The organism is Salinigranum salinum, assembly GCF_009176545.1.
Classification (GTDB): domain Archaea; phylum Halobacteriota; class Halobacteria; order Halobacteriales; family Haloferacaceae; genus Salinigranum; species Salinigranum salinum.
Map to the genome: position 1 here is coordinate 1,254,037 of NZ_VTOJ01000002.1, position 57,671 is coordinate 1,311,707.

Genomic DNA, 57,671 nt, shown 5'->3' on the forward strand with positions numbered 1-57,671 from the left:
AATAGTAATCAAATTGACTGTAGCATGTGAAGAGTTCTATGACACGCTCTGCCACTAAACTAGAACGGATGCCTGTGTTACAATGTATCGGGATGAGCGTTCCCAGATAGTCCCGGAGTCGAAGCCGCAGTCTTCGACTCCGGGGAGCGGAAGCTCCAGTAGAAGTCCGACCGCTAAGTTTTCGAGGTCTGAGGCCGTAAGAACAGTGTATAGATGGTGGAGAAATCTCACAATCACCCATCCAGACGCTTTCTGCGAACGTAACCTCGTCAGTTGTGACTATCCGCTGGCTCGATGGGAACTACCGACAGTGCCAAGGCGGCCACCGACCGAGAGAGTGGGCTTTATATCCCCTCTCGACGGGATGTATATCCTGCCCTCGGACCCGATACCACAAATAGACCAACGCCGACAGAATAACGAACGCCACATGTCGTTCACCACATCCGTTGGTGGATAATAAATTATATCCGGACGAGGGAGGGCTAACAAACAATGGGAGATTCAGCCGGTAGCGACAAGCAAGATTCCGGGGACTCACTGGCAACAGTAATCTCCGGGGGTGCTCTCGTCTCAGCCGGTCGAATTCTGGCGCTGGGTTTTGGATTTTTGATACAGATTGTGATGGCACGGTTCCTCACGCAGAACGCGTACGGGGATGTCGTACTGACGCTTGCGGTCGTCAACTTAGTCGCGATGGTTGCGAAACTCGGAATCGATGACGGACTGATGCGACAGCTCCCGGAGTTCGAAGACGATCCGGCCAAGACTCGTGGGATCGTACGCGCCGCGTTCAGCCTCGCGGTTGTTTCGGGGTTGGCAACTGGTGCTACGCTGTTCCTTTCGGCACCGGTGCTCGCTGAACGTGTATTCGACGACCCCTCGGTGACGCAGGTACTCCGTATCGGCGCTTTTGGGGTTCCATTCGTGGTCGTCCGCGCGACGAGCGTCGGAGTTGCACGTGGGCTCCGAGATGCGAGGACTCATACTTACGTTGACCAAATTGCGGAGCCTTTCTCTCGGTTGCTGCTGGTCAGTGCACTGGTTTTCGCCGGTTTCAGTGCGACTGGTGCGGTCGTAGGACAGATTGGGGCCTTCGTGATTGCTGGAGTGCTTGCGTTGTTCTTCGCGTGGCAGAGGCTCCCATCGTTCGACGTGCAGGCAGTGTCGATGTACAAGACGGTGCTCGTTTTCTCCGTTCCTCTGATTGCCGTCCAAGGGATGTCAGTCGCCGTCTCTCAGGTCGACATCTACTTTCTCGGGTATTTTATGAACTCGACCATCGTGGGCAACTACAACATCGTTCTCCAGTTGAGTAACCTCTTTTATCCGATAGTCACATCACTTGGATTTCTCCTCCCACCAGTGCTCGCTCGTCTCCAGGCAGATGGTAAGACCCAAGAAATGATTCGGACCTACCAGCTCCTCACTAAGTGGATAATCATCATCGCGATGCCGTTGTTGATCGTGTTCATCTTCGCGCCGGCACAGGTCATTGAACTACTGTTCGGGGAGCGGTACACTGCAGGAACGACTGCGCTACGGATTCTTGCGATCGGAAACTTCATTTCGGTGTGTACTGGGAACAATGCGGGGGCACTCATCAGTCTGGGCCGAAATCGGATCGTTGCAGTGTTCGTCCTTGCCCAGTTGATACTGAACGGGGTGCTCGACCTTGCTCTCATCCCGGAGTTCGGCATGAGTGGAGCGGCCCTCGCTACCGTGGTATCGATACTGTTCAATAATTTCTTGAGCATCTTGGCCCTGTACTTCCTGTTCGGCGTCCACCCCGTAACGCGAGAAGCATTCCTGCCGGTTGCGATCGTTGGAGCACTCTCCGCGGCTGGATACGTGATCGTATCCACACTCGGGTATCCCCTCCCGATCGTCATTCTGTTAATCGGAGTTCTCTATCCACTCATTGTAGTCCGATTGGTGCTCGAACCGGAAGATGAGGAACTGCTCTCTCGGTTTGAGGCCCAGACTGGCAAGGACCTGACTGTGGTCCGACAGGTGGTAAAAGCGCTCCGTTGAGAAAGAATTCGACCGATAGAGTCGTCAAGCTGCCTTTCTGCGCTCGAATACCGTTCCAATAGAATCGTTATGTTCACCAGCCTTTTGTCCTCAAAACGATTACAGTATTACATTTCTATAATCCGATAAACTACGATCACAATACTATTTTTACGCAGGGATGTGTCGTTCGGTCATGAGCCAAACAGTCGCGGTTGTCGTACTCGATTCCCTTCGCTACGACATCTTCAAGAACTATCTGCGGGCGAACCCGAACGGTTTTTTCAACCGTCTCGTCGATTCGTCGATCAGCTTCACTGGGGCGACGGCCGCAGCACCGTGGAGCCTCCCATCACACGCGAGCATATTTACTGGGAAATATCCGCGAGAACACGGAGCTCTGCAGTTCAACACCCGGATTCGGGATGAGTTCCCGACGCTAGTCGATCAGCTGAATCAAATCGGGGTCACCACTGCCTGTTTCACGAGCAACGAGTTCGTGCAGTCGGACTACGGCTTCGGCGACTGGGATCACTTCGGAGGTCATTACGGACACGCCCGGTTTCCGGACGCCCACTCCCCGCTATCGGATGAAGAGGGAATAGAGAAGATCAAGGATGCGCTGGGGCAGGTGAGAGCCTCCAACAAGCCGATCAAGAGCCTGCTCAACGCGTTCTACAGCCAAGCCCGACGGTCTCCGGCCCTCGTCGACGATGGAGCCAGTTCGATGACCAAAGATATGATTGATTGGCTCGAACGAACACCAGCCGACGACGACGTATTCCTTTTCTGTAACTACATGGAGACCCACGTGTACCACAAGCAGCTCAGCACCCGCCTGCGCCGTCTTTGGAACGTCCGAAACGGGAGGAAACTCGACTCGCTCCATGCGAAGTTACGAAACAAGAATCTCGACCCCAACGCAACCCTTTTGAACGACGACGACATCGCGCTGTTCAATCGCGTCGTCGCCGACGAACTCCGCTACTTGGAGGGCCGACTCGATCGCCTGTACGACGCACTGCTGCAGCAGAGTCAATCCGGCGACTGTCTGTTTATTCTCTGCTCCGACCACGGTGACGGCCTCGGCGAAGAGGGATTCGTGTATCACGACTTCGGCGGCGTGACCGAGCCACTCGTTCGCGTCCCGCTGGTCATCAACTCGCCCACCGGGCGTCAAGAGAAAGTTCACCGACGAGCGTCGCTATCTTGGATATATTCGACGGTTTTGAATTTCGTCGATGAACACGACGGACCCGATCTCGCAGATCCGGCCACGTATCCGACGTACGTTGCGGCGGAGAACACGGGGCATGTGATGGACATCATCGACTCGCCTGAGGACGTACACGAGTACTATCTCGAAGATCGCTTAGCGGTGTATCAGGCCGACGAAGTGAACCGCAAGTACGTCAGCGCCGGCGACGAGTGCTCCGTATACAGTGTCGAAACCGACGGGATTGAAGAGACGAGGCTTGGAGAGGGTGGGAGAGACGTTATCGAAACGTTCGAGCAACGCCACGAGTCGAAGATCGGGACGAAGTTTGAGGTGAGTGAGTCGACGGAGCGCAGGTTGCGTGACCTCGGGTACATCTGATTGCCTGCCCTAAAGAAGGTTTCCAGCCCGTGTGAGGCCGATCCGTGATCGGGACATCGATGAGAGTCACTTCCATCGATTACCCACACCGCCCTTTGAGGCGTCTCGATCGTTTGCTCCGTGACGACCGATCCTCGGAGTTGTGACAAATCGGCCCATTTTTGATGGAGTACCGCCAATCACGCTTTATGAGATTTCGACAGGTGGACTTCGGTCAACAGTTCCCTGACCCGTTACCGCTCGGTTACCTTCTCAACGTTTTCCCACCTATCAAAGCGCTCGAACCGGCTTGCAAACAACTGATATTAACGAATGATGGGTGGTAACGACACCGTTGTGAGTAAAGAACGGCGGCGGGAGACGATTCTCAATGGAATCCTCCTCGTTCTGATCCTCGTCGCTACAGCGAGCGTAGGGTTCGCGTTCATGTCGCCGCAGGATCAGGGATTCACCGAGTTTTTTCTCCTGACAGAGAACGAGTCTGGGGAGCTGGTGGCTGCTGATTACCCGAAGCAATTCGTCTCCGGAAGTTCCGGCGAATTGGTCGTCGGAATAACCAATCGCGAGAACGAACGGACAGCGTACACGGTCGTCGTTCAGCTCCACCGGGTAATCGAGGACGGCGACTCGGATACGGTCGTCGAACGGGAGTCGTTGGAACAGTTCGAAGCTCAACTGGAAGACGGCGAGACGTGGGAGCGACAACACACGGTCACACCGACGATGATCGGTGACCGATTACGACTGACGTACCTGCTGTACCGCGACGAACCCCCAGAGACCCCGACGGTCGAGAGCTCGTACCGAGAGACCCATATTTGGATCAACGTAACACCCGGGTGAGCGCCACCACCATCGGAAAGGTCCACAAAAGCAATGCATAAAGCGAACTATTCACCCGACGGTACTATCGATCGGACACCCTCCACAGACGTCGATGTATGCGTCGTTGGCGCCGGTCCTGCAGGGACACTCGTCACGTACGTGTTAGCCAACAAGGGATACGACGTAGTTATTCTCGAGGCCGGCGCCCGTTTCGATCACAGCTCGCGACTCGCACGTATGGAGCGGATGCTCCGGCCTGCATCGCCAGCCGTGTCGGCATGGGACATGGGTGGGGCGCGGGACCGTTTCACGAGCTCCGGCGAGACCCAGTATCGGTTGAATCGGAAACGCGTGAAAGGAGTCGGCGGATCGACGCTCCACTGGGGAGGACGCGTCGCTCGTTTCCCTCAGAAAGATTTCGAGATGAAGACGCGGTACGGGCTAGCTTCCGATTGGCCGATTTCGTACGCCGACCTCAAACCGTACTACGCGGCAGCCGAACGAGAGTTCGGCGTGGCGGGAGCAGTCGACAATCCCTTCAGTCCACCCCGCGACGAGCCCTATCCGATGGATGCGTTCCCCGCCAGCCATGCCGACTCGATATACCAAACCGCGTGTGACAAAGTCGGGATTCAGATGCACTCAGTGCCGAACGCTCGGAATGCCGAACAGTACGACGGCCGAAGTGCCTGTGTTGGATACGGAACCTGTAGTCCCGTCTGCCCATCCAAAGCGCAGTACAGTGCTGACATCCACGCGGAGAAGGCGGTGCAGAGCGGTGCTCGGATTATCGACCGGGCAGCGGTCCAGCGTCTCGAGCACGACGCCAGGGACCGGATCACCGGTGCCGTGTACGAGACGCCGGACGGGCACCAGTACATCCAGCGCGCCAACCAGTTCGTGCTCGCGGCTGGTGGCATCGAAACGCCCCGACTACTCCTCTTGTCGAGTTCCGATGAACATCCGAATGGTCTCGCCAATCGCAGCGGAGCTGTCGGAAGGTATCTTATGGAATCGCCGTACGTTGGCGTGGATGGCGAACTTGACGTCCCGACCAAACAGCATCAAATCGGCTTCGGTACGCGCGAATCGTACCAGTTCTACGAACCCGACGAGGCGCCGCCCGGATCGTTCAAGATAGAGTTCTACAACACCGCTGGCCCAACGCTCGCCGAGCTCGCGCTCCAGCAACGAGATCCGCTCAGTCACATCCAGGACGCTGTCCGACGACCAACTGACACGGCGGCGCTGGAGTCGATAAGAGCAGACACCGAACCCATCAGATGGGGTGATGATCTTCTTAATTATCTTGACGAAGAGTTCGGCCACTACTTTAGAATCGGGGCAGAGGTCGAAGTGCTCCCGTACCCGGAGAACCGCGTCACGCTGGACGAGACGGAGACAGACGCGTACGGTAACCCGGTTCCAGACATCTCGTGGGGGAAGGTCGGAGAGCACGAGAAACAGACGGTCGAACGTGCGTACGAGGTCATCGAGAAGATCGTCAGGAATCTCGACGCAACCGTCAAACGGTCGTCTCGGTGGGAGTCGTGGGAGGGTGCTGGCCATCCTTCGGGAACCACCCGTATGGGAACGGATCCGGAGAGCAGTGTTGTCGATCCGACCCTCCGGACGCACGACTTGAAGAACCTTTACATCGCCGGATCAAGCGTGTTCGTCACCAGCGGCGCGAGTCAGCCGACGTTGACAATCGCGGCGCTGGCGCTTCGGCTGGGGGACCACCTTGCTGCGAACGTGCTGTAGTGCACGGTCATCATGGTCACCTTCGCTCAAACTGGGTCGGGTGAGTGGGCAGCCAGTGAAGACGTATGAGGGCGTGGTTTGATGGGCGTCACGCAGGTAGAACGAGTCGTTCTTCCGATACTCACTCCAGTGCGCGACGAGTCTCAGTAAACCAAGGCCGTGGCTGTGCCGTTTCACCCCGTGTCTAAGCCTATCCGAGTTAAGATTCGATCGAACACTGAACGTGGGCAGTGCGAATCGCGCTGCACGCGTTCGAAGACGTCCAATAGCGCGTCGACGGAACTCGAGATGTCGAACTTGTTCTGTACGGTTTCCCGACCGTTAGCAGCGATCCGACGTCGCTGGATCGGGTCGTCTAGCAGTTGTCTCATCGCCGCGGCAAGGGCATCGGTGTCGCGTGACTCGACTAGGAGACCGTCGTGTCCATGTGTTATCAGTTCAGGGATGGCAGAGATGTTTGTAGAGATGCACGCGGTCTGTGCCGCCATTGCCTCTTTAATTGCGACAGGTGCAACGTCCCGATCACCGTCCGAGGCAATCACGCAAGGGAGGACGAAGAGGGCGGCGTCGTGGAGTTCAGTCTTGAGACGCTCGTCGGAGACGTTCCCGAGAAACTTGACAGCGTCGGCTATCCCCCGCTCGCGAACCCGCGCTCTGAGGATGTCCTCTCGTGGCCCCGTGCCAATAATGTGGTATTCTACCTCGTACCCCTGGTCGTGCAACTGTGCCACGGCGTCGATAGCGTATTCATGGCCTTTCTTCTCCACGAGGCGGGCCACCGAAAGCACGCGTCCGGGGACAGACCCATGCGACGGTTCGAACTTGTCTACCCGGGTCGTCGCGGGGACAACCGAAATATCCGTCTTGATTCCGAACTTCTTTCCGAGGTAATCCCGGTTGTACTCCGATGGGACGACAATATGATCGAAGCGAGAACAGAGGCGGCGTAACCGCCTCCGGCTAGGCGGGGAAAATATCTCATACGAGTGGGCAGTGACCGTACATGGAACCCTGTGGTACCCCGCCGCGTACACTGCTCCTTGCCGGTTTGGTGCGGCGAAATGGGTGTGGATTTGGTCTACTCCACCGTAGTCATCGATGAAATCTAATATTTCGAGTCCGAGATGAAGCCAGTACGCGTGATGGATCGGATCGTCAAGAAAGAGACCTCTCTTGAACAGTCGAAAAGTCAGCACTCGTCGCAGTTCGGTGACTAGCAGAACCGGAGACGGGGTCGAGCCGTACCGGATCGGGATGTCGAGCGCTTCGGTCTCGGTGTGAAAGATCTTGTCCGAGGGCCGCGTAATAGAGAAGACGGCGATATCGTGGCCGCGTCGGTTGAGTTCGTATATCTCGTTGGTAATGAAGCTCTCCGAGAGCTTTGGGAACTCGTGCAGGACATATAGAATCCGCATGATGTCGACTCTATCAAAGCGGTGCGTCAGTCGTATTTAAAATTTTGTGTTCTTGCTGCTCCACTCGTATTAAGAGAGGAGCGAGGCGTTTGGAGTGCGAACAGTCTATGCCCGAGCTCGATCACCTCAGCCGAAATCCCGGGTGGATCGGCCTGGAATCTGTGGAGCGAAAACGGACACCCGAATTCACGATTCGAGTGGGTATGCGGTTCCACCTTGCTGGCGTATCCCTCTTGGATACAAAATAATAATTCTAGAAGCCGAGACTGAGCGGAGGTTCCGGATCGAATCGCGGTCGACAGGCCGTGATTCGCGTCACTAACCGTTCACTGCGGTCGATCCCGACACAAACCAGCTTATCCGTTCGGATCTTTCGGACCCGAACGACACGACTCACCCCACTAGTCGTTCGCGGGCTCCGTGAGAAACAGCAGGTCTCAGAGGTGACGTGTCTCGTCGATGATGCACATCATCTCGAGAACGCGCTCGACCGACTCGGGCTCCGACTTCGAGTCTCCAGCCACGGAAATCGGAACGTAGTCGAAGGTTTCTTTCGAGAGGCGAAACGACGGACCTCCTCGTTCTCGACCGCACAGCTGCCCACCGCTGAATCGTGGTTGCAAGCCTTCGCCGTCTGGTGAAATCGATGCCAAAGTTAATACAAAAGACTCTCAGAGACGGTAACACACTAACTGATCGGTGCGGTCCGATTGAAAAGATGGCGAATGGACATCGGCTATCTGAATACGGAGACGAGACAGAGGCGAGACCGAGCGTCGTCTGCAGGAAGTAGCGTCTAATTCGGCGGAGTAAACCGTCGTTGAGCAGCTCGGGGATTCGTGAATCGCTTGATGTATCGTCGCGACACCGGAGGCGGACTCTGAGCGGCCAAGACGATTGCAACGTGCAGGGTTGCATTATTATATCGTGCGCCCGTGGTGGGACAGTCTCCGACCAATACAGAACACACATAACGTAATTACCCCAAACATCAGTTCCAGATGGACGTCGCCTTCGTCTCCAACGTCGTCTTCCCGTTCGTCAAAGGGGGAGCTGAGAAGCGAATCCACGAAATCGGGCGGCGTCTGGCCGACGATCACGAGGTCACGATATACGGACGCCACTTCTGGGATGGGCCGAAGGAAGTCGTACACTGTGGGATGCGGCTCCGCGCAGTGGCACCCGAGGTGGAGCTGTACAACGACGATGGTCAGCGCTCGATCGTCGAAGCACTCGACTTTGCGGCCCGACTCGCTCCGAGTCTCAGATCACACGTCGCGACACACGACTTGGTCGTGGTGTCGGTCTTTCCGTACTTTCCAGTTTTAACGGCGAAGCTCTGTACACTGTTGACCGATACGCCGCTGGTGACGACGTGGCACGAAGTATGGGGTGACTACTGGGACGACTATTTAGGATCCCTCGCACTGGGTGGAAAGATCGTCGAGCAAGTGACGGCGAAGACACCACAACATCCGGTTGCGGTCTCTGGAGTTACGGCTGAGAAGCTCGCCGAGATCGGCCCTCGCCGCGACCGAATCGACGTGATTCCGAACGGAATTAATCTGACGCAGATTCGGGACGCACCACTCCCGACCGAATCGTTCCGTCGGGACGGACAGCCAGGCTTCGACGTGCTGTTCGTCGGGCGCCTCATCGAGGACAAGCGGGTCGACGTCCTCCTCGATGCGTTCGACCGTGTCGCTGCGACGTACGACGCGACGTTAGGGGTCATTGGCGACGGTCCACAGGCGGCGGCACTCCGAGCGCAGGCTCAAGGCCTCGACCACGCCGACAGAGTTCGATTTCTCGGCTTCCTCGACGACTCCGAGGACGTCCTCGGGCACATGCGTGCCGCACGCGTCTTCGCGTCCGTGTCGACGCGGGAGGGGTTCGGTATCACCTACGCGGAAGCGATGGCCGCCGGCTGTATCGTAATCGCGGCCGATCACCGGAGTTCCGCCGCGAGCGAGGTTGTCGGCGATGCGGGCTACCTCGTCACCCCGGTTGTCGATGACGTGGCCAAAGCACTTGGCGACGCACTGGCTGGAAACCGTCCGACAGTCGATCCGATGACGCGGGCGAGACAGTTCGATTGGGACAAGATTGCGCGGCAGGCCGAGTCGACGTATCAGCGGGTCGTCAACGAGAAGTGACCGCCGTCAGCGAGCCATCCGTATCTGCCCCTCGTACTAGTCAGTGCCGCAGGACGGGCACAACGGTCAGCAGACCAGTCGCGTGAAAGCGGATAGTCACCAGTCAGCTCGTGCACCGATTCAGCCAGTCGACACCGGAGGTCCGCTCCTCGAACTCTCCCACCAACGAGTGCTAGTTTCCGCACAGCTCGTATTAAATCATAGATTCTACGCAGGCATTCGCACGACCACCATCCGGTCGTTGACCAGTGTTGTTACGTTCGGTAATGCTGTCCCCGAGCTCGAATCGGGCTGACCGCGATGAATCGCCACACAGCGGTCGAACTCACTGCCTCGCGGCTCGTGTGACGTTGTAGAGGGCACACATTAAAAACAACATTTATACTGTGATTTATTATATTATATGACACTCAGTCGTTTTGAATATTATACCCCTCACCGCTCAAGTAAGAAATATATTTGTGCTCGGAGGAGACAGATGCACAATAATGGAAGCTGACGAGCGAGTACTCGTTACGGGGGGATGCGGGTCGGTCGGGTCCGAAGTTGTGCGGACCCTCTTGTCTGAACGGGAGGTTGGAACGGTCTGTATTCTTGATCACAACGAACGCTCTCTGTTCGACATGCAGCGGCGATTAAATGATCAGTCTGACCAAGTTCAGTTCGTGTTGGCTGACGTCCGCGATCAAGAGCGGCTCGAGCAGGCGCTGACCGACATCGATACCGTCATTCACGCAGCTGCACTGAAACACGTCCCACTGAGCGAAGAGAACCCATATGAGGCCATTAAGACGAACACGATCGGAACGCAGCGGCTCATCAGTGCAGCTGAAAAAACAGACGTGAGTCGTGTCCTCGGCGTGAGCACCGACAAGGCCGCACAACCGACGTCGGTCATGGGTGCCACGAAGATGCTCTCAGAGCGGCTGCTCACTGCCGCGAATCGGGAGTCAGAGGGGACGATGTACGCAAACGTACGTCTCGGGAACGTCCTCGGGACGACCGGATCGGTAATGCGTATCTTCGAGGAGCAAGTCGCGAAGGGTGGACCAGTGACCGTGACACACCCGGATATGACCCGATTCGTGTTCACCGTGTCGGAGGCAGCGGAGTTCATCGTCTCAGCGCTCGATCGGATGTCCGGCTGCGAAGTACTCATCCCGAAGATGGACGCGGTTCGGATAATGGACCTCGCGGACGTGATGATCGAGAGGAACAGGCCTGATGATGTGGAACCCGCGGAGATCGATATCGAAATAATCGGAGTCCGTCCCGGAGAACGTCTTTACGAGCGCCTGCTCACGGAAACCGAAGCACCGAACGCGGTCGAACTTGAGCAGTCGTTCGTGGTCACCCCACGAGACGATGTGCGGAAGGAACTCGTGTCGGATGGGGGCACACAACTCACGACACCGTATCATTCGGACCGCGCGGATCAGCTCTCTCTCGAGGAGATCAGTGGGCTGCTCTCGCGGGTGTAATCGTCTTCGATGAGCGACAAGGACGAGGAGTCGACCGACGATCGTCGCGATTCTCTCCCGCTGTTCGAGATCGACTGGGATCGTGCAGAGATTCGGAACGCCATCGACTCGATCACCCGGGGGAGCTACTGGGCGAACGGGCCGTACGTCGACGAGTTCGAGCGCAGTCTGGAGAAGTCGCTCGGCGTCGACCACGCCGTCGTCTGCAACTCCGGGACGACCGCCCTCGTCGCCGCGCTCGAAGCGTGCGGCGTCGGTCCGGGCGACGAAGTCGTCGTCCCCTCGTTCACGTTCATCTCGACGGCTAACGCCGTCGTCTCGGTGGGCGCGAAGCCGGTGTTCGCCGACATCGAACCCGAACGCTACGGACTCGATCCCGACTCGGTTGAGGCAGCCGTAACCGACGACACGGCCGCGATACTCCCGGTCCACTACGCCGGCCGCGCCTGTCGGATTCACGACCTAACCGCCATTGCCGATCGGCACGGACTGACGCTCGTCGAGGACGCCGCCGAAGCGCAGGGCGCGCGCGCTGGCGGGGAGTACGTTGGGACGGTCGGTGACGTGGGGATGTTGAGCTTCTGTCAGAATAAGATCGTCGCCACGGGGGAGGGTGGTGCCGTCGTCACCGACGACGATGACGTCACCGAGCGCGTTCAGTTGCTCCGCTCGCACGGTCGCGTCTCCGGCGACTACTTTTCGTCGACGGGCGGCGGCGAGTACACGACACTCGGCTCGAACTACCGGATGCCGGACGTCGTTGCCGCCATCGGCGTCGGCCAACTCGACCGTATCGAGACGCTCATCGACCGGCGACGGTCGGTCGCCCACCGCTACACGGAGCGACTCTCCACCGTCGATGGCGTGGCGCCACCCGCTGACGCCGCCGGCGACGAGCGCCACGTCTACCAACTCTACACCGTTCGCTTCGAGCCGTGGGTGGACCGCGACGCCGTCGCGGCGCATCTGTCGGCCCACGACGTCGCCTCGAAAGTCTACTTCGACCCGGTCCACCTGTCGACGTACTACCGGCAGGAACACAGCTGCGAACCCGGGACACTTCCCGTGACGGAGGACCTCTCCGCACGCGTGCTGTCGCTCCCGATGCATCCGAACCTCTCGGAGGCCGCCGTCGACCACGTTGTACGGACTGTCGACGCCGCGCTCGCCGGCCAGCGGTGACCGACTCCATCCCACACCGCGGGTCGCGGTGCGCTCCGGACGCCGGTGCGGACTGTCGGAACGACTAACTGAGGGAGCGACCGTACTGTGCATATGACCGAGAACGTCGACGCCGTCGGCGGGGGAGACGACTTCTCCGGACTGCTACCGGCCGACGGTGCGTACTTCATCGCCGAGGCGGGGGTCAACCACGACGGCGACCTCGATCAGGCCCGGCGACTCGTCGACGTGGCGGCCGACGCGGGGGCGGACGCGGTCAAGTTTCAGACGTTCGACGCGGACCGGCTCGTCGCGCCGGACGCCCCGAAGGCGGCGTACCAGGAGGAGACGGACGACGCCGACTCCCAGTACGAGATGCTCCGGCGGCTCGAACTGCCCGTGTCGGCACACCGGCGGCTCATCGACCACTGCGAGGAGCGCGGGATTCAGTTCCTCTCGACACCGTTCGACACGGAGAGCGCCGATCTGCTCGACGAACTCGACCGGCCGGCGATCAAGATCGGATCCGGAGAACTCGACAACCTCCCGCTCTTGCGGCACGTCGCCGGATTCGGCCGACCGATGCTCGTGAGCACGGGGATGGGGACGCTGGCGGAGATCGAGACGGCGCTCGACGCCATCCGCGACGCCGGCGCACCGCCGGTCGCGCTGTTTCACTGTACGTCCGCGTACCCGGCGCCGCTCGCGGAGGCGAACCTCCGCGCCATCCGGACGATGGACGAGGCGTTCGACGTGCCAGTGGGGTACTCCGACCACACCACGGCGGTCGAGACGCCCGCGTTCGCGGTCGCGGCCGGTGCGCGGCTCGTCGAGAAACACTTCACCCTCGACCGGACGCTCCCCGGACCGGACCACGCGGCGTCGCTCGAACCCGACGAACTCGACCGGTCCGTCTCGCTCGTCCGCGACGCGACGACGGCGCTCGGAAGCGCCGAGAAAGCGCCGACGGCGACCGAGCTGTCGAACCGCGACGTGATCCGCAAGAGCCTCCACGTCACGACCGCCGTGCGGGAAGGCGAGCGATTCACCGAGTCGAACGTCTCGGTGGTGCGACCGGCGGACGGGTTGCCGCCGGCCGACCTCGATCGGGTGCTCGGCGAGCGCGCCGCGACCGACCTCGACGCGGGAGAACCGGTCACGGCCGACGCCGTCGCGACGGAGGACGAATGAGCGACGAGACCGTCCTCGCGGTCGGCGCCCACCCCGACGACGAGGTGCTCGGTCCCGGTGGGACGCTCGCGCGACACGCCGATGTGGGCGACGAAGTGCACGTCCTGATCGTCACGGAGGGAACGACCGCACAGTACGACGACGAGTCGCTCGCCGAGACGAAGCGCAAGGAGGCACGACGCTGTGCCGACACGCTCGGCGTCGCGGAGGTCCACTTCGGCGACCTCCCCGACATGCGGCTCGACGACGTGCCGCACGTCGAGGTCAACGCCGTCGTCGAGTCGGTCGTCGACAGGATCGACCCCGATACGGTGTACACCCACGCCCGTAATGAGGTCAACCGCGACCACGTCGCCGTCCACGAGTCGACGCTGGTGGCGACCCGGCCGACCTCCGGCGTCGACCGCGTCCTCGCGTACGAGACGCCCTCGTCGACGGAGTGGACCGGTGGATCGACACCCCGGTTCAGCCCCACCGCCTACGTCGACGTCGGCGACGTCCTCGACCGGAAGGTCGAGGCGTTCGCGGCGTACGAGACCGAGACGCGCGAGTTCCCTCACCCCCGGTCCGCGGAGGCGCTCCGCGCCCGGGCACGGACTCGTGGGACCGAAGCTGGGTTTGGCGCGGCCGAGGCGTTCGAACTCGTCGTCGATCGCCGGGAGGCCCCGTAGATGCGACGGGTCGCCGTCGTGACGGGGACGCGCGCGGAGTACGGCCTCCTCGCGTCGTCGATGCGCGAGATCGAGGCCCACGCCGACCTCGAACTCCGCACCGTCGTCACCGGGATGCACCTCTCGCCGCGACACGGGATGACCGTCGACGAGATCGAGGCCGACGGTTTCGCCGTCGACGACCGCGTCCACATGCAGGTCGACGGCGACACGGGGCTCACGATGGCGAAGTCGCTCGGTCTGGGGCTCTCGGGACTGGCCGAGTCGTTCGGCCGCCTCGACCCCGACGTCGTCCTCGTCCTCGGTGACCGCGACGAGGCGTTCGCGGCCGGGGTGGCGGCCGCCCACATGAACGTCCCTGTCGCCCACGTCCACGGCGGCGATTCGATGGACGGCGCGATCATCGACGACAGCATCCGCCACGCGCTGACGAAGTTCGCTCACCTCCACTTCCCGGTCTCCGAACGGAGTGCGGAGCGCGTCGAACGACTCGGCGAGGAGCCATGGCGGATCACGACGGTCGGCGCACCCGGGCTGGACGCCGTCCTGACGGGCGAGTACACGCCTCCCGAGGAGGTCCGCGAAGAGTACGGTCTCGATCCCGACCGCCCGCTCGCGCTCGTCGTCCAGCATCCGGTGACGACGCAGCCCGAAGCGGCGGGTGACCAGATGCGGGCGACCCTGGACGTGGTCGACGCGGTCGACGACCTCCAGGTGGTCCTCGTCTACCCCAACGCCGACGCCGGTGGCCAGCGTGCCATCGACGTGATCGAGTCACACCCGGTCCGTGACCACGCGCTCACCGTCCGGAGCCTCCCGCGACGCGACTTCCTCGGCGTGATGGCCGCCGCCGACGTCATGGTCGGCAACTCCAGCAGCGGGATCATCGAGGCACCCTCGTTCGGCCTCCCGGTCGTCGACGTCGGACCCCGACAGTCCGGCCGGGAGCGGGCCGAGAACGTCGTCTCCGTCCCGCACGACGAGCGACGGATCCGGGAGGCGATCGACCGCTGTCTGACCGACGACGCCGTCAGCGCGCGAGCCGCGTCGTGCGACAACCCTTACGACTACGGCGGGGCCGGCGCGCGTATCGTCGCGCGACTCGCGGACGTCGACCTCGACGACCGACTCCACCGGAAGCGACTGACGTACTGACGCGGGAAGAGCCAGTTGTCCAAGATATTCTCCGAATTTTATATTTTTATCGATCGTTATATTCGGCGTGAACCGTCCGCCGAACTCACCCCGGTCGCGCGGCGCGGCATAACACTATACCGCCCAGAGACGACCTCCGGCTATGCGAACGGTCTTGGTGAGCCACAACGACCTCGGGTTGGCCTGTCTGGAGGAACTGGATCGACTGGGGGCGGACGTACGCGCCGTCCTCACGCGCCCCGAACTGGACCGGATCGCCGACCAGACCGATTTCACCCGCTTCACCGACGGCCGCGACGTGCCGCTGCACCGCGTCGAGACGCTCAACACCGACGAGTGGGCCGATCGCATCGCTGGGTACGATCCGCAACTGCTGTTCGTCGTCGGCTGGTCCCGGCTCGTCGGCCGGTCGATCCTCAACGTTCCCTCGGTCGCGGCTCTCGGAATGCATCCGGCACCGCTCCCGCGCGGGCGGGGACGGGCACCGATCGCGTGGAGCCTGATCAAGGGACTCGACGAGACGGCGCTCACGCTGTTTCACCTGGTCGAGGCGGCCGACGCGGGCGACATCGCGGGACAGGTGCCGATTCCGATCGAGGTCGACGACGACGCCGCCTCCCTCTACGACAAAGTCGTCGACGCGGGGCGAACGCTCGTACAGGAGGCGTACCCGCGCTTCGCCGCGGGCGAAGTGCCCCGGACGCCGCAGAACGACGACGAGGCGACGTGGTGGCCGCGGCGGCGACCGGAGCACGGCCGGATCGACTGGACCCGGTCCCCACGGGAGGTGTACGACTGGATTCGCGGACAGTCACACCCGTACCCGGGTGCGTTCAGCATCCTTGGGGATCGACGCGTGACCGTGTGGGCGGCGAACCCACCGACCGACGAGCGCGCCTTCGTCACGCCCGGCGAACTCCGCTACCGCGATGGCGACGTGCTCGGCGTCGGCGCGTGGGAAGGCGTCGTCGAACTGACCCGGGTGGGTGTCGATCATAAAGAGCTGCCGGCGGGTGCGCTGGTCACGGACTATGGGTTCGAAGTCGGCGACCAGTTTGCACACGTCACGGACGCACCGTGGTAGCACTGAGAAATAGTCCAGGGCGGCGCTCAGTCGGTGTCCGTCCGCGGCCCTTGCTGATACGCTTCCACCCCGCCCGGGTAGCCCGTCGGATTTGGATTGCCGACGAGTTCTCCGCCCTTGGGTGTCGTGTACAGCGCGTAGAGGAGGTCGTTGATGATGTGGTAGCGAACCTTCTGTGCGGTCGTTCCCTCGGGGTCGGGGTACGCACGGTCGCCGCCCGTCGCCCGGAGCACCTTGTCCCTAGTTTCGATGTCGAGCGCGCCGAGTGAGCGGCCCGTCTCGCGCACACTCGTCCGTCTGACCACCTGGAGGGCCGACTTCAGTCCGGCGAGCCGCTCGTCGTTCGAACGGTACCGACCGACGACGTACGTCTCGACGAACTCAGCCGTCGGTTCGACGGCAGACGGGTAGAGAACCTCCGCGAGGTCGAGGAGCGACTCGATGTCGGCGTCGGTGAGCGCCCCATCCGTCTCGCCGGTCGTGAGGGCTGTCGACGCGACGATGCCGGTCCCAGCGAGCGCGAGCAGCGCATCCCGTCTCGTCAACTCCATGCGTATCGCTACGGTCAGCCACGAATAAGGGTTGTTGGTGTGACCGATACGTTCACGCTGATCGGATGACAAGTCTCATCGGTCGTACTGGAGCGTGACGGCGAGCGCCAGCATTGCAGCCACGCCGAAGACGAGCACGGCGTAGCGACCCTGTGGTCCGCCGAGGACGATGACCCACTCGGCGGTGCGTCCGAGGCGCTGACCGAACACCGCGACAGGCACTGTTCCAGCCGCCCGGTAGACGAAGCTCCCGAGGTAGCCGCCGCCGACCCAGACCGCCAGCACGCCGAACATCAGCGCCGTCTCCCGCGTCGAGAGCGCTTCGGTTTCGACGCGCCAGCCGCGGTCTCTGCCGACATCGGACAGGATCCACGCGGCCGGGGCACCGAGGAGGGCAGGAACGAGGTTCTCCACCACCGATGGCACCACGGCGACGGAGAACGGGGCGACACCGAGCAGCTCCGACAGCCACGCCGCAGCCGCAGCCAACGCCAGCGTCGTGGACACCGCGGCCGCCACGTATCTGCCGAGCCATCTGTAGCCCTCCCGAGTCGCCCAGACACGCTGACAGACGACGACGGCAGTGAGTGCGGCGAACGCGTGTACTACTCCACCGGTCCAGTCGCCGAGGACAAGACCTGCCACGAGGAGGCCCACCACGAGCCCCCATCGTGCGGTCGCCCCGACGGCGACGGTTGCGAGAACGATCAGCAGTGCCAGGGGCTGTAGACTCGTTCCCCCGACCGCAGCGAGCGCCCATCGACCGACAGTGTCGACGAGGACGGTGACGCCGACGAGCGCGACGACGACAAGCAGTTCTGCGTCTAGATTCAATCTGTCGACGAGTTCGGTGTGATCGGTGTCAGCCATCTGTTCCAGTTGTCCCGTTTGCCCCGACTGTGCCTCGATTCGTCGGTTGTACAGAACATTCAGAGCGCGGTGTTAACGCTTTCTTCTCCTCGGTTCGGCGGCCGACATTACACGGGATGTCGAGCCGTCACGGCAGGTCGAACGTGGCTCCGCCGTGGTCGAACTCGTTGCAGTCGCGGCGCGGGAGCGCGAACGGCTCGGACGCCGTCTTCCCAGCGATGACCCCCGACTCGGTCGTGAACGCGGCGTCACAGCCGGCGTCGACGAGTGCGTCGATCGTCGCGTCGGTGAACGTCTCTCGACCGCCGTAGGGATACGCGAACGTCGACACCGGTTGCGGACCGACCTGCTCCGCCACCCACGCGACCGACGAGGTGATCTCGTCCCGCTGGCCCTCGGGTGAGAGCCGCGAGAGGACCGGATGCGTGACGGAGTGAGCGCCGAAGAGCATCCCCGCGTCGACCATCTCCTCGACTTCTTCGGTAGAGAGGTAGTAGTCGTCCACCGACGGCGACTCGTAGCCGTCGAGGCGTCGTTCGAGGCGGTCGAGCACCGCCTGGACGTCCCCCGGGGAGACGACGAAGTTGAGGAGGCGTTTGAACTCGCTCACCGCCGCGCCGGAGGACTGCTCACCGTACGCGTCGGCGACGCTGTCGGCACCGTCGAGGGCCGCGGGGTTCGCGTCGAGGACCGCCTCCAGTTCGTGGCGGAGACTGTCCGCGGGTACCGCGCCGACGAGCGAATGAATCCGGTGGACTGGCAGCGGACGGTCCGTGACGAACGGCCCCGTCGGGACGAAGAACAGCCCCCACAGGTCGCGACGCCGGAGCTCGGGCAGAACCCACTCGTAGTGGTCGACGAGCGCGTCGTCGAAGGTGAGCACGACGCCGTCCGGAACGCCCCGTTCGCCGTAGAGCCATCCGACGAACGCCTCCCGGTCGACGAAACCATACCGCTTCCCGAAGTGATCGAGCTGCCGTCGGAAGTCGTCGAGTGCGAGATGGTAGTAGCCGTGCGGCGGGCGGTCGGGACTCGGCCGCACGTAGTGGTACATGACGGCGTGCATCTCGGACATCGTCAGTCGGTCGTGGGTCGACCCGCTTGAGCGTTCGTGTTCTTCGGTCAGTACGACGACAGCGTGCCGTACGTCTCCTCTCCGCTCGATCCGTCCGCCGGCCGGATCGAGAGGTCGAGGTAGTACTCCGCTCCGTCGACCTCGATGCGCGCGTTGTCGAACGGGGGGAACGTCAGCGCGCGCAGCCGGTCGAGCAGGTCGACGACGCGAACCTCCTCGTCGGGATCGAGTTCACAGAGGTCCAGAAACTCCGCTTTCCGGTGATAGTCCCCCTCGGCCGGCTGTGTCACCCCCTCGACCGTCCCCGCCTCGACGTCCGGCCACACCGCTCGAAAGAGTTCCACGCACACCCGCTCGACGCGGCGGTAGACGTCTTTACCGGTGTCGGCGAACGACGTTTCGACCTCGCGCGTCGCGACGATGTCTCCCGTGTCGACCCCTTCGTCCATGTAGTGTACCGTCGCACCCGCCGGATGGTCGTCGACGATGCTCCAGACGTTCGGGTTGAAGCCGCGCGTGTCGGGGAGAACACCGGGGTGGACGTTGAGACAGCCCTCGTCGGGGACGGCGAGGACGTCCGGCGGGACGATATGGGTGAATCCCGCCGCGACGACGACGTCGGGGTCGATGGTCGAAACGAGGTCCAGCTGTGACTCCTCGGTCAGGAGCGCCCGCACGTCGACACCGTCGCGGTCACAGAGCCAGTCGTAGATCTCCCGGCCGTAGTTGTTCGTGCCGAGGAAGACGACGTCCATGCGTATCCCTCTCGGTATGCAGTGTAATCCGTATGACGGTCCCCGGTCGCTTCGAGCGAGTGTCAGATCTCGACCGAATCGATGGCGACCCGGTCACCCGTGTCGAGCGCGCGCCGTCCCGCGACGACGACCCGCATCCGCTCTAGCGTCTCCGTGGGCGGAACCGCCGGCTCGCCGCTACGCACTTGTCCGACGAACTCCCAGAGTAGCCGGCGGAACGCGCGGAAGTTGTCGCGGATGGGGTGGCGGGTCACCTGTTCGCTCCCGTACAGCTCGACGTCGAACGTCATCGCCGCGTCACCGAGCGCGTCGATCTGGACGAGCGGCCCGTCGTCGGTCTCGACCGCGACCGATTCGTGTGGGGCGTCGGCCGGGCGGACGGACACCGGGTCGGCGTCGACGACGTTGAAGATCGCATCGAGCATGTGGACGCTGTAGCGGTCCCAGTCCTTGATGACCGTCCCGCGGACGAGTTTCAGCCCCCCGTAGTCCGCGAGGTTCGCCCGCGGCGTGTCGAGTTCGCGGGCGTAGCGCATGCCGGAGCAGGACATGAGCAGCCCCGATTCGAGATGAGGACGCATCCACGCGAGTTCGTCGACGTCGAGCGAGAGGGGTTTGTCGACGAACGTCGTGACGCCCGCCTCGAGGAACGGCCGTGCGAAGTCGGCGTGCGTCTCGTGGTCGTCGCGGGCGACGACGACGGCGTCGACGGCGTCGACCATCTCCGTGAACCCCTCCGGGGCGTTCGGGATGCCGCTGGCCGCTCGAAGCCGTTCGGTCTCGGCGTCGTCCTGGGTCCACACGTGCGTAAACTGCGCGCTGTCGAACCCGACCTCCGAGGGGTGTTTCTCCCGGACGTAGTCGTGGATGACGTCCCAGCCCGACGCTGCGAGGCCGTCGTCGTCGTAGCCGTTGACGATGGCCGAAAAGGAGTACGGGTGGCCGTTGCCCTCGCTGACGCCGATGAGGCCGAGTGAAAGCGGGTCGGTCACCACGTCGTCCACCCCCCGTCGAGGAGGATGTTCTGTCCAGTCATCCACTTGCTCGCATCCGATGCGAGGTAGACGATGATGCCTTTCATATCCGTCTCGTCACCCATGCGGCCGAGCGGGGTCCGGAACTCGTACTCGGGGACGAACACGTCCGTGTAATCCTCGACACCCTCCATCTCCTCGCTGTAAAACCCACCCGGGCTGACCGAGTTCACCCGGATCCCCTCGTCGGCGACGTAGGAGGCGAGCCAGCGGGTGAACTGGATGACTCCCGCCTTCGCCGCGCCGTACGTCGGCGGGTTGTTGATGTCGGCATCACCGTACATCCGGTGGTCCGGCGCGACCACGCCGTAGATGCTCCCGATGTTAACGATACTTCCATAGTCACTCTCGCGGAGGTGCGGGAGGGCGTTCTGTGCACAGAGGAACGCCTGGGTGACACATCCCTCGAGCGTCCGCTCCCACTCCTCGACGGTCAGCTCCTCGAAGTCGACGCCGTAGCCGCGGGCGTCGTACGCGTTGTTGACGAGGATGTCGATCCCGCCGAAGGCGTCGACCACTTCCTCGACCATCCGTTCGACGGACCCCTCATCCGTCACGTCGACCTCGACTGCCATGGCTTCGTTGTGTTCGACCGACAGCGCGTCCGCTTTCTCGGCGCACTTCTCGTAGGTTCGCGCCGCCACGACGACGTTCGCCCCCGCCTCTGCGAGCGCGTCACACATCTGCGAGCCGAGCTGGCCGTAGCCGCCCGTGACGACCGCTACTCGTCCTTCGAGGTCGAACAGGTCCCAAATAGTCTCAGTCACGAGAGGCTGTACTTCCCGTGTCAAAGTCGTTCTTTCGCTCGTAGATCCCCTCTTCGAGAAGGAGTTCGGCGAACCTGAAATCGAGTTCCGTGTCGATGTCGACGGCGCGCTCGCGAGGCATGAGGACGGCACCGGGGTCGTCGAAGAGCAGTGAGGTTCCTTCGTCAGGAAGCGCGTCGATCTCGAACGCGTACACCGCCCCCGTCAGTTCGTACCCCGTCGGCTGTTGCTGCCGCGGGAGCCACGGATCAGCATCCTCGTGGTACGGAGACGGGACGCCGTCGTCGATGTCCCAGTAGCGGTGGGGACTCAGTTCCGCTTCGGTGAACGTCGCGACAGAGTCGTGGGTTCGGTCGTCGTCCGTCAGCAGATCGAGACAAGCGTTCACGTCATCGACCGTTCGGAACGGGCAGGTCGGTTCGAGCATGACGAGGTATGTCGCTGTCTCCCCATCCGCTCGTAACGTCTCGGTCAGGTGTCGAAGGGCGTCGATTACCAGCGCGTCGTCCGTCGCCAGTTCGGGCGGTCGTTCGACCACTTCAGCGCCGTTCTGCTCCGCAGTCGACGCGATCTCTTCATCGTCGGTCGTCACAATGGTTCGGTCGATGTGAGAGGAGTCGTGTGCGACATCTATCGGCCACACTACCAGCGGCTTTCCGCCGAGGGTTCGGACGTTCTTCCGGGGTACGGTCGTGCTTCCGCCGCGGGCGGGAACCGCTGCGACAACGCGTTCGTCACAGATCATATGCTGTCTTGAGCGAACCCCATGTGGGGAGTTAACCGTTGGGCTCTTCGGAAACAGTCTATCCGCCGTCGACAACGAGACTCTGTCCCGTGACGTGTTGCACCGAGGTTATCAAGCCTATCCGGGACGGCCGTACCGATGGGCCCCACACCGCCTGTGATGGCCGTCACCGTGCCCACGAGAACGCGATTCCACGTTCGACCGCAACGACATTAATGTGGAACAAAAAACATTCAAACTATGCACAGTCGCCGACCGTCTGGCCGGACAGGATGCGCTCGCAGGGGGAGTTACACTCGACATGCGGGCAGTCGTGCTCATCGTGTTTAGTCAAGCGAGTTGTGCCAGACAGCGAAGGTCCGAAGTCGTGTTTCAGATGTTTCCGGATCGATGTGACTGAACGTATGTGAGATGAGGAGGTTCGATTTTATCTTATAGAAGATACGTTCGACAGTGTTCCGATTTCCATGGCGTTCATATCGAAATCAGAGCCCTGATCGACTGAGTGGTGTCTGACGGTGTATTCCACCTTCGACGAGAAACACGGCGTCGGAGATGTCGTGTTTTTCACGAGGCCACCGCGAGAATAGTCCAGTCAGTTCGGTCGTATAGGGGAAAAGAGCCAGAAGTGCAGGAATCTGTTTGCGCCGGGACCGACTGCCCCATACAGCCAGTATCGTTCGTTATTTACTCGGATCTCCATCTCGTCAAGCGCGACGTGATTCGGGCGTTCACCGTCGACTGGCTGTAGACCTGCCTTCTACCCCCAATCGTGAACAGCGCTCCGACTACGCTTGGCACAGAACAGCTCTATGGACTGTATTGGAGAGCGACAATCGAGCGAAATGGAGTCGAATACCGAGCTTCATTAGCTGCAGTGGTGTCCGCTCTCGCTCCACAAGTGCCAAGTCAATCCAGTTGCTACACGTACTGAGGCGTGTGATTTCCGCCATGAACCAGTAGAACGTACACCTGCCTCACTCTTCGTCTTCGACTAAACACCGCCGTCACGCGACCCGAAATACACAAGAATCATCATTCCTTATGAACGTATACCACTACCCCGGTCACGTGCCGTCATAATGGACGAACCACCCCGTGTCCTCCTCAGTCGAAACGAGTTCCTCTTCCTCGTCTTCACACTGCTGACTGCGGGTGTCATTACGCAAGCACTGGCCTCGTTTTTCGTGTACGGAATCGGTGGGTACGGTGATACGATATACGGGGGCACGGTGCTCTGACCGCAATGGGAATCTTGGTCGATCCCCTTTTTATCAAGCCGTTCGGATGCGCCTCGGTATCAGACCGCCGCCGGTCGGTCGAGAGTCGACAGCGTGGTGAACGCACACAGTAGTCCACGCGACCGGGGATCAGCGGCCACTCATCGCGCGGCAGCACCGTCCGACAGACGAGCGCGGGGGGTGCGGCGATCCCTCTCTGTAGAGACCAAGACGGCACACATCGATACCGAGAGAGCCATCAACGCGTGGCCCTTCACCAACCCTACCCTCAAGGGCTCTCGGTGCTGTCGACGACTTTGGAGCGGGTGGACCGCGTACCGAAACGGAGAGTCCGTCGCCGAAGTGGAGGTGATGTCGGTACTCTCGCCGCATCTATTAATTCCGAGTCGTTCGGCTACGAGTGAAGTCGATTCGGCGGACGTGTTCCAGAGAGCCACGCATATTGACTACTGTCGCCCCACCTCTCCGCGTCCCTCTGGTACCCCCTACACTACCAATTCTAACAGTAAAATTAGCGTCTGACACGACATCAAGTTTGTTGTTTGTCAACCCCACCTATTTTGGCATACAGAGACACTCAACTTTCAATTACTCTGTCCCATTTCAATACCCTTATGTCGCAACGCTGTGTTTTTATTGTTATCACACAGAACGACTGTCTTTCAACATGATTTATAATCCGTATCAATATCGGCGGGGGACCGGAGGCTGCTTGAGTAACGGCCCGGAACCGCTGTTGGTCGACCCCCACTCTACTGGATTTGCGATCACCGGCTCGGGGATTAAACCCAACGCGATCGGTGAAACCAGGCGACTGTGGTCTCCTGCCGCCTGTCTCTACACTGCGATGAGTTGCCCTAACCATGTCTAATCAGAATAACGATCTGGCGGAGGAGAAACAGAAGCCAGCCACCGCTCCACCGACACCGGAACAGACAAACGGCCAAGTCGAGAACGAGGAGGTATCTGTGAACGCAGTGGACGAGCGCCTTCAGGAATCACCACCCCTCTCGGGGGACGAGCTTCTGCTCGGTGCAGAGAGCGAGCAACAGCCGACGCTCTCCGTGGTGATGCCGACGCTCAACGAGGAGGAGGGCATCGCCGAGTGTATTGAGCGCATCAAGAACGCGCTCGAGAACCTGCAGGTGTACGGCGAGATCGTCGTCTCGGACTCGTCGACCGACAGGACGCCCGAGATCGCCCGCGAGATGGGTGCGATCGTCGTCACGCCTGACGGGAAAGGGTACGGCTACGCGTATCTGTACGCCTTCGATCGCGTTCGCGGTGACGTCATCGCCATGGGCGACGCCGACGCGACGTACGACTTCGAGGAACTCCCCAAACTGTTCGAACTGGTCGACTCCGGCGAGGCCGACATGGCGATGGGATCGCGGCTCGGTGGTGAGATTCTCGACGGTTCGATGCCGTGGCTTCACCAGTACATCGGTAATCCACTGCTCACGAAGTTTCTCAACGTCTTCTACGGGGCGGGGGTGTCGGACGCCCACTCGGGGATGCGGGTGTTCACGAAGGAGGCGTATGAGATCATGGACCCGAGTTCGCCCGGGATGGAGTTCGCCTCGGAGATGATCATGCGAGCGGGGGCGAAAGATTTGGTCATCAAGGAGCTCCCCATCACGTATCATCCGCGGAAGGGCGAGGCGAACCTCGAGAGCTTCCCCGACGGCTGGCGCCACGTGAAGTTCATGCTCGTCAACGCACCGGGCTACCTGTTCTCCGGGCCGGGAATAAGCCTGACACTCGCCGGCCTGGTGGTGATGTTGCTGGCTCTCATCAACGCGAATATTGGTGGAGCACAGTTGGGAGTCTATTCGATGGTCGCCGGCGGGCTTTCCGTAGTCGTCGGGGCGCAGGTTACATGTTTCGGTGCTGTCGCGACAGTAGTGGGGAATCCTGTTCGAGAGGCAAACGATCCGGTGACGAAACTACTCGCCGATCGTGTCAATGTGGAGTACGGCGTCGCAGTCGGCGTTATCATGTTTCTACTAGGTACCATCTACGTCTCGTTTGTCGCCTTTCAGTGGGCTTCGAGCGGGTTCGGACCAATCGCCGTGTCCAAGAGCAACATCTTTGCTATGACGATGATGGTGCTTGGGATTCAGTTAGTGTTCACTTCGTTCTTGTTGGCGCTCATTGCCGAATAACCGAGTTCGTACGCCGTGTATTGTGTTGAAGACCCCGTGTCCAGTGTAGTATCGATGAGGGGTGTCGAGTTTAGAGCGATGCATTGTGGAGAGCGGCGAAACCCTGAGCCACGACCTGGTTGGGCCAACAGTGCTTCGATGGAGAACTCGGTGCCAGAAGCGCCTGGGTCGGTACATGGACAAACCGAACTAGACGTCGAGGCTCGATCGACCGGGCGAGATGTCGACGGCGAGGACCGATAGCGTCTCACAGTCGACTGCCGCCCAGATGTGGTGCTGGTCGCCGTCGAGTACGATCGATCAACGAACGGTTCGGTTCCCCGATCCGAGAGGCCAGCATGGTACAGAAACGCCACGAGGACACGCCGGTCCGTCGGCGTGTCCTTACGCGAAAATACTTGCTGCTGGCACGCCTTCTCAACCATGCAGCCGAGCTTCCCGGGACACCTAACAGACCGCTCAACCGCGTCTTCCTTCACGCTACGGTTGACTCCTTTCTCTGTCCACCGAGCACACCGTACCGGCCACCTCGCATACGTTTGACGTCGCGGATCGCGAGAGAACCGCCACGCGAACTATCTTGAAATAGGTGGTATTCGGTCCATGCCCGCAGAAGCGTCCGTCGCGTCGGAGGGGGCCTCGTATCGACGGTTACTCGAATATCTCGGGCGGATAGTTCCACTCTTGGAGACGGGTCTCGGTCGACTTGGTGCCCGGTACGGTTGGTCCGGGGACCTCGGCGTAATCGAATTCCCGACGGTGGAACCGGAACCTATCTTCGTAGTTGCTTATTTCCCCACCAATCTCTTTCTGCATATATTTGTTGAAGGCGAACTGGTTGACCATGTCAGGGAGAAAAACTCCGATCGACATGATCTCGGTCTTCCGGCCAGCAGCGTGGCCAGTCACGGTTGAGAGGAGTTCACCGGCGATGGTGCTATCGGTCCCAGTTCGAGAACCGACGAATTGGATTTCGGTGTCGGTGTCGGGACTCCGGTAGTGTTCGAATACCTGCCGCCAAGTCCATTGTGGCTTGTTGACGATAGTGTATGTACCCGGTGACGTGTCTGTTCCCATACACGCGAGGATTGCGTCGGCAATCGAGACAGTGTGAACCGTGTTCGACGCGGCGGTAGCACTCGCTTCGATGTCGATCCGAGCAGACGACGCCAACCGTGACTTGATGCTCTCTGTTCGATCGAGATTCTGCCCGAGGACGAGACCAATCCGATGAATGTACCCGTCGCAATCGTGGAGTTCGCACTCCTCTTTGAACGCGGTTTCAACGTTGCGCTTTTCTCTGACGTACCACCAGTTTTCGCTGACGTCGAGTTCTCTGCCGAACGCAGCAACGGAACTGAAGTAGATGACCGTCGCCACGTCGGACGCGGCGCGGACGCTGTTCCGAGCGAGACGCTCGTTCACCGCGCGTGACTGTCGTGGGGTGAAGTTACCACGGGAAATCGGGGAGGCAAAGGCCGCGACTACCACCGCATCAAGATCCGAGAGGGCCTCGTTAGCGTCGGTCAGGTCTCCAACGTCCGCGATCCGGACATCGAACCCATAATGATCGAACGTCGCGGCGCCGACGGAGTTCCTGACGATTGGAATCGGGCGGACGTTGCTCTCACGCAGGATGAAACACAGTTCGGTTCCCACCTGTCCGTTCGCGCCGACGATGCCAACCGTCGGCTGTGAATCAGCCATTACTGTGCCTCCTCGTAGATGTCGTCGATGAGTCGAGTAACCTCCGGCATCGTTTCGGTTTCGCTGTCGAGATTATCGTTGCCCAGTGCGGAGAGGAATTCACGCCACCGGAGCCACATCGCTTGGTGCGTGGTTGTCGCGGCGGTGTCTTCGATGTCGAACGTGAGGGTTGGTCCAGCCCCGGAGAGTGGTTCGATCCTCAGCTGGTCACTAGGATCGAACGGATCGGTCACAAGTGCGTTGCTGCCACAGTCTACGCGGAGAGTGGATCCGATCGGACGCAGGCGACTGATCAGATACTCGACTTCGATTAGAGTGTCGCCGTTCGACATCTCCAGCCGTGCGGAAACTTCCGCGTCTAATTGTTTATAATATGTGATGTCAGCGTCGGTCACGGAGATATCGTATTCGGGAAAGAGGGTGAGCACTTGACTCAACGAGTGACAGCCACGCTCCAAGAGGATACCGCCCCCGCTTTGCTCCGACGACGTCTGAAAGTGAGTCTTGCCGAAGCCAGTCGCACCGGTTTTCCCCTCCTCGATCAGTTCGATCCGGTCGGGAACGCCGAACAGACCAGCTTCCAGCGCGCGTCTCAGCTGAACAGTGGCGTTGTAGTGTGTCCGCATGTAGTTGCAGCCGATCAGTTCGGCAGTGTCGAGGAACTGGCGGTGCATCTGTTCGTCGACGGCGAACGGTTTTTCAGAGAAGATAGCGGTGCCGCGGTCTGCGAACTCGGCGACGTACTGCTCGCGAGCACCGAGTGGGATCGCAAGGACAACGACGTCACAGTCCGGAAGACGTTTGAGACTATCACCTATCTCGATCGGTTCAGCATCGTATCCCCTGCTCGCATTTCGCGCCTGATCGTAATCGATGTCTGCGACGTAAGAAACGTGCACGCCCTCAGTGTTGTGGAGAATAGGGAGGTGGTACGCTGTCGAAATCCATCCAGCACCAATAATACCGATCGTGTAGGCTTCAGAAGCGTTTTTCCGAATGTCACGGGCTTCCCAAAGGTTCACATCTCACCACAATAGTAACAGGTATGTATAATTACCGGACTCGATTGATTTGAGATCGGATCGGCGGAACATTGACCGAACCCGACCAGGTCGATATGAATAGTATCTTGGTGTCTCGCTGGGTGGTTGCCACTCCACGGCCCTACTCGCGGGCGGTTGGTTGCATGCTCGGAACCCGGATCGGGCGAGTTTTCACGGCCCGGTTGGATGTGCGTCCATGCTGGATTCGTTCGATCTCTCGGAGCGCGTCGTCGTCGTCGCCGGCGGTGCCGGGCTCATCGGCCCGGCCGTCTGTCACGGACTCGCGGACCACGGAGCCCGAGTCGTCGTCGCGGACGTCGACCGCGACGCGGGCGAGGCTGTCGCCGACGCGGTCGACGGCGAGTTCGTCCGGTGTGACGTTACGGACGCGACGGCGGTCGAGGCGCTCTTCGACCACGTCGTCGACACGTACGGCCGACTTGACGCGCAGGTGAACATGGCGTATCCGCCCGACGAGAACTACGGGCGACGATTCCAGGATCGGTCCATCGAGGAGTGGGCCGAACAGGTCGACAACGGCCTCAACAGCTACGCGACCCTCTGTCGTGGCGCGCTCGAGACGATGGACACCTGCGGACAGGACCGCGGGTCGCTGGTCAACTTCGGGTCGACGTACGGGGTACAGGCCCCCGACTTCTCCATCTACGAGAGTGGAGAGACGCCGCCGACTCCCGCTCACTACTCCGCGAGCAAAGGAGGGATTCTCAACCTCACCCGGTATCTCGCTTCCGAATACGGCGACCGGGGGATCCGCGTCAACGCCGTCAGCCCCGGTGGCGTGTTCGACGACCAGGACCCCGCGTTCGTCGAGCGGTACGAGGCGAACACCCCGCTCGGCCGGATGGCAGACCCCGAGGACATCGCGGGTGCCGTCGTCTATCTCGTCAGTGACGCCGCCGAGTACGTGACTGGACACAACCTCGTCGTCGACGGCGGCTGGACCATCAAGTGAGGCTGACGGACGACCCGGCCCGGACGCGCTCGTCCCGCCGCTCGGTCTCGGGACTCGGCCCTCGCCGGTACCGTGTGCGCACGAAGCGTCAGGATAGCGCTCGAGATGGGGTGTCGATACGCCGACACCGCACAGCCGTCGGAGAACGAGAGGGGCAGTCGGGACGGGCACCGAACAGGCAGCCGTCTCGCGCGAGGACGCCTGACTCGCCACGAACGTCGGCTCCGAACGAGTCGGGGCCGACGAACTCCGTCGGAACGTCCACGAGGACCGGGAGCGACTCAGCGGCGAAACGATCGACAGCGTATATGTCCACTGGCCGTGCGCGACATACGACCGGGATGAAAGACCGTCTCAGCGCCGGCGCTAAGACGGTCGTCGACGCCTATCAGATGCAGCGAAAGCGGCCACCGACGGCGTCGACTGACGTCAATGTCTTCGCCGGACCTCATCGAACGAACGAAGACGAACACGTCTGGTTCGTCACAGACCTTGACGTAGAGCGCGAGACGGCCAGAGCGGACGCGGCGGTGTTCCGCCGCCGGGGCGTCGAGAGGTAATATCGGAAGATCGTTAATTTCTCACCGAGAACGTCGGCGTCGACTTTCTCGGTCCGATAGTTCTACTACTCGGTCGCGGCCTCGCTGTACAATCTGTGGCTGTTAGCGGACGTTCTCCCCCCGCATGGAACGGTTCCGAAGAAGCCGCTACTTTCGATGCGAATCTTCCGAACGTTCGTCCTTTCAACGGACCACGACTAGTGGCTGAGCCACACCGACCGGGACAACCGGTCAGAGCGCCCCGGCTGAGTGGCTACGCCCGGGACCGCCGCCGCTCGGCAGCGATCCCTCGGTACTCCGTCTCCGTTTCGGAATCGTCTCAATTGAACCGTCGAGAGGATCTAACGTTCCCTGCTCTCGATCTGGTTCGACGTCTACTGTTCACGCCGGGGAGGATGTCACGGGCGTAACTGCCCTCACACCGTCTCGGAGGTACTTTCGAGCTGCTCACGAAAGTGATCGATGGAGCGCTTGAGGCCTTCACGTAGGTCGATCTTCGGCTCCCACCCGATTTCAGTCTTCGCCTTCGAGATGTCTGGACGCCTCACTTGGGGGTCCTGCGGCGGCAGCGGCTCGAAAGTGATATCACTACTACTGTCGGTCAACTCAATAACCAACTCTGCCAGTTCCAAAATCGAGCGTTCGTCCGGATTCCCGAGGTTCACCGGTTCTTGCACAGGGGAGTTCAGCAGGTGAATGAATCCGTCAATCAGATCATCGACGTAACAGAAACTCCGGGTCTGTGAGCCATCACCGTACACTGTCAGTTCGTTCCCACGGAGCGCCTGTCGGATGAACGTCGGAATCACCCGTCCATCATCGAGTCGCATCCGGGGACCGTACGTGTTGAAGATTCTTGCCACACGCACGTTGATGTCGTGTTGGTCACGGTACGAACGAACCATCGACTCTCCATAACGTTTCGATTCATCGTAACACGAACGTGGGCCGTATGAGTCGACGTTCCCACGGTAGCTTTCCGGTTGTGGATTGACTTCGGGGTCACCGTACACTTCGCTCGTCGACGAAAAGAAGTAGCCTGCGCCCTTGTTCTTCGCGACACCCAGAGTCTTGTGGGTCCCGAGCGCCCCGACTTTAAGCGTCTTGATCGGGTGGCCGCTGTAGAACATCGGCGATGCAAGGCTCGCGAGATGCATCACCCAGTCCAAATCACCGGAGACGTGGATGAATTCGGTTACGTCGTGTTCGAAGAAGGAGAACCGATCGTGATAGACGAAGTCCTCGATGTTCTCCGTCTGACCGCTGACATTGTTGTCCATCGCGATCACCTCGTGACCGTCCTCAAGCAGCGACTCACAGAGGTGCGAGCCAAGGAACCCCGACCCACCAGTGACCAGAATTCTACTCATTGAGTTGTTCCTGAATAATCTGTCGCACCGCTTCGTTCATCTCGCCATCGTCGTGCGTAAGTGCCATCTCGATGTTCGCCTTGAGCCAATCCGGGATATTCCCGATATCGAAACGATCACCAGACAATTCCACGCCTCGGACTGAACTGAGCGCACGAATCGCGTCGGTCAGCTGCAGCTCGCCTCCGACCCCTTTCTCCGTCTCCTCGAGCAGATCAAATATCTCTGGTGTGAGGACGTATCGACCTGTGATTGCGAGATTCGATGGTGCCTCCTCTCGTGGTGGTTTCTCGACGAAATCTTCAACCGGGAAACACGGCTCCGAGTCGACATCTCCTCCCACCTCCGCGACACCGTACGACTCGACGCGTTCCCACGGAACCCGTTCGAGCGAGAGGACCGACTCTTCGTACTCTTCGGCGTACTGAACGAGCTCTCTGGTACACGGCATCTCGCTCTCGATGATGGTGTCTCCGAGCAGTAACGCGAACGGTTCGTCCCCGACGTGCTTTCGGGCGTACAGAACTGCGTCTCCGAGGCCGTTCCGTTCCTTTTGACGAACGTAGTGGATGTCAACGAGGTCGGCGATTTCTCGGACTCGGTCAAGACGGTCAGTCTTGCCAGCGTTTTTTAGTTCCTCTTCGAGTTCGTACGACTTGTCGAAGTGTGCTTCAATCGCCTGCTTCCCCCGGCCGGTAATGATCAACACGTCATCGATACCCGAGCTGACCGCCTCCTCAACGACATACTGAATCGTGGGCTTGTCAAGGACGGGCATCATTTCCTTCGGTTGGGCTTTGGTCACGGGAAGAAACCGCGTTCCAAACCCCGCTGCGGGGATGACTGCCTTGTTTACCTGCATATTATAAAATATCCTTTCAATCATAGTTAAACACTTGGTGTCTGCTATTGGTCGTATTAAGTTAGGAACGAGACAGCCGAAACTCGAGTGATCAATCCCCGAATTCGACCGTCTCGGCCGAAATCCCGAGTGGATTGACTTGGGGTTCGTGGAGCGAAAACAGACACTTGAGTTCGCGGTTCGAACGGGTATACAGTTCCATCTCGCTGGCTCGTCGCTCTCGAATACCGAACAACACCTCGAGAGGTTGGGTGTCGAGTGGAGTCGAACCGCGATTCACGACTGGGTACGAGAAGTCGATCCACAGCCCGACAGTGACGTCGATCCGGATTGGGTCGCGGTTGGCGAGACGATGATTCGCGTCAGTGGTAGCGTCACTGGCTGTTCGCGGCAGTCGCTCCCGACACACACGAGTTCTTCATGTCCGACAGTTTCGGACGCGAACGACCCCGCTCAGGCTGCTGGTTCTTCGCGAATTCCACGAGAAACAGCAGGTCTCAGACGTGACGTGTCCCGTCGATGACGCTCACCGTCTCGAGGACACGCTCGACCGACTCGACTCCCGATTTCGAGCTCCCGGACATGGACATCGAAACGCCATCGAACGTCTCTTCCGCGAGGTAAAACGACGAACTTCTTCGTTCTCAAAAATGTCATCGAATTCATAGTTACTGACCGTCGACTCGTGGCTCGAAGCCTTCGCCGTCTGGTGGAACCGATGCTGAAGCTAACACAAAATATATGACTTATCATGTGTTCCACGGACTTCGACACGGACCCGCCGACCGCGAGCGATACGTGACGACGGACGGGCGAGCGCGACGTCACTGGTCCGGATCGGCTCGGATGGGGTCAGCGCCGTCGGCCGAGCGCGGGGAGCGCGACGACGCCGACGAACAGGCCGAACCCCGCACCGGCCTGATGCACCGGCGTCGCGGGCGAACCGGCGAGGAGGTCCGCCACGACTACGAGGCCGACGGCAGTGACCAGACAGAGCACGGCGACCGGATCGACGACCTCGCCGCCGTCCGTGGTCAGCCGCCGCGCCGACTCCGAACGCCGACCGAGATACCGGTGGACGTGGGTGGCGAGCACGGACAGCCCGAAGACGAGCACCAGCCCGAGGAACGCGAACCCGACCGTCGAGGCGCCGTAGCCGTGCGCCGTCGTGCCGAAGAGGTCGAACGCGTACGATCCCACGATCGGGGCGACGACGACGAGTTCCCAGTAGAAGAACGAGAACCACCGGCGTTCCCCGAGCGCGGTGAGCAAGCCGAGGAGGATCCAGGCTGCCGTCACGATGAGCACGACGTTCCCGACGACGTGCGCGTGAAAGCCCGACGGGTCGTGGACCACGGCGTGAGTGACGCGGGTGAACTCGTGCCACCACCACGCGTACTCGACGAACAGTTCGGGAGCGAGCCGGTGGGGGGGCGCGTCGCGGGCCACCGCGTGACGGACGTAGCCGAGCCGCGGCCAGGCCGCTACCGCAGGCTGGAGCAGGAAGTGACACAGCAGGAGCAGGGTTGGGACGGACCCGATGGTCGCCGCCTCGCTCACCGTCGGTGACGGGAACCCCAGCACCCGACGGCTCCGCCGACCGTGTGCGCTCGCGCTCTCCGGATCGTTCTGCTGGACCGGCCCCGAAGCCACCGCGTCGTGTCGGCTGCTCACGGGAGCGGCACCCCTGGCGAGAGACGTCTCTCACGGGGGACGGGGCTCACTATCCCACGGCGCATTACGTCGAACCGTCGCGACCGGATTACTTAGAACACCCGTTAAAAATACCATATTTGATAATAAAGCGTAAAAAGAGATCGTGAGAGCGTATCTTCAGAATTCAGTTCCGAGATTGTCGGTGGACCGGCGTCCCTGGTGCCGGGCCGTGTAAGCCACACCATCGATCAGCCAGCGGGCGTGCAGTCGTGCACACTCCCGCCCGGCGACGCTACCGTTATTGGTCGCCGTGACCGAGTGGGAAGCGTGATCTCGACTGTCGTGACACCCGTGATCGGTCCGCACGTCGCCCCGACCGGTGGAGGCAACGGCCGCCGGCGATCTCGCGTTCGCTCCGCCGGATCGATCCGGGCTGCCGCCGGGAGGCGGCGATGAGCGAGGACGATCCCGTCCTCTACCCGAACCGAGGGACCGACAGGCCCCGAGGGGGGACGTCACGGCGTCGGCTTCTGACCGGCTCCGTGGCCGCTGGCGTCGCCGCGACAGCCGGCTGTTCGGGGCGAGGAGGGAGCGACGACGACACACAGCCGACCGTGTTCGTGTTCAACACCGGCGACGGCACGGTCAGCGTCATCGACCCGACGACCGACGAACTCGTCACGACCGGGGAGATCGGCATCACCTCGTCGTTCCCGTCGAATCAGTACACCCCGGAACTGACCACGCGCGCGGACGACAGCCTCTGGCTCAACGTCGGCCGCGGCGTCCGTGCGGTTTCGGCGGGGTCGTTCGCCGAGCAGGCCCGCTTCGGGACCGGTTCGGGTGCGAACTGGCTGGAGCGGACGCCCGACGGCCGCCACCTGATCGTCAGCGCGCGCGAGCCGACCCACGCACAGTTCCGGCTCGACGCCGACCCGGCCTCGGACTCGTTCGGCGAGGTGACGGCCGAGATCCAGCGGGCCGCCGAAGGGGGGACGGGTGACAACGACGGCCCCGGACCGTGCGACGTGACGATCCACCCCGACGGCGAGTACGCGTACGTCCCCGACCTCTTCGGCGACACCCTCACTGTCGTCGACGTCGAGGCGTTCGAGATCGTCTCCCAGACCTCCGTCGACCCCGTCGGCGACGGTCCCTCCCGTCCGTGGATGGCGACCGTCGCGCCGGACGGAGAGACGCTCCTCGTCGAGCACAACGAGGGCCCGACGGGGACGGAGAGCATCTGGGACCTCTCCGAACCGGCGGCACCCGTCGAAGTGGCCCGACTCACCGCCGACGACGGTCTCGGCGAGCTGCCACTGACGAGCGAGATCGGCCCCGACTCGGCGACCGGCTACGTGTTCACACCCGACACGGAGGACGTGACGGTGATCGACCTCGCCGCGGGCACGGTGCGGGAGCGGATCGACCTCGGTGGTTCGGCGTTCGTCGGGACGTGGGATCCCAGTCACGAGAAACTGTACGTCCCGGTCCAGACGACCGACGAGGTCGCGGTCGTCGACCACGCGGCCGGCGAGGTGATCACGACGATCGCGGTCGGTTCCCGGCCGTACGGCGCGACCGCCGCGCGGGTCCGCCCGACGTTCGACGCGACGAACGCGCTCCGCACCGCGCTGGCGACGCTGGGTGTGGGATCCACCGATCGGGAGACGACGTACTGTATCGGCAACTGTGCCTGCGGACACCAGCTGTGACCGACGCGGGATTCCGCGTGATCGACACGGGACTCGAAACGGTCTCTCGCCGCGGACGACGACCGGTCCGCTTGCACAGTGCGGTTTAATGTTTCAGGGTTGATACGAAGTAGCGACATCGTGTCGAAAAGAAAAACAAACACGTTTTTCGTTATTTGTCTCCGAACTTTCGTATGAATCGCAGACGATTCGTCCTCCTGTTCGGTCTGTTCGCCGGCTGCAACACACGTCTCCCGGGGGGAGAGACGACCGACGAATCGCCACCGACTGAGCCGCCGTCGACGGCTCGCCCGCCGACGGAGACCAGCACGCCGGCGGCGACGACGGCACCGACCGCATCCGCGACACCCACGGCGGAGCCGACCGACGAACCGACCGAAGAGCCCTCGCCGACGCGAACGAGGACGCCGACAGAGGCGGAGATTCGCGGGACTGAGCGACTGGCACGGGCGGAGCGCGAGCTCACCGAGGTGATCGAAGTGTTCACCGGTGCGTACGGGACGGAACTCACGGACGTGACGGCGTCGAGCACGAACGTCCTCAAGCAGGACTACCAGCTCCAGCGATCGCTGGCCGCGGCCCAGAAGGCGTACGTCGAGGCGTCCCGGCGGGCTGCGACACCCGAACAGGAGGCGAGGGCCGAGATGATGAGCGCGTGCTGGCAGTTCCTCCGTCGGCTGGTCGAGACGCAGTTCGCCGTCGTCCAGGGGTACCAGCACCTGGTGGCGGCACGTACGGAGTTCGAGGGGGACGACGCGTCGGCCGGCCGCGACGAGATCGACGCCCTCCAGACCGACCGATCGCGGGCGGACAACCACTACCAAAACGCTCTGGCGTCGGCGAGCGCCGAGGAGGTGTCGGTCATCGAGGTGGTCACGATTACGGAGTACCAGACGAAGACCGCCCAGCTGGAAGCCGACATCGAGACGTACGGCGACCTCGAAGGCACGCTCCGGACATTCGCCGACGGCATCAAGTGGCTCAAGAGTGCCAAGGCCGAGTTCTACCGAGAGGACCGGCACGTCCCCCGGGCGCGAGAGCACGCCGACGAGGCCGTCCCGCTCCTGAAGGAAGCCAGAAACGAGCTGAAGACCATCCACGACAACGCGGGCGAGGCGTACACGCTCGCGGAGACGATCAACTCGTTCAGAACCCTCGCGAACGAGAAGATCGACGAGGCGCAGGCCATCGAGGTCTGAGACCGCTCGTTCCCGTCCGTCGCGTGCGGTAGCTTTTACCCGCCGAACCCCTGGCCCGGGTAATGACGACCTGGGGCGTTCGAGAACACACCGAGCCGGACAGCCGTGCGCGGGACGCGACCGACCCCGACTCGTCGACCCCCGCCATCGCCGTCAAGGGGCTCGTCAAACGGTTCGGGAACGGCTCCGGCGCGGTCACCGCCGTCGACGGCGTCTCCGTCTCGGTCGACTCCGGATCGATCGTCGGGCTCCTCGGGCCGAACGGCGCCGGGAAGACGACGCTCATCAAGTCGGTGCTGGGGATGGTGCTGCCCGACGAGGGGAGCGTCCTGATCGACGGCGTCGACGTGTACGCCAACCCCCGACGGGCGTACGCCCGCGTCGACGCGATGCTGGAGGGGGCGCGCAACGACTACTGGCGGCTGACCGTCCGCGAGAACCTCCGCTACTTCGCGACCGTCGGCGGGGTGGATCCCGACTCGGTCGCCGACCGCCACGACCGCCTCCTCGACCAGCTCGAACTCGCGGACAGGGCCGACGTCCCCGTGCGAAAGCTCTCGCGCGGGATGAAACAGAAGGTGTCGCTCGCCAGCGTGCTCGCCAGCGAGTCGGACATCGTCTTCCTCGACGAACCCACGCTCGGACTCGACGTCGAGAGTTCGCTCACCCTGCGCCGCGAACTTCGCCGGATCGTCGACGAACGCGACCTCACGGTGGTGCTCAGCAGTCACGACATGGGCGTCGTCGAAGACGTCTGCGACCGCGTCGTGGTGATGAGTGAGGGCCGCATCGTCGCCGACGACGCGGTCGCAACTCTGCTGCGCGGCGGCGGGACGCAGCGCTATCGGATCACGAGCCCAGACCTCGACGACGTGGTCCTCGCGGAACTCGGGAAACGGTTCGACGTCGCGGACGTGGCCCACGGCGACGGCACGACGCGCGTCGAGGTCGCCACCGACAGCGACGGTTTCTACGCGCTCGTCGACCACCTGCGTGAACACGACGTGACGCTCGACGCGGTCAATACGGTGTCGCACGATCTCGAACGGGTGTTCGTCGATCTGACCGGCAGGGGGCGAAAGTGAGTCGACCCGGACGTGGCGACGCACTCGGCGACCAGTCCGGCGACGCGTCGGCCGGTCCGAGCGGCCCCCGCCCCGCCGGCTATCGTCAGCTCGCCCGCGCGGTGCTCTACCGCGAGTACCTGATCTTCGTCCGCTACCCGGCGAACGCCGTCGGCGGCATCGTCGTCTCACTGTTCTTCTTCGGGCTGCTCTTCTACGGCGGACGGATGATCGCCGGACAGGCGCTGACGGATTCGATCGAGGGCATCGTCGTCGGCTACTTCCTCTGGACGCTCTCGGTCGGCGCGTACAGCGCCATCTCCAACGACGTCGCGAGCGAGGTCCAGTGGGGGACGCTCGAACGCCACCTCATGACGCCGTTCGGCTTCACCCCCGTCGTCGTCTTCAAGGGCGTCGCGAAGGTCGTCCGCACGTTCGTCACCTCCACGGTCATCCTCGCGGTCATGCTCGTGATGACCGGGACGTCGCTCGACCTGAACGTCGTCACCGTCGTCCCGGTGGCGACGCTCGCCGTCGTCTCCGTGCTGGGGCTCGGTCTCGCCGCGGGCGGCGTCGCCATCCTCTACAAGCGGGTCGGTGCCTGGCTGAACCTCCTCCAGTTCGGATTCGTCGTCCTCGTCTCCGCGCCCGCGTTCGACCTCGGGTGGACGCGCTTCCTCCCGCTCGCACAGGGCAGCGCGCTCCTCCAGCGAGCGATGGTCGACGGGACGCGGCTCTGGGAGTTCCCGCTCGTGGACCTCGCGGTACTCGTCGGGGTGGCGATCGCCTACGTCGCGTTCGGCTACTGGGTGTTCCAGTACACGACGCGGCGGGCGCGGCGACTGGGCGTGCTGGGTGATTACTGAGCGTTTTCCGCGTTGCTGGCGATCAGCACGTCAAACGTGCTCGGCACCCGAGAGCCGAACCGAAGGACGAAGACGGTGAGCAGCCGGTCGTTCCATTTCGTGTGCGACGTAGCCAAAGAGCATCCGCTGTCGTGGCTGGGTGGTCTCCAGGTTGATCTTGTCAGTCTACGTGACAGGTGAGTTGTCGTGGTCGCAGTCGGGAGATCGATCTCTGAGAGGTGAGGACGGGGTCCACCGGCGTCAGGCACGACGTATCCATCGGCGTCCCGTCGGTGGACAATCGGAACGACTCGCCCCGGAAGTGGCTTTTTATGCTTTTTATACGCTCCGTCCGTTCTGTTGCTCAGAGACGAGGAACCCGTGAGCTGCCTCACCGATCCGATAGCCGGGTCTGCCGAACAGGGAAGAAACCAAGCAACCGACGTACACCGGGTCCACCCCGGGCCGATATATAGATGCCAAGAGGAACTCGACGATCGCCCGTGGCGACCAGAGATGAGCGTCGATCTGAAGCTGACCCTGCAGGAAGTGGAGGTAGCCGACAGCGCGTCGGCGAACCGCCGGCGGGAACTCCTCGTACAAGTCGGAGTAGGCCTCGTACGTACGTTTGTACTCCTCCACCGCTCTCGGCGATCCACCTCTCGATTCGACCGACATCCCCCGATGCACCAGTGCTTCGTTCACGAACTCGTACTGCGTGCGCTGGGCGAGCTGTACCTGCATCGCGTGTTCGTTGTGAAGTCCGTTCGTCGCGATGTACTCGAAATCGACCGACATGAGACTGTCACGGTCTACCAACATCGTCGACGGAATGCAGGGGGCTAGGTCGAACATGAGGGCATAGTCGAGTACGTCTCCGCGGACGCGGTCTACGGGCAGGACGCGTCGGTTTTGATCACCCAGGACGAAACCGCTGTACGCGACACCGACGCCCGATTCGTTCAATAGGTCGACTTTCTTCGTGACCGCCCCGGGCAGGAGACGGTCGTCGTCGTCGAGAAGATGAACGTACTCGCCGTCCGCGTGTTCGATCCCCACTTTTCGGGCGCGAACCAGACCTTCGTTCCTGGAGTTAGCGACGTACTGCAGCCGTGTTCCTCCGGATCGTGCCTTCTCGACGACTGACGCTGCGTGTCTCTCTCCGGAATCGTCGACCACCACAATCTCGAGATTGTCGTACGGCAGTTCCTGTACGGATGCTATCGCGGATCGTAGCCGAGTGTTCCTGTGGTACGTCGGAACGACGACTGAGACGAGAGGGGTCACGAGTCTACTATTGGATAATATCGGGACGGAGGAGTATTGTCAGCAGACGTATTACTCTTGGACCGATACGATGCTGATCCACGATTCGTTGGCTACCGCTACAACCCCTGATCGTATAAAGAATATCGCCAATATCGGAGAGTACTCGGTGTGAGCAGCTCGGCACCACGTGGAGACAATCTTTTGGCTGGTCCTCACAGAGCGCGACCGGCGCGGACGGGTCGACCGCGCGCTCCTCGCAGTCCGGACGCTGGTACTGGTGTCCCGGGCGCCGCGCGTCGTCCCGAGACATCAGGGGCGACACCTCCCGTCGTCGAGCGCAGGACAGTCCTGCTCGTCCGCGAGGATGTAGCCACCGCAGAACTCACAGACCGGCGGCTCCATCTCGACGAGACGGCTCACCGCGACCATCTCTCGATAGATAGAAAAGCGACAAGTTGGAGTAAGAAAGCCCTACGATGGAAGGTAAAACCGCAATAAAGGAGTGGGTTGGGGCAGATTTGAACTGCCGGCCTCCTCCATGTCAAGGAGGTGTCATAACCAGACTAGACCACCAACCCGTCCGGTTGCGTGCGGCGTTCGTCTCGAACGCACTCAGTCGTATCCCGGCGACGTAATTAAGGGTTCCGAAATCCGGAGTCGGCACGCGATTCCGCCACGGGCCGACGACGTATCGCTCGACGCCACGCGAACGACCCCGATCAGGCGGTCTCCGACTCCGACTCGCTGTCGGTGTTGCCGTTCTCGTCGGTCGCCGTGATCGTCACCGCGTACTCGTCGCCGGGCGTACACTGCGAGGGTCCGGAGTAGCTCCCGAACGTGAGATCCTCGACACCGACGGCGGAGCCGCCACTCACGTCCTTCGTGATGGTCGTGACCCCGCAGCCACCGTGGAGGTCTTCGACGGTGAACTCGACCGTGTCGAGGTCGTCGTCCTCGTCGACGGCGTCCCAGTCGACCGTCACGTCGTACTTGTACTTCGTGTTCCCGTTCCCCGGGCTCGTATCGTACTCGTCGACCTCGACCGAGTCGACGTCGACCTCGGGTTCCTCGTCGCCCGGCGAGGGCGTGGGTGTGGGTGTCGCGGTCGGGGTCGTCGGTGTCGCGGTCGGGGTGGCTGTCGATCCGACGACGCTACCGCCCTCGATGGCGATCTCGTTGACCGACAGGTGGAGGTACGTCAGTTCCGGCGCGAGCACCTCGTCGGCGTTCAGTGTGATCGTCAGCCCGTCCAGGTCGGCGTCGTAGTTCACCGTCGTCTTCTGCTTGATCGCCGCCTGGCCGCCGACGATGGCACCGTCGACCGTGAGGCTCCCCGTCCCGAGGCAGGTGTCGGCGTACGTGCCGTCGCTCATCTCGCACTGCGACTGCGACGTCGGCATGGCGTCGTTGACGCCCGGGGCGTCGGACTCGCGCGGCGCGTAGATCACTCCCTCGAAGTACGACCCGCCGTTGACCATCGCCACCTGCATGTCCGACTCGCCGAAGACGACCAGTTTCTCGGCTTCGACGTCGTTCGGGTCGTTCGGTGCGACGTACATCTTCCCGTTTTTGAGCGAGAGGTCGCCCGTCGTGAGCACCTGTAACCGGCCGTTTGCGGCGTTTTCGACCCTGAGTTCGCCGCCGTGGACGTTCACGTCGCCGTCGACGAGGAGCGTGACGTTGCCGCCAGCGAGATCGACGGTCGTCGTCCCACCGAGCGTGAACCCGTCGGGGTCGTAGTAGGTTCCACTGGTGAGCGTCTGTCCGGCGGCGATCTGTTGTGTCGTCACGTCGGGATCCCCGGGCGCGTTCGAGACCTTCTGCTGGACTGCTTTGTCTACCGCCGGGACCGTCATCGAGTGGTGCGCCGTCGTGTCGCCGCTGATGCTCCCCGACTGTGCCTCGGAGATACTTCCCTCAGCGGTGATCGGTCCGTTCACCTCGGGGTTCCCCGTCGACACCTCGACGTCGCCGCCGTGGGCCTGGATAGCGTCGTCGAACGTCGCGTCGAACTGGACGCGACCGAGTTCGATCGTCGCCGTTCGTGCGCCGTGGTCGACGGAGACGTGGACGTCGTCGACGCGCGTCTCGAAGTACTGCGCCCAGCCCACGTAGTAGTCGCTCGTGATAGTGAGAACGACCACGTCGTTTCGGACCGTCCCCGGGCCGAGGTTGGGCTGCTGAGAGAGCCGTCGGACCGTCACGCGGTCGTTCGGGCCGCTCCCACCGGCTCTGACGACGACCATCGGCATCGTCAGCGTGCCGTCGTGGAAGTGGATCTCGGGTGGCGAGACCATCCGGCTCTCGTTCCCGGTTCCCCGCCAGACGCCGCCGCCCTGGTAGGCGACGACGGCTCCGTCGCGCTCGTGGACGACCGCCCCGAGCGTCTGCGCGTGGATCGTCGGTCCGTCCTCGTACGCGAGCCGTAGCTCCCCGGCCGGCACCGTCCGGAGGCTCCCGCCGCGGGTGCCGAGGTCGACGGTCCGGGCCTCCGACTGTCCCAGCGCCACCTCCGCACCGACCGAATCGAGCTGGGTGAACGCGTGTTCGGCCTGCTTCGCCGTCGTCTCGTTCTGGAGCGAGCCGAGCCCCTGCGCGCCGAGGACGACGACACCCGTGACGCCGACGACGGTGAGCCCGACGAGGAGCGCGAACCCGACCACGTTCGCCTGTGCGCGACCGTCCCGACAGATCCCGATCCGAGAGTCGGTTTCACGTGTCGGGGCTCTCGGCGACGGGCGACGTGTCATGTCGCCTCGTTTCACCAGAGCTACCTGAACGTATCGCTATCGAAATCAATTTTGATTTTTGGCGTGGCTGAACGTGACTCCACGTGCTGGTCACGGTGGGCGGACGAGCGGCAACGGCGGCCGACGAACCACCGCTCCCGGCGGATCGTCACGCGACGGGCGACGGTCTCGGAGCAGTCGGTCGCTCCGGACCGTACCCGAGTCGTGTTCCCCCCCACACGCGAGGGTCGTCGACAGTTCCTCTCCGTTGTCGGCGGTTCCTCTCGGTTCGCCGGACGAGTCCGTCCGGTCGCCGGTGGGCGGCGCGTCGGGTCCGAGACGGCACCGACTGCGTTCCCGCGGTCGGGCACCGCCTATCCCCCGATACCCGGGCCCGACCGGGGCCGTGTCTCCCCCCAGTTACTGCTCTCTCCCCCGGGAGTCGCTAGCGTCCCCCTTGTTGCGCCTCCGGGAGTGCCGACACCTCGAAGGGCGTTCGAAGGGACGACCCCCACTGGCAAGAGTGTGATACCGAACTGTATCGGTATGGTCTGCACACGCCGGGGGATGGATCCGCGACCCGACAGTCTTAAGCTGATGTACTTATTTGTTCATCGTGACCCGAATCAATACATCGGTGACTACCAATGCAGGACTACATCAGACGCGTGACCGACGGTGAGGACCTCGCGGTCGACGAGGCCCGCGAGGCGGCCCGGCTCGTCTTCGAGGAGGCGACGGAGGCACAGATCGGCGCGTTACTCGCCGCGCTCCGGGCGAAGGGCGAGACAGAGGCCGAGATCGCCGGCTTCGCGCAGGGGATGCGCGACGCGGCGCGCACGATCGACCCCGATCGGCGGCCGCTCGTCGACACCTGCGGGACCGGCGGCGACGACTACGACACGATCAACGTCTCCACCACGAGTGCGATCGTCACGGCGGGTGCCGGTGCCGCCATCGCCAAACACGGCAACTACTCCGTCTCGTCGTCGTCGGGGAGCGCCGACGTCCTTGAGGTCGCCGGCGTCGACGTCGACGCCGAGCCGCCGTCCGTGGAAGAAGCCATCGAGCGCGACGGCATCGGCTTCATGCTCGCGCCCGTCTTCCACCCCGCGATGAAGGCCGTCATCGGCCCCCGGAAGGAACTCGGGATGCGGACGGTGTTCAACGTCCTCGGCCCGCTCACGAACCCCGCCGGCGCCGAGGCACAGGTCCTCGGCGTCTACGACCCCGATCTCGTGCCCGTCATCGCCCGTGCGCTCGCCCACATGCCGGTCGACCACGCGCTCGTCGTCCACGGCGACGGCATGGACGAGATCGGGCTCCACGGCGAGACGACCGTCGCCGAGGTCCGGGGCGACGAGATCGACGAGTACACGCTCACCCCCGAAGCGATCGGCCTGTCGTCGGCCCCCGTGGAGGCGGTCACCGGCGGGAGCCCGCAGGAGAACGCCGCCGACCTCCGCGGCATCGTCACCGGCGACGTGACGGGGCCGAAGCGCGACATCATCCTCGCGAACGCCGGCGCGGCAGTGTACGTCGCCGGCCTCGCCGACTCGATCGAGGCCGGAGTCGAAGAGGCCCGCGCCGCCATCGACGAGGGCCGGGCGGCCGCGAAGCTCGACGACCTCTGCGGCGTAACCGACGGCACGGAGCCGAGCCCGGAGGCGTGAGGTGAGCATGACGCGCGTGAAGATCTGTGGGCTGACCTCCCGCGACGACCTCGACCTCGCGGTCGACGCCGGTGCCGACGCGCTCGGCTTCGTCACGGACGTGCCGGTCGACTCCCCGCGCGAGATCGACTCGGGGACGGCCGCGGAACTCGTCGCGGCGGCCCCACCGTTCGTGACGACGACGCTCGTGTTGATGCCCGAGTCGCCGACCCACGCGGTGAGCCTCGCCCGGACGATCCAGCCCGACGTCCTCCAGTTACACTGCGAGTTCGACGCCGAGGAGCTGCAGTTCGTCCGCGCGGAGGCGTCGACGAAGCTCGTCGTCGCGGTGGACGCGACCGATCGCGAACGGGCACGCGACCTCGACGACGTGGCCGACGCCGTGCTCGTCGACTCCACCACCGACGAGGGGGCGGGCGGCACCGGCGAGACCCACGACTGGGACGCCACCCGGGAACTCGCCGCCGACCTCGACTCGCCGCTCGTCCTCGCCGGGGGGCTCACCCCCGAGAACGTCGCCGAGGCAGTCACCACTGCCGGGCCGTACGGCGTCGACGTCGCCAGCGGCGTGGAGTCGTCGGGCGGGGTCAAGGACGCCGACGCGGTCCGGTCGTTCGTCCATGCGGTCCGCCGGATCGACGCCCACCTGGACGAGAACGACGAGGAGGTGGTGGCGTGACGCGCGCGTCGCTCGACCGCTCTGCCGACGAGTTCCGGGCGCTCTTCGACCACGACGAACCGGTCGTCGCGCGGCTCGAAGCGACGCTCGACGTCGACGTCGACCCGCTGTCGGCGTACGCTGCGCTCTCCGACGAGAGCGACTACAGCTTCCTCCTCGAGTCGGCGGAGAAGACGCCGTCGTCCGATCCCGACGGCGCGTTCGACCCCGACGACGCCGGCGACCGCCACGCCCGCTACTCGTTCGTCGGCTACGACCCCGACGCGGTCGTCTCCGTCTGGCCTCAGGGGACAGAAATCGAGGACCTCGGCGGGGCCGCAGCCCCCTACGTGACGCCGAACGGTGGCGACACCCTCGACTCGCTCCGGGCGGCGCTCCCCGACCTCCCTCGCGTGGGCTTCCCGCCCCGCGAGCGACAGCAGCTCGACGGCGGGCTCGTGGGTTTCCTCGCGTACGACGCCGTCTACGACCTCTGGCTCGACGAGGTCGGAGTCTCGCGCCCGGAGCCGGTCGTCCCCGACGCACAGTTCGTGCTCACGACGCGGACGCTCGTCTTCGATCACGCCGCCGCCGCCGTCTCGCTCGTGTTCACGCCCGTCGTCGGCCCCGACGACGACCCCGACGACGTGTACGAGGCGCTCGTCGCCGAGGCCGACACTATCGCGGAGGCCCTCGCGGGCGCGACCGACCCCGACCCCGGCGGCTTCGTCCGGCGCGGGGAGCGCGCTGCCCCACGCGAGGCGTACGAGGACGCGGTCCGTCGCGCGAAGGAACACGTCCTCGACGGCGACATCTACCAGGGCGTCATCTCGCGCAAGCGCGAACTCACGGGCGACGTCGACACGCTCGGGTTCTACCAGGCGCTCCGCGAGGTCAACCCCTCGCCGTACATGTACCTCCTGGGATACGGGGATCGCTCGATCGTCGGCGCCTCGCCCGAGACGCTCGTCTCCGTGCAGGGGTCGCGCGTGGTCTCGAACCCCATCGCCGGCACCTGTCCCCGCGGGTCGTCGCCTGTCGAGGACCGCCGGCTCGCCGGCGAGATGCTCGCCGACGCCAAAGAGAGAGCCGAACACACCATGCTCGTCGACCTCGCGCGCAACGACGTCCGTCGCGTCTCCGACCCCGGCTCGGTCAGCGTCGAGGAGTTCATGAGCGTCCTCAAATACTCGCACGTCCAGCACATCGAGTCGACCGTGACGGGGACGCTCGCCGGCGACAGGGACGCGTTCGACGCGACCCGCGCGACGTTCCCCGCGGGGACGCTCACGGGCGCGCCGAAGATCCGCGCGATGGAGATCATCGACGACCTCGAGCGCGAGCCACGGGGCGTCTACGGCGGCGGCGTCGGCTACTACTCGTGGGCCGGCGACGCCGACTTCGCCATCGTCATCCGGACCGCGACGGTCGAACACGGGGTCCCGGTCGACGTCGACGGGGCCGACTCCGCGGACCCCGCTACCGACACCGCCGACGTCGTGACGGTGCAGGCCGGTGCCGGGATCGTCGCCGACTCGGTTCCCGAACGAGAGTACGACGAGACCGAACAGAAGATGGGCGGCGTCCTCGCGGCGCTGGAGGCGATCGAGATCGACAGGAGCGATGTCGGCGACGCCGCGGACGCCGACGACACGGACGGGCGGACCGACGGAGACGGTCCCCAACTGGCAGAGACCGAACAGGAGGCGTCACGATGAGCGCCGAACCCGATGCGGACGCCACCGCCAGCGCTGACGCCGACGCCGGGGACGAGGCGGCCGACCTCACCGACGACCGCATCGCGCGACTCCGGGAGGCCGGCGCACACGTCGAACCCGGGCCGGGACCGACGCTCGTCGTCGTCGACAACTTCGACTCGTTCACGTACAACCTCGTGGAGTACTTCTCCGAACAGGAGCCCGCCCCCGAGATCGTCGTCTTCAAGAACACGGCGTCGCTCGCCGACGTCGAACTCGCCGATCCCGACGCCGTCGTCGTCAGCCCGGGACCGGGCCACCCGAAGAACGACCGCGACGTCGGCGTCACGACCGCCGTCCTCCGCGAACTCTCGCCGACGACGCCAACCCTGGGGGTCTGTCTCGGACTGGAGGCCGCCGTCTACGCCTACGGGGGCACGGTGGGTCACGCCCCAGAACCCATCCACGGCAAGGCCTTCGCGATAGACCACGACGGACAGGGCGTGTTCGCCGGACTGGATCAGGGGTTCCGGGCGGGACGCTACCACTCGCTGGTCGCGACGGCGGTGCCGGACTGCTTCGTCGTGTCGGCGACGACCGACCACGCGGGCCACGAACTGGTCATGGGGATCCGCCACCGCGAGTACCCCATCGAGTGCGTGCAGTTCCACCCCGAGTCGGTGCTGACGGCCGTTGGACACGACGTCGTGCGGAACTTCCTCGACGGGGTCGACACGAGCGGGGTGGTCGGTCACGAACAGACCTGACCTGATCGCCGACGCGCCGGGTCCGAGATACCGAGCGATCGCTCGGGGGCACGGCCCGGGAGCAGGCGCGGGATCGGCGGCGAGACGGCGTTACAGGACCTGCGGCAGGAGCATCGACGCGAGGAGGAGCAGTCCGATGACCACGGCGGCGATCGTGACGAGTCGCCACGCGATCTTGAGAACGACCCGACCCACGAGGACGACGATCCCGACGGCGACCACGAGCGCCAGGATCTGCACGAGCGGGTTTCCCGAACTCAGGCCGAACTGGAGAGCGGTCGCGGTGACGTTCATACGTCACCCATCCCCAGACACGGCATAAGCTTGGGGGCGTGCGGTGACTCAGACGAGTGCCGACCCGAGCGTGACGAGCGGAACCAACACGAGCAGGTAGCCGGCGGCCGAGAGCGCCCAGTCGCGGCGGATCGCGCCGAGGCGGTGACTCGCCACCGTCGAGCGCGGCAGGACGACCACGGCGAAGAAGCCGACCATCAGGACGTAGAGCACGCCCGCCGCGAGGAGGACGGCCCCGAGCGATGGCCCGCCGAGGACGCCCTCGGTCGCGAGGGAGAGCCAGACGAACAGCGGCCCGGTGAGTCCCCCGGCGAGGTAGTGGACGACGTCCGCGAGTCGAGCAGGGGCGGCGTCCGGGCGCGACTCGGTCAGGACGCCCGCGGCGACGAACGGGGGCGTCTCACCCTCCGGCAGCCGCCGCATCACCACGTCCATCGCGAGCGTCGCGACGACCGCGGCGACGACGCCCACGAGGAACCGGAGCGGAACGGTCAGCGCGGTCACGAGCAGGAAGTCCATACGCCGCCGTTCGACTACCCGGACATGTGCGTGACGGTTCGCGTCGGTGGCGACCGTGAGACGAAGCAGGATGAAGTGAGACGGGGTGAAACGAAGCAGGACGAGGTGAGGCAGGTGAGACGGGGTGAAACGAAGGAGGAAGAGGAGCGCGGTCGCTCGCGTTCACTCGAACGCCGAGAGGCTGGTCTGGTCCGGCGCAGTGTCGGCCGTGTCCGTCGAATCCTCGGACGACCCCCGCCCGCGACGCGACAGGGAGGCACGGCGTCTGATCTCGGGGTCGCACAACGCCTCGTGGGCGCGGTCGTCGAGCGCGGCGAACCGCTCGGCGGCCTCGCGCCGCCTGGCGTCGTAGTCGACGACCGGGTACGGGTAGTCGGTGCCGATCTCGACGCCGAACTCCTCCTGGAGGTGGAGCGGAATCCGCTCCGGCCGGTCGAGATGCTCTGTCGGGACGGGCCGGAGTTCGGGCAGCCACTCGTGGACGAAGGTGCCGTCGGGATCGTTGTCGCGGACCTGCTTGCGCGGGTTGTAGATCCGTGTCGTGTTCACGCCAGTGACGCCGGCCTGCTGTTGCCACTGGGTGTAGTTGATCGCGGGGTCGGCGTCGATCAGGTGGTAGTAGAAGTGGTCGGCGCCGATCGTCCACGGCTGGCGGAGGACGTAGCTGAAAAACGAGGCGCACATCGCGCGCATCCGGAAGTTGAGCCAGCCCGTCTCGCGGAGACACCGCATGGAGGCGTCGACCATCGGGAACCCCGTCTCGCCCCGTTTCCACGCCGCGACGAGGTCGAGGTCCTCGTGGTCGAGATTGAACCCCCTGAAGACGGGGTTGACGGCGTGGTCCATCCAGCCGGGCCAGTCGGCGAGCTTCTGGGTGTAGTGGCGGTTCCAGTACAGCCGCGAGACGAACAGTTCGCGCCCGCGGCCGGCGGCGTGGTCGGTGACGTGCTGGTACGCCTCGTGCACCGAGAGGCAGCCGAACCGGAGGTACGGAGAGAGGCGACTCGTCCCCGCTTCGGCCGCGGCGGGCGCGGAGATGGAGCCGGGATAGTCGTCGATACGTTCGGTGAAGCGCTCCAGCCGGTCGAGCGCGGCCTCGCGCCCGCCGGTCGGGACCGCCGTCTTCTTCGGCGTCACGTCGTATGCCGCCTCGATCGCCTCGACGGTGACGTCGCTCGCGCAGTCGTGGTCGCCGAAGCCGCTCGGGGCTGGCTCGACGGGCGTGTCGGTCAGGTACGCCTCGGCGTGGTCGCTCCAGTTCTCACGGCTGTCGCCCTCGCGCTTCAGCCCGTCCCCGCCGACGAACCGGACCCCGAGGTCGGCCGCGGCCGCGTCGTCGCGTCGTCGCCCGTACCGACCGCTGGGATCGGCCGTGGCGAGGACGTCCCACCCCGCGTCGACGAACCGGCGTAAGATCGAGAGGGGGTCACCGTGGGCGAACACGAGCGTCGTCCCGCGGCGGTCGTACTGGGTAGCGAGGTCCGCGAGACACTCGTGGAGGAACCGAATGCGAGCGTCGCAGGCGAGCCCGTCCGTCCCGTAGAAGTGCGGGTCGAAGACGAACAGCGGGCAGACGTCGTCGTACTCGCCCGTCGCACGGGCGACGGCCGGGTGGTCTGCGACCCGGAGTCCCCGGCGGTGCCAGACGACCGCGCCGTCGTCGGTCGGCGGGACCGACGGCGGCGCGCACGACGACAGCGGGGTGGTGGTCACGAGGACACGCCCGCCGCAGGTTCGGCGTCGGCCGTCCGTCCCGCGGACCGGACGACGGTCGTGGTCTGTCGGCCCGGTCGAACCGCGAGCGCAGTCATCGCCACACCTTGGGAGGGCCGACGGATGACCGTTGTGGCGGGATCGTCACCCCCGACTGGGCGGCCGGTTACGAACCCCTGCGACCGGGGACCGACGTTACCTCGGAGAAGGATAAAAATTCGGAGAGAAACGCCGACGGAACCCCACTGCGACCGGCGTCCCACCCGTCGAGGCGTCGCCATGGCGGGACGACCGCCGGGAGAGACGGGCCATCCGAACCCCCCATTCGTTCTACTGGACATCACCGCTGTGTCTGTCGGATCTCGGCCGTCGACGACCACTTTCACTCCGGTTTGGTATGGGTTAAGAGGTTCGCGCACCCACGAGTGGAGTGCGCTAGCAACGCGAGCGAGGATCGATCGCGTTCGACCGACCAGAAGCTCGACACGAAAGGGACCCTCGACCGAGAGTCCCAAGAGTTAACAACAGCAGTCACCCAGGACAACATCGTCACGAATGAGCGGAATCCAGTTACCAGAAGAGACCCGACCGGGGGGAGTCGGGCAGGAGGGACAGTGAGATGAGCGAGACGAACATCGGCGCGGACGAACTCGTCCGCCCGATCAAGCGGACGGAGGGCGACAGCTTGGAGGAACGGCTCACGGCCAACGCCTACAACAACATCCTCCCCGCCCGGTACCTGCGCAAGGACGCCGACGGCAACGTCACGGAGAGCCAGGAGGAGCTGTTCGCGCGCGTCGCGAAGAACATCGCGCTCGCCGAGGCGGTGTACGAGGCCGACAGACAGGACGTCACCGTCGAGGTCTCGCCGGACCAGCTGAAACCCGGCCATCCCCGGCGGGGCGAACTCGCCGCGGAAGTGTTCGGCGTCGGCACAACGCCCGACGACGACGTCACGACGACGCTCTCGGTCCACAACGTCAACAAGTTCGCCTACGACACGGTCGTCCCCGAACTCCCCGACGACGTCCGCGAGGTCGTCGTCGACTACCGCGAGGCGTTCCAGGAGCAGATGGAGTCGCTGTCGTTCATGCCGAACTCCCCGACGCTGATGAACGCGGGGGACGAACTCCAGCAGCTGTCAGCGTGCTTTGTGGATTCCCCCGAAGACGACATCACCGACATCCACCAGACCGCCAAGGAGGCCGCCGAGGTGTTCCAGTCCGGCGGCGGGATGGGGTACGCCTTCTGGCGACTCCGCCCGTACGGCGACGCGGTCGGCTCCACGGGCGGAATCGCCTCGGGACCGATCACGTTCATGCGGACGTACGACCAGATGTGCGAGACCATCGCGCAGGGCGGTGCCCGCCGCGGCGCGCAGATGGGCGTCATGCGCGTCTCGCACCCTGACGTCATCCAGTTCATCCACGCGAAGAACAAGGACGTCTCGCTCGCCCACTCCCTGCGGCTGAACGACCCCGACGACTTCACGCACACGTCGTTCGCGGACGCCCTCGAGGAGGCCCGCGAGCTCATCGACGAGGAGGGTCGCGTCCCGAAGCACCTCCGCAACGCGGTCGAGGGCCACCTCTCGAACTTCAACATCTCCGTCGGGGTGACGGACGACTTCATGGAGGCGCTGTACAACGACGAGGAGTTCGTCTTCACCAACCCGCGCACCGAAGAGCCCCACGTCGCCACGCCGCAAACGAAGGAGCTGTACGACATGTTCGGCCTCGGCGACTACGTCACGGTCGGCGAGGTGTTGTCGATTCCGGCCGCGGAGATCTGGGATCACATCGTCGACGGCGCCTACGAGAACGGCGAACCCGGCGTCATCTACCTCGAACGCGTCAACAAGCAGCACTCGTTCGACGTAGACGAACATCCAGAACATCGTATATTAGCTACAAATCCGTGCGGTGAACAGCCGCTCGAAGAGTACGAAGCGTGTAATTTGGGCCACATCAATTTGTCCACCGTCGCCGACCTCGACGCGCCGGACTGGCGCGTCTGGGCCGACGAACACGCCCACGAGTACGACTCGCTCGCCGAGGCCGTCGACGCCTTCCTCGCGGAGGCGATCGACTTCTCGGAGTTCGACACGCGGATCAGGCTCGGGACGCGCTTCCTCGAGAACGTCGTCACGATGTCGGACTTCCCGGTCGACAAGATCGAGAAGAAGGTGCGCGAGATGCGGAAGATCGGCCTCGGCGTCATGGGGCTGGCGCAGCTGTACCTCCAGCTCGGCATCCGGTACGGCTCCGACGAGGGCAACGAGGTCGCCCGCCAGCTGATGAAACACATCAACCACGAGTCGAAGTGGGTGTCGCACGAACTCGCCGAGGAGCGCGGGAGCTTCGACGACTGGGCCGACTCGAAGTACGCCCACCCCACGACGTACCGCGAGTGGTTCGAGCACCACACCGGTCTCTCGGCCGACGACTGGACCGACGGCTTCCCCATCCGCAACCACAACACGACGACGATCGCCCCGACCGGGACGACGTCGATGATCGGCAACACGTCGGGTGGGTGTGAACCGATCTTCTCCGTCGCGTACTTCAAGAACGTCTCCGACGACGTCCAGGGCGACGAGATGCTCGTCGAGTTCGACGACTACTTCCTTCGAGTCCTGGAGGCGAACGACATCGACGTGGAGGTGGTGAAGTCGGAGGCCGTCGACCAGATGCGGAACAACGAGTTCGACGGCGTCGACGGGCTCACGACCGTACCGGACGCGATCGGCGAGCTGTTCGTCGTCACCGCCGACCTGAGTGGGAAAGAGCACGCCGCGGTGCAGTGCGCCTGTCAGGAGGGCGTCGACTCGGCCATCTCGAAGACCTGCAACTTCCCGAACTCGGCTTCGAGAGAGGACATGGACGAGGTGTACCGCTACATCTACGACAACGGCGGGAAGGGCGTCACCGTCTACCGCGACGGGACGCGCTCGAAGCAGGTGCTCACGACGCGCGCGAAGAACGCGGAGTTCGCCGACGACGAGGAGGCCGCCGAGACCATCGTCGGGCAGATCGCCGAGGTGTTCGGTGGGATCGAGGGCTTCCTCAACAACGAGGCGGTCCGGGCCCAGCTCGAAGCCGACATCGAGACGCTGCTCGGCTCGAAGCAGGAACTCGGCAAGAAGCGTCCGCGCCCGGACGTCCTCTACGGCGTGACACAGCGGATCGACACGGGCTACGGGAAGCTGTACGTCAACATCAACGAGGACGCCGACAACCGGCCGTTCGAGCTGTTCGCCAACATCGGCAACTCCGGCGGCTTCACCGCCTCGTTCACCGAGGCGCTCGCCAAGACGATCTCCACGGCGCTGCGCTCGGGGGTCGACCCCGAGGAGATCGCGAGCGAACTGCAGGGCATTCGGTCGCCCAAGGTCGCCTGGGACAAGGGCGAACAGATCAACTCGATCCCTGACGCCATCGGGACGGCGATGCGCCGGTACCTCGACGGCGAGATCGACAAGCAGTACCCCCAGCAGAAGAACCTCTCCGAGCTCGAAGCGGAGGCGCGCGAACGCGAACGCGAGCGGCTCAGACAGGGCGAGACCGACGGCGGTGCCACGGTAGCCGACACCGGCGGCAACGAGCAGGTGACGCTCGACGCCGGCAGCGGCCGGGACGCCACGCAGGACCTCCTCGACGCGGGCGAGAGCCCCGAGTGTCCCGAGTGTGGAAACATGACGCTGGAGTTCACGGAAGGCTGCAAGACGTGCAAGTCCTGCGGCTGGTCGGAGTGTTGAACCCGGTGTCGGGGTCGCGGTAGGTCGCGCCGACGCTCACCGGACGACGGCTGTTTTACTCGACCACCACCGTAGCTCACGTCGACCACCGGCGGGTCGGTCCCGTCGCTCGGCTGGACTCGTTTCGTCCCGGACCCAGTAGTCGCGAACGACCGGCGAGACTACCGCTGGGTAACTGCGACGGAGACCGACACGGGACGCGTCACACGGTCCGAAGCTGGACCGTCGACGGTTTCGCCGACGGCTCCGTTGCAGCCAGTGGCTCCGGACGGGTGTGACGCCGGAGCGACCCGTCTCGGGACAGGGTCGGCGCTCGAATAGATCCGATACCACGATGATTCGGTCGACTCGGCGGATACACTGATAATCTTCGAGTGTGGAACGGACAGTATGCACCGCAGGACGGTCCTCGCTCTCCTCACCGGTCTCGTCGCAGGTTGTAACGCACAGGACGACACGACGGCGACGCCGACCCCCACCGAGACGCCCACCCCGACGCCGACCGAGACTCAGACCCCCACCGAGACCCCGACCCCCACCGAGACGCCAACCGAAACGGGGACGCCCACGCCCGGCGGCCCCGAGCGGGCGGGGAACGAGGCGATCGCGGAGGTCGAGAAGACGCTCAACTCCGCCGTCGCGACGTACGGCGGCGTCGACAGCGACAGCATCATGGGCGTCGACGCCTCGGCGACCGACTTCCGGGGCCGTCTGATCGACAACTCCCTGCGCGAGGCACGGGAGGAACTCGAGACGGCGCGCGAGCGGGCGGTCACCCGCGAACAACAGCGGACCGTCGAGCGACTGGCCGTCGCGATCCGCTTCCTCGAACTCGCGGCGGCGACACAGACCTCGCTCGGGAACGCGTACTTCTCGCTGGATCGCGCGCGCGCCGAGATCGACGCCGAGGAAGGGGTCGAGGCGCGCGACCGCCTGGACAGCATGGAGAACGAACGACGGTTCGCCGCCCAGTCGTTCGGGCGGCTCCAGTCGGAGACGGACGCCGCGTCCGTCAGCGTCGTCGGGAACATCGACACCGCCGACTACGAGGCCAAGGTCGAGCAGTTCGGCGCGGAGATCGCGGCGATGAACCGGCTCAATCCCCGGGTCGAGACGCTGAGCCGCGCGGTCAGTCGCCTCGACGTGGCGCGGGCACAGGAGGCCAACAACTCCGACAGCGCGGCGGACACGGCCAGCCGCGCCGTGGACGAGCTGACGGACGCGCTGGCGACGCTCCGAACGTTCCTCGAAGGGCTGTCGACCGCCGCGGACTCGCTCGCGCCGATCACCCAGCAGCTGATCGACGTCGGCGAGGCGAAACTCGCCGACGCGAGAGAGATCGCGGGCGAGACGCCGACGCCGACGTCGACACCCGCGGGCACGACGACGGAGTCGAACTGACGACGGCGTCGAGGGCGGACACGACGAGCACGGTGAACGTCGCGAACACGACGAGCCACGGCCGACTCGCTCCGACCTCGACGAGGGAGCCGCGGCCGGAACAGTCGGCAGTCCCTTCGTGACACGTCGGGTCGTCGACGTCGGACGCGAGCACGGCGACGCCGACGCGTGCGAGCGGCAGCCCGTCTGTCCGACCCGGTACAGCCCGATCGCGAGGGACGGGAGGTCGATAGCGGACATCCAGCGGCGACCGCTCGGTGTCGTCCAGGCGTAGTGACTGCTCGCGACGAGCGCCATCGTCCACGGCCGAGGAGCAGGAGGACAACGGAGAAGCCGACCGTGGTGAGGACGACGTGCACGAGGAAGCCGCCCGGCGTCGGGCCGGTGAACAGGAGGGCGATCGGTTGGCTAGTTGTCCGTTCGTTCACTCGATCAGCGTACGCACGCCGACCGAGCGGCGAGGACGTGGCGCGGGCGAGATAAGCGGGGAGTGTGCAGAGAGCCTGTCGGGAGAGTCAGGCTCGCCCGTTGAGCGGACAGATGAAGTAGTCCGGCGGGCCGAAGCCGGGCCGGCCCAGCTCTACCTCGATGTAGTCTGCGTCGAGGACGTCCGCGTCGTTCGTGATCGGTGCGTCCTCGTTGAACGCGTCGATGTCCGTCACCTTCGCGCTGAAGTGCGTCCACTTCCCGCCGTTCCAGTCCTGATCGCCGGGCGCCGACTCGGAAACGAACGGCGACAGCTGTTCCTTGCTGGCATCGCTGTTCGCCACGATCGGGCCGGAACCGTCGTGGAGGAAGTAGATCTTGTCCTCGGGGTCGGGTCGCTCGTCGAGTACCTTGACGACGTTCGTCCGCCAGAGCACGTCGTTCGCGTAGACCCGACCGAACCCTCTGCGGTTCTCGTCGCCTCTGCCCCGATTGGCCGCTGCCGTACCGAGCGTCCCGAGCCCGACTGTGGCCGCCAGTCCGGCCGCGCCGGTGCGCAGGACGCGTCGTCGTGTGTGTTCTGTAGTCATGGTCGTCGGAGGTGAATCCTCCAGTTCCGGCGAGGTCATGTCAATACAAGTAGATTTTTCGCATTTCGGGACGACTCCGAACAGAGTTACACACCAGTGACACCTACTCTCTACCAAATTCGGCACAACTGCCGTCGGCCGTCCGACGGGAGCGTCGCCGACACGTCCGGACGGGTCCGAGCGTGGTGCGCGTCAGTACCGAAACACCGCGTTCGCGATGCCGACGGTCTGTCCGGCGTTCACGAGCGTGAGGCCGGCGACGGACGCCGTGGTGCCGACCGAGGCAAGCGGACCGCCGAAGTAGACGACCCAGCCGAGGACGCTGAGAGCGGCGGCGACGCGGTAGACGGCCGGGGCTTCGCGGACGTGTCGGGCCGTGTAGACGAACGCGGCGGCGGGGACGAGCATCCACGCCGAGAGCATCACCGCGACGACGGGGGCGTCGGGTCGGCCGAGCGCGAGCGCGACCGTCCCGGCGAGGGTGAACCCGAGACCCACGACGAGCACCAGTTGCCACGCGTAGAGGACGCCCGAACGCATCTCCGACCACGAGGCGGCGGTGAAGAGGACGAAGACGGCGTTCATCACGACGTGTGCCGCGAGGAGCGTCCGCGGAGAGACGACACCGAGGTGGGCGGCGGTGACGAACGTCCACGCGAGGGGGACGAGCACGATGGGACCGTTCTTGCGGAGGCGTCGGAGCACGATCGACGGAAGGGGACGGGTCGAAAAGAGCGTGTCTCTCGACGATGCACGGGCGAGAGGCTGGCCGGCGGCGGCGAACGGCGCTCTCTTCCCCGGTCGGTCACCGGTCACCGCATCGTGACGTACGTCAGGAAGGCGATGGCGACGAGTTGCAGGCCCCGCAGGACGAGCACGGCCTGCTGAACGTGGGGGTCGCCCGAGTAGAGGCTCTGCATCGTGAAGAAGAAGTAGACGGCGAGGGCGTTCTCCACGAGCATCACGGCGCTGAACGCGACGAGTCCGAGGACGAGCGGCGTCCGGAACGTGCGGTAGTTGCGCAGCCACACACCCGAGAGCGCCAAGAGGAAGATGATGTTGACTCCCGCGAGGGCGCTCGCCGCCTGTATCGTGATTCCCATCGCCATAGCTAGTTCATGTGCTCCGTGATGCGTTCGAAGGTGTCGCGGTTCTGTTCGAACCGGTCGGTGAGGAAGTAGAGCTTCCCGTACTCGTTGCCGCCGCTCTCGACGACGTCGTGGTCTTCGAGCATGTCGAGGTGGTGACGGACGGTCTTGTAGCTCACGTCGAGTTCCTCCGCGAGTTTGTTCGCGTTGCGCGGACGCTCCGACAGTGCCCGGATGAGACGGACGCGGTTCTCGCCACCGCGCGTCGCCGTGAGCAGATACCAGAGCGCCTTCTCCATCGGCGTGTGATCGTTCGCACGGTCGTCTTATAATCGCCGTGGGTCGATCTCGCGCGACACCCAGCCGGACGGTCCACGGGG

Annotated in this window: 48 protein-coding genes, 1 tRNA gene and 3 pseudogenes (1 of these 52 running past the window's edge); 27 read left to right on the forward strand and 25 right to left on the reverse strand. The window is 63.7% G+C overall.

Annotated features, from left to right (window positions below; all coding sequences use genetic code 11):
* Positions 1 to 495 precede the first annotated feature (495 nt).
* The 4 genes from FZP69_RS17400 to FZP69_RS17415 all read left to right on the forward strand — a co-directional run bounded on the left by FZP69_RS17400 (position 496) and on the right by FZP69_RS17415 (position 6,199).
* Positions 496 to 2,034, forward strand: coding sequence for a flippase (locus FZP69_RS17400; protein WP_152042638.1), 1,539 nt, complete (start codon positions 496 to 498; stop codon positions 2,032 to 2,034).
* Between the two features lie 175 nt (positions 2,035 to 2,209).
* Positions 2,210 to 3,610, forward strand: a complete 1,401-nt coding sequence (locus FZP69_RS17405; RefSeq protein ID WP_192918631.1) for a sulfatase-like hydrolase/transferase — start codon at positions 2,210 to 2,212, stop codon at positions 3,608 to 3,610.
* A gap of 336 nt (positions 3,611 to 3,946) precedes the next feature.
* A complete protein-coding gene (locus FZP69_RS17410; protein WP_192918632.1) occupies positions 3,947 to 4,453 on the forward strand; it encodes a DUF1616 domain-containing protein in 507 nt (168 codons plus the stop codon).
* A gap of 33 nt (positions 4,454 to 4,486) precedes the next feature.
* A complete protein-coding gene (locus FZP69_RS17415; protein ID WP_152042641.1) occupies positions 4,487 to 6,199 on the forward strand; it encodes a GMC family oxidoreductase in 1,713 nt (570 codons plus the stop codon).
* A gap of 173 nt (positions 6,200 to 6,372) precedes the next feature.
* Here the strand turns inward: FZP69_RS17415 and FZP69_RS17420 are convergent, their stop codons facing one another.
* A complete protein-coding gene (locus tag FZP69_RS17420; RefSeq protein WP_152042642.1) occupies positions 6,373 to 7,614 on the reverse strand; it encodes a glycosyltransferase family 4 protein in 1,242 nt (413 codons plus the stop codon).
* Between the two features lie 107 nt (positions 7,615 to 7,721).
* Here FZP69_RS17420 and FZP69_RS23445 point away from each other — a divergent pair.
* The 8 genes and pseudogenes from FZP69_RS23445 to FZP69_RS17455 all read left to right on the forward strand — a co-directional run bounded on the left by FZP69_RS23445 (position 7,722) and on the right by FZP69_RS17455 (position 16,513).
* Positions 7,722 to 8,255, forward strand: a pseudogene (locus FZP69_RS23445) (IS6 family transposase).
* 360 nt (positions 8,256 to 8,615) lie between these two features.
* Entirely contained in the window at positions 8,616 to 9,770 is a 1,155-nt protein-coding gene (locus tag FZP69_RS17425; RefSeq protein ID WP_152042643.1) for a glycosyltransferase family 4 protein, read from the forward strand.
* 488 nt (positions 9,771 to 10,258) lie between these two features.
* Positions 10,259 to 11,251, forward strand: a complete 993-nt coding sequence (locus FZP69_RS17430; RefSeq protein WP_152042644.1) for an SDR family NAD(P)-dependent oxidoreductase — start codon at positions 10,259 to 10,261, stop codon at positions 11,249 to 11,251.
* 9 nt (positions 11,252 to 11,260) lie between these two features.
* Positions 11,261 to 12,433, forward strand: coding sequence for a DegT/DnrJ/EryC1/StrS family aminotransferase (locus FZP69_RS17435; protein ID WP_152042645.1), 1,173 nt, complete (start codon positions 11,261 to 11,263; stop codon positions 12,431 to 12,433).
* Between the two features lie 93 nt (positions 12,434 to 12,526).
* A complete protein-coding gene (neuB, locus tag FZP69_RS17440; protein ID WP_152042646.1) occupies positions 12,527 to 13,603 on the forward strand; it encodes an N-acetylneuraminate synthase in 1,077 nt (358 codons plus the stop codon).
* Positions 13,600 to 14,274, forward strand: a complete 675-nt coding sequence (locus tag FZP69_RS17445; RefSeq protein ID WP_152042647.1) for a PIG-L deacetylase family protein — start codon at positions 13,600 to 13,602, stop codon at positions 14,272 to 14,274. Before neuB ends, FZP69_RS17445 begins: the two co-directional genes overlap by 4 nt.
* Positions 14,275 to 15,429, forward strand: a complete 1,155-nt coding sequence (gene neuC, locus FZP69_RS17450) for a UDP-N-acetylglucosamine 2-epimerase (RefSeq protein ID WP_152042648.1) — start codon at positions 14,275 to 14,277, stop codon at positions 15,427 to 15,429. It abuts the gene before it with no gap.
* A gap of 142 nt (positions 15,430 to 15,571) precedes the next feature.
* Entirely contained in the window at positions 15,572 to 16,513 is a 942-nt protein-coding gene (locus FZP69_RS17455) for a methionyl-tRNA formyltransferase (protein WP_152042649.1), read from the forward strand.
* Positions 16,514 to 16,539: 26 nt separating this feature from the next.
* On the opposite strand, the gene FZP69_RS17460 is transcribed toward FZP69_RS17455, so the two are convergent.
* The 8 genes and pseudogenes from FZP69_RS17460 to FZP69_RS17495 all read right to left on the reverse strand — a co-directional run bounded on the left by FZP69_RS17460 (position 16,540) and on the right by FZP69_RS17495 (position 23,263).
* Positions 16,540 to 17,064, reverse strand: a complete 525-nt coding sequence (locus FZP69_RS17460; RefSeq protein WP_152042650.1) for a gluconate 2-dehydrogenase subunit 3 family protein — start codon at positions 17,062 to 17,064, stop codon at positions 16,540 to 16,542.
* A 75-nt stretch (positions 17,065 to 17,139) separates the two neighbouring features.
* Entirely contained in the window at positions 17,140 to 17,934 is a 795-nt protein-coding gene (locus tag FZP69_RS17465) for a hypothetical protein (RefSeq protein WP_152042651.1), read from the reverse strand.
* A gap of 127 nt (positions 17,935 to 18,061) precedes the next feature.
* Entirely contained in the window at positions 18,062 to 19,009 is a 948-nt protein-coding gene (locus tag FZP69_RS17470) for a polysaccharide deacetylase family protein (RefSeq protein ID WP_152042652.1), read from the reverse strand.
* Between the two features lie 47 nt (positions 19,010 to 19,056).
* Complete coding sequence (locus FZP69_RS17475) at positions 19,057 to 19,764, reverse strand: formyltransferase family protein (protein WP_152042653.1); 708 nt, start codon at positions 19,762 to 19,764, stop codon at positions 19,057 to 19,059.
* Between the two features lie 62 nt (positions 19,765 to 19,826).
* The gene (locus FZP69_RS17480) at positions 19,827 to 20,756 is read right to left on the reverse strand and encodes a Gfo/Idh/MocA family oxidoreductase (RefSeq protein WP_152042654.1); all 930 of its coding nucleotides are present in this window, start codon (positions 20,754 to 20,756) and stop codon (positions 19,827 to 19,829) included.
* Positions 20,753 to 21,565: an SDR family oxidoreductase gene (locus FZP69_RS17485; RefSeq protein ID WP_152042655.1), complete on the reverse strand. Its 813-nt coding sequence runs from the start codon at positions 21,563 to 21,565 to the stop codon at positions 20,753 to 20,755. Before FZP69_RS17485 ends, FZP69_RS17480 begins: the two co-directional genes overlap by 4 nt.
* The gene (locus FZP69_RS17490; RefSeq protein WP_204960056.1) at positions 21,558 to 22,385 is read right to left on the reverse strand and encodes an acylneuraminate cytidylyltransferase family protein; all 828 of its coding nucleotides are present in this window, start codon (positions 22,383 to 22,385) and stop codon (positions 21,558 to 21,560) included. Before FZP69_RS17490 ends, FZP69_RS17485 begins: the two co-directional genes overlap by 8 nt.
* 251 nt (positions 22,386 to 22,636) lie before the next feature.
* A pseudogene (locus FZP69_RS17495) lies at positions 22,637 to 23,263 on the reverse strand (IS6 family transposase).
* A gap of 129 nt (positions 23,264 to 23,392) precedes the next feature.
* Between FZP69_RS17495 and FZP69_RS22710 the strand changes: the two are divergent.
* Both FZP69_RS22710 and FZP69_RS17500 read left to right on the forward strand, forming a co-directional pair.
* A complete protein-coding gene (locus FZP69_RS22710; RefSeq protein ID WP_192918633.1) occupies positions 23,393 to 23,551 on the forward strand; it encodes a hypothetical protein in 159 nt (52 codons plus the stop codon).
* An 863-nt stretch (positions 23,552 to 24,414) separates the two neighbouring features.
* Entirely contained in the window at positions 24,415 to 25,716 is a 1,302-nt protein-coding gene (locus FZP69_RS17500) for a glycosyltransferase family 2 protein (protein ID WP_275689373.1), read from the forward strand.
* Between the two features lie 651 nt (positions 25,717 to 26,367).
* Here FZP69_RS17500 and FZP69_RS17505 read toward each other — a convergent pair.
* Positions 26,368 to 27,423, reverse strand: coding sequence for an NAD-dependent epimerase/dehydratase family protein (locus FZP69_RS17505; RefSeq protein WP_152042656.1), 1,056 nt, complete (start codon positions 27,421 to 27,423; stop codon positions 26,368 to 26,370).
* Positions 27,423 to 28,445, reverse strand: coding sequence for a Gfo/Idh/MocA family protein (locus tag FZP69_RS17510; RefSeq protein ID WP_152042657.1), 1,023 nt, complete (start codon positions 28,443 to 28,445; stop codon positions 27,423 to 27,425). The genes FZP69_RS17505 and FZP69_RS17510 overlap by 1 nt, the downstream gene beginning before the upstream one ends.
* A gap of 217 nt (positions 28,446 to 28,662) precedes the next feature.
* Between FZP69_RS17510 and FZP69_RS17515 the strand changes: the two genes are divergently transcribed.
* Entirely contained in the window at positions 28,663 to 29,439 is a 777-nt protein-coding gene (locus FZP69_RS17515) for an SDR family oxidoreductase (RefSeq protein ID WP_152042658.1), read from the forward strand.
* A gap of 341 nt (positions 29,440 to 29,780) precedes the next feature.
* Positions 29,781 to 29,999: a hypothetical protein gene (locus FZP69_RS17520; RefSeq protein WP_152042659.1), complete on the forward strand. Its 219-nt coding sequence runs from the start codon at positions 29,781 to 29,783 to the stop codon at positions 29,997 to 29,999.
* A 416-nt stretch (positions 30,000 to 30,415) separates the two neighbouring features.
* Here FZP69_RS17520 and FZP69_RS17525 read toward each other — a convergent pair whose 3' ends face one another.
* On the reverse strand, positions 30,416 to 31,369 hold the full coding sequence (locus tag FZP69_RS17525) for a UDP-glucuronic acid decarboxylase family protein (protein ID WP_152042660.1): 954 nt from the start codon (positions 31,367 to 31,369) through the stop codon (positions 30,416 to 30,418).
* The gene (gene galU / locus FZP69_RS17530; protein ID WP_152042661.1) at positions 31,362 to 32,231 is read right to left on the reverse strand and encodes a UTP--glucose-1-phosphate uridylyltransferase GalU; all 870 of its coding nucleotides are present in this window, start codon (positions 32,229 to 32,231) and stop codon (positions 31,362 to 31,364) included. Before galU ends, FZP69_RS17525 begins: the two co-directional genes overlap by 8 nt.
* A 94-nt stretch (positions 32,232 to 32,325) precedes the next feature.
* Here galU and FZP69_RS17535 point away from each other — a divergent pair.
* Positions 32,326 to 32,899: pseudogene (locus tag FZP69_RS17535) on the forward strand (IS6 family transposase).
* Positions 32,900 to 33,083: 184 nt separating this feature from the next.
* On the opposite strand, the gene FZP69_RS17540 reads toward FZP69_RS17535, so the two are convergent.
* A complete protein-coding gene (locus FZP69_RS17540; protein ID WP_152042662.1) occupies positions 33,084 to 33,905 on the reverse strand; it encodes a hypothetical protein in 822 nt (273 codons plus the stop codon).
* Between the two features lie 434 nt (positions 33,906 to 34,339).
* Between FZP69_RS17540 and FZP69_RS17545 the strand changes: the two genes are divergently transcribed.
* The 4 genes from FZP69_RS17545 (at position 34,340) to FZP69_RS17560 (ending at position 38,731) form a co-directional block, all read left to right on the forward strand.
* Positions 34,340 to 35,602 (forward strand): hypothetical protein, encoded by a 1,263-nt coding sequence (locus FZP69_RS17545; protein ID WP_152042663.1) that lies wholly within the window; start codon positions 34,340 to 34,342, stop codon positions 35,600 to 35,602.
* 173 nt (positions 35,603 to 35,775) lie between these two features.
* A complete protein-coding gene (locus FZP69_RS22715) occupies positions 35,776 to 36,801 on the forward strand; it encodes a hypothetical protein (protein WP_192918634.1) in 1,026 nt (341 codons plus the stop codon).
* A gap of 62 nt (positions 36,802 to 36,863) precedes the next feature.
* A complete protein-coding gene (locus FZP69_RS17555; RefSeq protein WP_152042664.1) occupies positions 36,864 to 37,886 on the forward strand; it encodes an ABC transporter ATP-binding protein in 1,023 nt (340 codons plus the stop codon).
* Positions 37,883 to 38,731: an ABC transporter permease gene (locus tag FZP69_RS17560; protein WP_152042665.1), complete on the forward strand. Its 849-nt coding sequence runs from the start codon at positions 37,883 to 37,885 to the stop codon at positions 38,729 to 38,731. The genes FZP69_RS17555 and FZP69_RS17560 overlap by 4 nt, the downstream gene beginning before the upstream one ends.
* Positions 38,732 to 39,049: 318 nt before the next feature.
* Here the strand turns inward: FZP69_RS17560 and FZP69_RS17565 are convergent, their stop codons facing one another.
* The 3 genes from FZP69_RS17565 to FZP69_RS17575 all read right to left on the reverse strand — a co-directional run bounded on the left by FZP69_RS17565 (position 39,050) and on the right by FZP69_RS17575 (position 42,729).
* Positions 39,050 to 39,997, reverse strand: coding sequence for a glycosyltransferase family 2 protein (locus FZP69_RS17565; protein ID WP_192918635.1), 948 nt, complete (start codon positions 39,995 to 39,997; stop codon positions 39,050 to 39,052).
* 485 nt (positions 39,998 to 40,482) lie between these two features.
* Positions 40,483 to 40,557: transfer RNA gene (locus tag FZP69_RS17570), tRNA-Val, on the reverse strand.
* Between the two features lie 141 nt (positions 40,558 to 40,698).
* The gene (locus tag FZP69_RS17575; RefSeq protein WP_152042667.1) at positions 40,699 to 42,729 is read right to left on the reverse strand and encodes a DUF7289 family protein; all 2,031 of its coding nucleotides are present in this window, start codon (positions 42,727 to 42,729) and stop codon (positions 40,699 to 40,701) included.
* Positions 42,730 to 43,355: 626 nt separating this feature from the next.
* On the opposite strand from FZP69_RS17575, the gene trpD reads away from it, so the two are divergent.
* From trpD to trpG, 4 genes are read left to right on the forward strand one after another with little or no spacing between them, the layout of a single operon-like run.
* A complete protein-coding gene (trpD, locus tag FZP69_RS17580; RefSeq protein ID WP_152042668.1) occupies positions 43,356 to 44,381 on the forward strand; it encodes an anthranilate phosphoribosyltransferase in 1,026 nt (341 codons plus the stop codon).
* Between the two features lie 7 nt (positions 44,382 to 44,388).
* Entirely contained in the window at positions 44,389 to 45,060 is a 672-nt protein-coding gene (locus FZP69_RS17585) for a phosphoribosylanthranilate isomerase (protein WP_152042669.1), read from the forward strand.
* The gene (trpE, locus tag FZP69_RS17590; RefSeq protein ID WP_152042670.1) at positions 45,057 to 46,757 is read left to right on the forward strand and encodes an anthranilate synthase component I; all 1,701 of its coding nucleotides are present in this window, start codon (positions 45,057 to 45,059) and stop codon (positions 46,755 to 46,757) included. The genes FZP69_RS17585 and trpE overlap by 4 nt, the downstream gene beginning before the upstream one ends.
* Positions 46,754 to 47,503, forward strand: coding sequence for an anthranilate synthase component II (gene trpG / locus FZP69_RS17595; protein ID WP_152042671.1), 750 nt, complete (start codon positions 46,754 to 46,756; stop codon positions 47,501 to 47,503). The genes trpE and trpG overlap by 4 nt, the downstream gene beginning before the upstream one ends.
* A gap of 90 nt (positions 47,504 to 47,593) precedes the next feature.
* Here trpG and FZP69_RS17600 read toward each other — a convergent pair whose 3' ends face one another.
* The 3 genes from FZP69_RS17600 to FZP69_RS17610 form a co-directional block, all read right to left on the reverse strand.
* The gene (locus FZP69_RS17600; RefSeq protein WP_152042672.1) at positions 47,594 to 47,797 is read right to left on the reverse strand and encodes a hypothetical protein; all 204 of its coding nucleotides are present in this window, start codon (positions 47,795 to 47,797) and stop codon (positions 47,594 to 47,596) included.
* A 48-nt stretch (positions 47,798 to 47,845) separates the two neighbouring features.
* The gene (locus FZP69_RS17605; protein ID WP_152042673.1) at positions 47,846 to 48,316 is read right to left on the reverse strand and encodes a hypothetical protein; all 471 of its coding nucleotides are present in this window, start codon (positions 48,314 to 48,316) and stop codon (positions 47,846 to 47,848) included.
* A gap of 162 nt (positions 48,317 to 48,478) precedes the next feature.
* The gene (locus tag FZP69_RS17610) at positions 48,479 to 50,029 is read right to left on the reverse strand and encodes an FAD-binding domain-containing protein (RefSeq protein ID WP_152042674.1); all 1,551 of its coding nucleotides are present in this window, start codon (positions 50,027 to 50,029) and stop codon (positions 48,479 to 48,481) included.
* Positions 50,030 to 50,648: 619 nt separating this feature from the next.
* Between FZP69_RS17610 and FZP69_RS17615 the strand changes: the two genes are divergently transcribed.
* Positions 50,649 to 53,786, forward strand: coding sequence for an adenosylcobalamin-dependent ribonucleoside-diphosphate reductase (locus tag FZP69_RS17615; protein WP_152042675.1), 3,138 nt, complete (start codon positions 50,649 to 50,651; stop codon positions 53,784 to 53,786).
* Positions 53,787 to 54,176: 390 nt separating this feature from the next.
* Positions 54,177 to 55,187, forward strand: coding sequence for a hypothetical protein (locus FZP69_RS22720; protein WP_192918636.1), 1,011 nt, complete (start codon positions 54,177 to 54,179; stop codon positions 55,185 to 55,187).
* Positions 55,188 to 55,702: 515 nt separating this feature from the next.
* Here the strand turns inward: FZP69_RS22720 and FZP69_RS17625 are convergent.
* From FZP69_RS17625 to FZP69_RS17645, 5 genes are all read right to left on the reverse strand, one after another.
* Positions 55,703 to 56,203 (reverse strand): hypothetical protein, encoded by a 501-nt coding sequence (locus FZP69_RS17625; RefSeq protein WP_204960058.1) that lies wholly within the window; start codon positions 56,201 to 56,203, stop codon positions 55,703 to 55,705.
* A 192-nt stretch (positions 56,204 to 56,395) separates the two neighbouring features.
* Positions 56,396 to 56,908 carry a hypothetical protein gene (locus tag FZP69_RS17630; RefSeq protein ID WP_152042677.1) on the reverse strand — a complete coding sequence of 171 codons (513 nt, stop codon included), beginning with the start codon at positions 56,906 to 56,908 and terminating at the stop codon, positions 56,396 to 56,398.
* Positions 56,909 to 57,015: 107 nt separating this feature from the next.
* Entirely contained in the window at positions 57,016 to 57,312 is a 297-nt protein-coding gene (locus FZP69_RS17635) for a hypothetical protein (RefSeq protein ID WP_152042678.1), read from the reverse strand.
* 2 nt (positions 57,313 to 57,314) lie between these two features.
* The gene (locus tag FZP69_RS17640; RefSeq protein ID WP_152042679.1) at positions 57,315 to 57,590 is read right to left on the reverse strand and encodes an ArsR/SmtB family transcription factor; all 276 of its coding nucleotides are present in this window, start codon (positions 57,588 to 57,590) and stop codon (positions 57,315 to 57,317) included.
* A 27-nt stretch (positions 57,591 to 57,617) separates the two neighbouring features.
* Positions 57,618 to 57,671 carry the final stretch of a molybdopterin-dependent oxidoreductase gene (locus tag FZP69_RS17645; RefSeq protein ID WP_152042680.1) on the reverse strand. It continues 1,503 nt past the right edge of the window, so only the last 54 of its 1,557 coding nucleotides appear in the window; its start codon lies off the right edge, out of view; its stop codon occupies positions 57,618 to 57,620.

Coding starts and splice junctions, on each gene's coding strand:
- neuC (WP_152042648.1), top strand. CDS start 14,275: ATGCGACGGGTCGCCGTCGTGACGGGGACGCGCGCGGAGTACGGCCTC.
- FZP69_RS17435 (WP_152042645.1), top strand. CDS start 11,261: ATGAGCGACAAGGACGAGGAGTCGACCGACGATCGTCGCGATTCTCTC.
- FZP69_RS17585 (WP_152042669.1), top strand. CDS start 44,389: ATGACGCGCGTGAAGATCTGTGGGCTGACCTCCCGCGACGACCTCGAC.
- galU (WP_152042661.1), bottom strand. CDS start 32,231: ATGCAGGTAAACAAGGCAGTCATCCCCGCAGCGGGGTTTGGAACGCGG.
- FZP69_RS17405 (WP_192918631.1), top strand. CDS start 2,210: ATGAGCCAAACAGTCGCGGTTGTCGTACTCGATTCCCTTCGCTACGAC.
- FZP69_RS17615 (WP_152042675.1), top strand. CDS start 50,649: ATGAGCGAGACGAACATCGGCGCGGACGAACTCGTCCGCCCGATCAAG.
- FZP69_RS17555 (WP_152042664.1), top strand. CDS start 36,864: ATGACGACCTGGGGCGTTCGAGAACACACCGAGCCGGACAGCCGTGCG.
- FZP69_RS17470 (WP_152042652.1), bottom strand. CDS start 19,009: ATGTCCGAGATGCACGCCGTCATGTACCACTACGTGCGGCCGAGTCCC.
- FZP69_RS17465 (WP_152042651.1), bottom strand. CDS start 17,934: ATGGCTGACACCGATCACACCGAACTCGTCGACAGATTGAATCTAGAC.
- FZP69_RS22720 (WP_192918636.1), top strand. CDS start 54,177: ATGCACCGCAGGACGGTCCTCGCTCTCCTCACCGGTCTCGTCGCAGGT.
- trpG (WP_152042671.1), top strand. CDS start 46,754: ATGAGCGCCGAACCCGATGCGGACGCCACCGCCAGCGCTGACGCCGAC.
- FZP69_RS17575 (WP_152042667.1), bottom strand. CDS start 42,729: ATGACACGTCGCCCGTCGCCGAGAGCCCCGACACGTGAAACCGACTCT.
- FZP69_RS17625 (WP_204960058.1), bottom strand. CDS start 56,203: ATGACTACAGAACACACACGACGACGCGTCCTGCGCACCGGCGCGGCC.
- FZP69_RS17515 (WP_152042658.1), top strand. CDS start 28,663: ATGCTGGATTCGTTCGATCTCTCGGAGCGCGTCGTCGTCGTCGCCGGC.
- FZP69_RS17415 (WP_152042641.1), top strand. CDS start 4,487: ATGCATAAAGCGAACTATTCACCCGACGGTACTATCGATCGGACACCC.
- FZP69_RS17425 (WP_152042643.1), top strand. CDS start 8,616: ATGGACGTCGCCTTCGTCTCCAACGTCGTCTTCCCGTTCGTCAAAGGG.
- FZP69_RS17430 (WP_152042644.1), top strand. CDS start 10,259: ATGGAAGCTGACGAGCGAGTACTCGTTACGGGGGGATGCGGGTCGGTC.
- FZP69_RS17600 (WP_152042672.1), bottom strand. CDS start 47,797: ATGAACGTCACCGCGACCGCTCTCCAGTTCGGCCTGAGTTCGGGAAAC.
- FZP69_RS17505 (WP_152042656.1), bottom strand. CDS start 27,423: ATGGCTGATTCACAGCCGACGGTTGGCATCGTCGGCGCGAACGGACAG.
- FZP69_RS17460 (WP_152042650.1), bottom strand. CDS start 17,064: ATGGAGTTGACGAGACGGGATGCGCTGCTCGCGCTCGCTGGGACCGGC.
- FZP69_RS17500 (WP_275689373.1), top strand. CDS start 24,415: ATGTCTAATCAGAATAACGATCTGGCGGAGGAGAAACAGAAGCCAGCC.
- trpD (WP_152042668.1), top strand. CDS start 43,356: ATGCAGGACTACATCAGACGCGTGACCGACGGTGAGGACCTCGCGGTC.
- FZP69_RS17520 (WP_152042659.1), top strand. CDS start 29,781: ATGAAAGACCGTCTCAGCGCCGGCGCTAAGACGGTCGTCGACGCCTAT.
- FZP69_RS17605 (WP_152042673.1), bottom strand. CDS start 48,316: ATGGACTTCCTGCTCGTGACCGCGCTGACCGTTCCGCTCCGGTTCCTC.
- FZP69_RS17640 (WP_152042679.1), bottom strand. CDS start 57,590: ATGGAGAAGGCGCTCTGGTATCTGCTCACGGCGACGCGCGGTGGCGAG.
- FZP69_RS17445 (WP_152042647.1), top strand. CDS start 13,600: ATGAGCGACGAGACCGTCCTCGCGGTCGGCGCCCACCCCGACGACGAG.
- FZP69_RS17525 (WP_152042660.1), bottom strand. CDS start 31,369: ATGAGTAGAATTCTGGTCACTGGTGGGTCGGGGTTCCTTGGCTCGCAC.
- FZP69_RS22715 (WP_192918634.1), top strand. CDS start 35,776: ATGAATCGCAGACGATTCGTCCTCCTGTTCGGTCTGTTCGCCGGCTGC.
- FZP69_RS22710 (WP_192918633.1), top strand. CDS start 23,393: ATGGACGAACCACCCCGTGTCCTCCTCAGTCGAAACGAGTTCCTCTTC.
- FZP69_RS17475 (WP_152042653.1), bottom strand. CDS start 19,764: ATGGACGTCGTCTTCCTCGGCACGAACAACTACGGCCGGGAGATCTAC.
- FZP69_RS17420 (WP_152042642.1), bottom strand. CDS start 7,614: ATGCGGATTCTATATGTCCTGCACGAGTTCCCAAAGCTCTCGGAGAGC.
- FZP69_RS17545 (WP_152042663.1), top strand. CDS start 34,340: ATGAGCGAGGACGATCCCGTCCTCTACCCGAACCGAGGGACCGACAGG.
- neuB (WP_152042646.1), top strand. CDS start 12,527: ATGACCGAGAACGTCGACGCCGTCGGCGGGGGAGACGACTTCTCCGGA.
- FZP69_RS17455 (WP_152042649.1), top strand. CDS start 15,572: ATGCGAACGGTCTTGGTGAGCCACAACGACCTCGGGTTGGCCTGTCTG.
- FZP69_RS17400 (WP_152042638.1), top strand. CDS start 496: ATGGGAGATTCAGCCGGTAGCGACAAGCAAGATTCCGGGGACTCACTG.
- FZP69_RS17635 (WP_152042678.1), bottom strand. CDS start 57,312: ATGGCGATGGGAATCACGATACAGGCGGCGAGCGCCCTCGCGGGAGTC.